Source organism: Vibrio sp. 704 (genome assembly GCF_033339295.1).
This window is the reverse complement of sequence record NZ_JAWOUH010000012.1, coordinates 57,672-115,342: the sequence shown is the minus strand read 5'-3', so window position 1 is coordinate 115,342 and position 57,671 is coordinate 57,672. Positions and strand designations below refer to the sequence as shown.

The 57,671-nt window shown below is 44.2% G+C and carries 48 protein-coding genes and 1 other RNA gene (2 of these 49 cut by a window edge); 29 read left to right on the top strand and 20 right to left on the bottom strand.

Going from position 1 to position 57,671, the window contains the following annotated elements; translation table 11 throughout:
* Both R7R24_RS16450 and R7R24_RS16445 read right to left on the bottom strand, forming a co-directional pair.
* A protein-coding gene (locus R7R24_RS16450) for an alanine/glycine:cation symporter family protein (protein WP_005381681.1) crosses the window boundary here: on the bottom strand, positions 1–1,520 show its 5' portion. Its footprint begins 28 nt before the window's first position; only the first 1,520 of its 1,548 coding nucleotides appear in the window; its start codon is at positions 1,518–1,520; its stop codon lies beyond the left edge, outside the window.
* A 307-nt stretch (positions 1,521–1,827) separates the two neighbouring features.
* Positions 1,828–3,084, bottom strand: coding sequence for a D-amino acid dehydrogenase (locus R7R24_RS16445; RefSeq protein WP_025768866.1), 1,257 nt, complete (start codon positions 3,082–3,084; stop codon positions 1,828–1,830).
* A gap of 106 nt (positions 3,085–3,190) precedes the next feature.
* On the opposite strand from R7R24_RS16445, the gene R7R24_RS16440 reads away from it, so the two are divergent.
* From R7R24_RS16440 to R7R24_RS16425, 4 genes are all read left to right on the top strand, one after another.
* Positions 3,191–4,102, top strand: a complete 912-nt coding sequence (locus R7R24_RS16440) for a LysR substrate-binding domain-containing protein (protein WP_053302974.1) — start codon at positions 3,191–3,193, stop codon at positions 4,100–4,102.
* A gap of 117 nt (positions 4,103–4,219) precedes the next feature.
* Positions 4,220–5,488, top strand: a complete 1,269-nt coding sequence (locus R7R24_RS16435) for an O-acetylhomoserine aminocarboxypropyltransferase/cysteine synthase family protein (RefSeq protein ID WP_054579031.1) — start codon at positions 4,220–4,222, stop codon at positions 5,486–5,488.
* 208 nt (positions 5,489–5,696) lie between these two features.
* Entirely contained in the window at positions 5,697–7,028 is a 1,332-nt protein-coding gene (locus tag R7R24_RS16430) for an aspartate aminotransferase family protein (protein WP_054579032.1), read from the top strand.
* Complete coding sequence (locus tag R7R24_RS16425; protein WP_054579033.1) at positions 7,019–7,858, top strand: 3-keto-5-aminohexanoate cleavage protein; 840 nt, start codon at positions 7,019–7,021, stop codon at positions 7,856–7,858. Before R7R24_RS16430 ends, R7R24_RS16425 begins: the two co-directional genes overlap by 10 nt.
* Before the next feature lie 74 nt (positions 7,859–7,932).
* Here R7R24_RS16425 and R7R24_RS16420 read toward each other — a convergent pair whose 3' ends face one another.
* From R7R24_RS16420 to R7R24_RS16405, 4 genes are all read right to left on the bottom strand, one after another.
* Positions 7,933–9,300: a Na+/H+ antiporter NhaC family protein gene (locus R7R24_RS16420; RefSeq protein WP_005381672.1), complete on the bottom strand. Its 1,368-nt coding sequence runs from the start codon at positions 9,298–9,300 to the stop codon at positions 7,933–7,935.
* A gap of 180 nt (positions 9,301–9,480) precedes the next feature.
* Entirely contained in the window at positions 9,481–10,068 is a 588-nt protein-coding gene (locus R7R24_RS16415; protein ID WP_005383738.1) for a DedA family protein, read from the bottom strand.
* A 204-nt stretch (positions 10,069–10,272) separates the two neighbouring features.
* Positions 10,273–11,808: a bifunctional GNAT family N-acetyltransferase/carbon-nitrogen hydrolase family protein gene (locus tag R7R24_RS16410; RefSeq protein ID WP_054579034.1), complete on the bottom strand. Its 1,536-nt coding sequence runs from the start codon at positions 11,806–11,808 to the stop codon at positions 10,273–10,275.
* Between the two features lie 120 nt (positions 11,809–11,928).
* Positions 11,929–12,810, bottom strand: a complete 882-nt coding sequence (locus R7R24_RS16405; protein ID WP_054579035.1) for a LysR family transcriptional regulator — start codon at positions 12,808–12,810, stop codon at positions 11,929–11,931.
* Between the two features lie 398 nt (positions 12,811–13,208).
* On the opposite strand from R7R24_RS16405, the gene R7R24_RS16400 reads away from it, so the two are divergent.
* Positions 13,209–13,772, top strand: a complete 564-nt coding sequence (locus tag R7R24_RS16400; RefSeq protein ID WP_005381668.1) for a porin family protein — start codon at positions 13,209–13,211, stop codon at positions 13,770–13,772.
* Positions 13,773–14,463: 691 nt separating this feature from the next.
* On the opposite strand, the gene R7R24_RS16395 is transcribed toward R7R24_RS16400, so the two are convergent.
* The 3 genes from R7R24_RS16395 to smpB all read right to left on the bottom strand — a co-directional run bounded on the left by R7R24_RS16395 (position 14,464) and on the right by smpB (position 16,396).
* Positions 14,464–14,949 (bottom strand): DUF6795 domain-containing protein, encoded by a 486-nt coding sequence (locus tag R7R24_RS16395; protein ID WP_047102125.1) that lies wholly within the window; start codon positions 14,947–14,949, stop codon positions 14,464–14,466.
* A gap of 527 nt (positions 14,950–15,476) precedes the next feature.
* Positions 15,477–15,844, bottom strand: a transfer-messenger RNA (tmRNA) gene (ssrA, locus tag R7R24_RS16390).
* A 66-nt stretch (positions 15,845–15,910) separates the two neighbouring features.
* On the bottom strand, positions 15,911–16,396 hold the full coding sequence (gene smpB, locus R7R24_RS16385; protein WP_005381642.1) for an SsrA-binding protein SmpB: 486 nt from the start codon (positions 16,394–16,396) through the stop codon (positions 15,911–15,913).
* A gap of 119 nt (positions 16,397–16,515) precedes the next feature.
* On the opposite strand from smpB, the gene R7R24_RS16380 reads away from it, so the two are divergent.
* Both R7R24_RS16380 and R7R24_RS16375 read left to right on the top strand, forming a co-directional pair.
* On the top strand, positions 16,516–16,959 hold the full coding sequence (locus R7R24_RS16380) for an SRPBCC family protein (RefSeq protein ID WP_005381641.1): 444 nt from the start codon (positions 16,516–16,518) through the stop codon (positions 16,957–16,959).
* Positions 16,949–17,308: an RnfH family protein gene (locus R7R24_RS16375; RefSeq protein ID WP_025768875.1), complete on the top strand. Its 360-nt coding sequence runs from the start codon at positions 16,949–16,951 to the stop codon at positions 17,306–17,308. Before R7R24_RS16380 ends, R7R24_RS16375 begins: the two co-directional genes overlap by 11 nt.
* 100 nt (positions 17,309–17,408) lie before the next feature.
* Here R7R24_RS16375 and bamE read toward each other — a convergent pair whose 3' ends face one another.
* The 5 genes from bamE to nadK form a co-directional block, all read right to left on the bottom strand.
* Positions 17,409–17,768 carry an outer membrane protein assembly factor BamE gene (gene bamE / locus R7R24_RS16370; protein ID WP_017820585.1) on the bottom strand — a complete coding sequence of 120 codons (360 nt, stop codon included), beginning with the start codon at positions 17,766–17,768 and terminating at the stop codon, positions 17,409–17,411.
* Positions 17,769–18,010: 242 nt separating this feature from the next.
* Complete coding sequence (locus R7R24_RS16365; RefSeq protein WP_025768876.1) at positions 18,011–18,493, bottom strand: GNAT family N-acetyltransferase; 483 nt, start codon at positions 18,491–18,493, stop codon at positions 18,011–18,013.
* 21 nt (positions 18,494–18,514) lie between these two features.
* On the bottom strand, positions 18,515–20,179 hold the full coding sequence (gene recN, locus R7R24_RS16360) for a DNA repair protein RecN (protein WP_054579036.1): 1,665 nt from the start codon (positions 20,177–20,179) through the stop codon (positions 18,515–18,517).
* 166 nt (positions 20,180–20,345) lie between these two features.
* The gene (locus tag R7R24_RS16355) at positions 20,346–21,536 is read right to left on the bottom strand and encodes a DUF3103 domain-containing protein (RefSeq protein ID WP_005383752.1); all 1,191 of its coding nucleotides are present in this window, start codon (positions 21,534–21,536) and stop codon (positions 20,346–20,348) included.
* A 265-nt stretch (positions 21,537–21,801) separates the two neighbouring features.
* Complete coding sequence (gene nadK / locus R7R24_RS16350; protein WP_005381631.1) at positions 21,802–22,686, bottom strand: NAD(+) kinase; 885 nt, start codon at positions 22,684–22,686, stop codon at positions 21,802–21,804.
* Positions 22,687–22,832: 146 nt separating this feature from the next.
* Between nadK and grpE the strand changes: the two genes are divergently transcribed.
* The 4 genes from grpE to dnaJ all read left to right on the top strand — a co-directional run bounded on the left by grpE (position 22,833) and on the right by dnaJ (position 28,735).
* Positions 22,833–23,429, top strand: coding sequence for a nucleotide exchange factor GrpE (gene grpE, locus R7R24_RS16345; RefSeq protein WP_021034134.1), 597 nt, complete (start codon positions 22,833–22,835; stop codon positions 23,427–23,429).
* 417 nt (positions 23,430–23,846) lie between these two features.
* Positions 23,847–25,121 carry a dicarboxylate/amino acid:cation symporter gene (locus R7R24_RS16340; protein WP_005381625.1) on the top strand — a complete coding sequence of 425 codons (1,275 nt, stop codon included), beginning with the start codon at positions 23,847–23,849 and terminating at the stop codon, positions 25,119–25,121.
* A 347-nt stretch (positions 25,122–25,468) separates the two neighbouring features.
* On the top strand, positions 25,469–27,382 hold the full coding sequence (gene dnaK / locus R7R24_RS16335; RefSeq protein WP_005381623.1) for a molecular chaperone DnaK: 1,914 nt from the start codon (positions 25,469–25,471) through the stop codon (positions 27,380–27,382).
* A gap of 204 nt (positions 27,383–27,586) precedes the next feature.
* A complete protein-coding gene (gene dnaJ, locus R7R24_RS16330) occupies positions 27,587–28,735 on the top strand; it encodes a molecular chaperone DnaJ (protein WP_005381620.1) in 1,149 nt (382 codons plus the stop codon).
* Positions 28,736–28,804: 69 nt separating this feature from the next.
* Here the strand turns inward: dnaJ and R7R24_RS16325 are convergent, their stop codons facing one another.
* Positions 28,805–29,236 (bottom strand): type IV pilin protein, encoded by a 432-nt coding sequence (locus tag R7R24_RS16325; protein WP_054579037.1) that lies wholly within the window; start codon positions 29,234–29,236, stop codon positions 28,805–28,807.
* Positions 29,237–29,339: 103 nt separating this feature from the next.
* Here R7R24_RS16325 and R7R24_RS16320 point away from each other — a divergent pair, with 103 nt between their 5' ends.
* The 6 genes from R7R24_RS16320 (at position 29,340) to tadA (ending at position 34,794) form a co-directional block, all read left to right on the top strand.
* Positions 29,340–29,855, top strand: a complete 516-nt coding sequence (locus tag R7R24_RS16320) for a GspH/FimT family pseudopilin (protein WP_054579038.1) — start codon at positions 29,340–29,342, stop codon at positions 29,853–29,855.
* Between the two features lie 8 nt (positions 29,856–29,863).
* Positions 29,864–30,490, top strand: coding sequence for a PilW family protein (locus R7R24_RS16315; protein ID WP_033905826.1), 627 nt, complete (start codon positions 29,864–29,866; stop codon positions 30,488–30,490).
* Positions 30,490–31,785, top strand: a complete 1,296-nt coding sequence (locus R7R24_RS16310) for a hypothetical protein (protein WP_054579039.1) — start codon at positions 30,490–30,492, stop codon at positions 31,783–31,785. The genes R7R24_RS16315 and R7R24_RS16310 overlap by 1 nt, the downstream gene beginning before the upstream one ends.
* Positions 31,775–32,185: a prepilin-type N-terminal cleavage/methylation domain-containing protein gene (locus R7R24_RS16305; protein WP_054579040.1), complete on the top strand. Its 411-nt coding sequence runs from the start codon at positions 31,775–31,777 to the stop codon at positions 32,183–32,185. Before R7R24_RS16310 ends, R7R24_RS16305 begins: the two co-directional genes overlap by 11 nt.
* 288 nt (positions 32,186–32,473) lie before the next feature.
* Positions 32,474–34,033, top strand: a complete 1,560-nt coding sequence (locus tag R7R24_RS16300; RefSeq protein WP_017635695.1) for an AbgT family transporter — start codon at positions 32,474–32,476, stop codon at positions 34,031–34,033.
* Between the two features lie 212 nt (positions 34,034–34,245).
* A complete protein-coding gene (gene tadA, locus R7R24_RS16295) occupies positions 34,246–34,794 on the top strand; it encodes a tRNA adenosine(34) deaminase TadA (RefSeq protein WP_054579961.1) in 549 nt (182 codons plus the stop codon).
* 588 nt (positions 34,795–35,382) lie between these two features.
* Here the strand turns inward: tadA and mltF are convergent.
* A complete protein-coding gene (mltF, locus tag R7R24_RS16290; protein ID WP_031777268.1) occupies positions 35,383–36,960 on the bottom strand; it encodes a membrane-bound lytic murein transglycosylase MltF in 1,578 nt (525 codons plus the stop codon).
* 299 nt (positions 36,961–37,259) lie between these two features.
* On the opposite strand from mltF, the gene purL reads away from it, so the two are divergent.
* Both purL and R7R24_RS16280 read left to right on the top strand, forming a co-directional pair.
* A complete protein-coding gene (gene purL, locus R7R24_RS16285) occupies positions 37,260–41,153 on the top strand; it encodes a phosphoribosylformylglycinamidine synthase (protein ID WP_054579042.1) in 3,894 nt (1,297 codons plus the stop codon).
* Positions 41,154–41,449: 296 nt separating this feature from the next.
* Positions 41,450–41,758: a DUF3622 domain-containing protein gene (locus R7R24_RS16280; protein WP_025998700.1), complete on the top strand. Its 309-nt coding sequence runs from the start codon at positions 41,450–41,452 to the stop codon at positions 41,756–41,758.
* Positions 41,759–41,848: 90 nt separating this feature from the next.
* On the opposite strand, the gene R7R24_RS16275 is transcribed toward R7R24_RS16280, so the two are convergent.
* From R7R24_RS16275 to R7R24_RS16265, 3 genes are all read right to left on the bottom strand, one after another.
* Positions 41,849–42,289 (bottom strand): hypothetical protein, encoded by a 441-nt coding sequence (locus R7R24_RS16275; RefSeq protein WP_054579043.1) that lies wholly within the window; start codon positions 42,287–42,289, stop codon positions 41,849–41,851.
* A gap of 118 nt (positions 42,290–42,407) precedes the next feature.
* Positions 42,408–44,594 (bottom strand): TonB-dependent receptor domain-containing protein, encoded by a 2,187-nt coding sequence (locus tag R7R24_RS16270; protein ID WP_054579044.1) that lies wholly within the window; start codon positions 44,592–44,594, stop codon positions 42,408–42,410.
* A gap of 263 nt (positions 44,595–44,857) precedes the next feature.
* A complete protein-coding gene (locus R7R24_RS16265; RefSeq protein WP_054576939.1) occupies positions 44,858–45,925 on the bottom strand; it encodes a succinylglutamate desuccinylase/aspartoacylase family protein in 1,068 nt (355 codons plus the stop codon).
* Positions 45,926–46,255: 330 nt separating this feature from the next.
* Between R7R24_RS16265 and R7R24_RS16260 the strand changes: the two genes are divergently transcribed.
* A complete protein-coding gene (locus R7R24_RS16260) occupies positions 46,256–46,795 on the top strand; it encodes a DUF3332 domain-containing protein (protein WP_005381596.1) in 540 nt (179 codons plus the stop codon).
* A 64-nt stretch (positions 46,796–46,859) separates the two neighbouring features.
* On the opposite strand, the gene R7R24_RS16255 is transcribed toward R7R24_RS16260, so the two are convergent.
* A complete protein-coding gene (locus R7R24_RS16255; RefSeq protein ID WP_053350265.1) occupies positions 46,860–48,332 on the bottom strand; it encodes an aminoacyl-histidine dipeptidase in 1,473 nt (490 codons plus the stop codon).
* A gap of 1,024 nt (positions 48,333–49,356) precedes the next feature.
* Here R7R24_RS16255 and R7R24_RS16250 point away from each other — a divergent pair.
* The 9 genes from R7R24_RS16250 to R7R24_RS16210 all read left to right on the top strand — a co-directional run.
* A complete protein-coding gene (locus tag R7R24_RS16250; protein ID WP_005381592.1) occupies positions 49,357–50,646 on the top strand; it encodes an NCS2 family permease in 1,290 nt (429 codons plus the stop codon).
* Between the two features lie 263 nt (positions 50,647–50,909).
* Positions 50,910–51,374, top strand: coding sequence for an oxytetracycline resistance phosphoribosyltransferase domain-containing protein Tet(34) (gene tet(34) / locus R7R24_RS16245; RefSeq protein WP_005381590.1), 465 nt, complete (start codon positions 50,910–50,912; stop codon positions 51,372–51,374).
* A 91-nt stretch (positions 51,375–51,465) separates the two neighbouring features.
* Complete coding sequence (gene frsA, locus R7R24_RS16240) at positions 51,466–52,713, top strand: esterase FrsA (protein WP_054579045.1); 1,248 nt, start codon at positions 51,466–51,468, stop codon at positions 52,711–52,713.
* Between the two features lie 115 nt (positions 52,714–52,828).
* The gene (gene crl / locus R7R24_RS16235; RefSeq protein ID WP_005381584.1) at positions 52,829–53,218 is read left to right on the top strand and encodes a sigma factor-binding protein Crl; all 390 of its coding nucleotides are present in this window, start codon (positions 52,829–52,831) and stop codon (positions 53,216–53,218) included.
* Positions 53,219–53,339: 121 nt separating this feature from the next.
* Positions 53,340–54,479, top strand: coding sequence for a glutamate 5-kinase (gene proB / locus R7R24_RS16230; RefSeq protein WP_054579046.1), 1,140 nt, complete (start codon positions 53,340–53,342; stop codon positions 54,477–54,479).
* 17 nt (positions 54,480–54,496) lie between these two features.
* Complete coding sequence (locus R7R24_RS16225; protein WP_054579047.1) at positions 54,497–55,747, top strand: glutamate-5-semialdehyde dehydrogenase; 1,251 nt, start codon at positions 54,497–54,499, stop codon at positions 55,745–55,747.
* A gap of 205 nt (positions 55,748–55,952) precedes the next feature.
* Positions 55,953–56,402, top strand: a complete 450-nt coding sequence (gene nrdR, locus R7R24_RS16220) for a transcriptional regulator NrdR (protein ID WP_005381578.1) — start codon at positions 55,953–55,955, stop codon at positions 56,400–56,402.
* A gap of 7 nt (positions 56,403–56,409) precedes the next feature.
* The gene (gene ribD / locus R7R24_RS16215; protein WP_054579048.1) at positions 56,410–57,537 is read left to right on the top strand and encodes a bifunctional diaminohydroxyphosphoribosylaminopyrimidine deaminase/5-amino-6-(5-phosphoribosylamino)uracil reductase RibD; all 1,128 of its coding nucleotides are present in this window, start codon (positions 56,410–56,412) and stop codon (positions 57,535–57,537) included.
* 8 nt (positions 57,538–57,545) lie between these two features.
* Positions 57,546–57,671, top strand: the 5' end (the start) of a protein-coding gene (locus R7R24_RS16210; RefSeq protein WP_005383626.1) for a riboflavin synthase. The gene runs 528 nt beyond the window's last position; 126 of the gene's 654 nt are visible here — the first part of the coding sequence; its start codon is at positions 57,546–57,548; its stop codon lies off the right edge, out of view.

Here is a 57,671-nt window from a genome sequence, read left to right as displayed (position 1 = left end):
GCGCTATTGCTGTCTGCCGTTGGAGCTTTACCCGTTTTACGTCGGTACTTATCTTCCCAGTAATCTGCGCCTTTAATGCCCAGTGCAACAGGGTTAAATGTAAAATCGGTCACACCACGTTTTTGTTGTTCTTCGTAGTCGTTCAGTGCTTTGAGTGCAGGCTTCGACATAAAGAAAATGATCAAAATACCGATGATGTTTAGCCACGCCATCAGTCCTACACCTACATCACCCATCGCCCATGCTAAGTTGGCGGTTTTCACGGTTCCGTAGAACACGGATGAAATAATGATGACTTTCAGAATAAACATCAGCCCATTTACTTTGAACGTACGACGAATGTAAGCAATGTTCGTTTCTGCAATGTAGTAGTAAGCCAGAATGGTCGTAAACGCGAAGAAGAATAGAGCGATTGCGATGAATGGTTTACCCACGCCAGGTAGTGCGCTTTCGATCGCCATCTGTGTAAACACAGGGCCATTTGCACCAATATCCGCTGGTAGGTTTTGAACCAGGAATGTACCTTCAATCGCACCATTTACGTTGTACGCGCCAGTGATAAGAATCATGAACGCGGTTGCTGAACACACAAGTAGTGTATCGATGTAAATAGAGAAAGATTGAACAAGACCTTGCTGAGCAGGGTGATCAACACTCGCTGCTGCTGCTGCGTGAGGACCAGTACCTTGACCTGCTTCGTTGGAGTAGACACCACGTTTTACACCCCAGCCGATTGCTGCACCAACGCCTGCCATTGGTGTGAACGCGTCACCAATGATCATGCCGAAAATGCGTGGAACCTCACCAATGTTTAGAAGGATGATGACAAACGCAGTAATGATGTAAGCTAACGCCATAAATGGCACAACGACTTGGGTAAAGTTCGCGATACGCTTTACGCCACCAAAAATGATGAAAGCCAAAATGACACAAACAACCGTACCAGTGAAAATTTTAGCAAAACTGAAGGTACCAATAGCGGTTTCAATCATGTCACCTGAGCCAAATGCGGCTTCTACTGCGTTACCGATACTGTTCGATTGAACGCCAGGAAGTAGAACACCACAAGCAAAGATGGTCGCGATAGCAAAGATCCAAGCGTACCATTTTTGTCCCATTGCTTTCTCAATATAGTAAGCAGGGCCACCACGGAACTCGCCTTCGTCTTCTTCTTTATAAATTTGTGCAAGTGTTGATTCTGCGTATGCGGTTGCAGCGCCAAAGAAGGCAACGACCCACATCCAGAATACTGCGCCTGGGCCACCGAAACCGATAGCAGCAGCAACACCAGCAATGTTACCTGTACCTACACGGCCAGATAGTGAAACGGCAAGTGCCTGAAATGATGATATCCCTTTTGTTGAACTCTTCCCTGAAAGTAATAAGCGCCACATCTCAAAGAAGTGACGAATTTGTACAAAACGCGTCATGATTGAATAGAACAAACCTGCGCCAAGGCACAAATAGATCAGTACCGGGCTCCAAATAATTCCATTCAGAAAATCAACTAATGACTGCATGAGTATTTTCCCTGTTAGTTGTGTTTGTGGTTGTTTTTCACACAATACATTACCCTTTATGTAATGCAATTGTTAACTTTTTTAGCTACAAATCCTTTGTAGCGTGATGATGAACACAGAATGGAGAGTAGTTGTTAAAATTTGGTTCTTGTTGCTTATTTGCTCCTTTTAGGTAGAAGATTTGCCTGATGATTAATTATGCAGCACATTGTCATTTAAATGTGCTGCGATTTTGATGAGTTAAAAATGCCAGTGGTTATGCATTTTGTGGAGTAAGTGTCTGCCTGTTTTTTGTTCAGTTATGTCCTCAGGAGTAACGACAAAGGTTAAGCTCCGCATTATCCATCACTTTTGCTTTTTCACCTTTCATTACGCTTGCTAGCAATTGACCTGAACCACAAGCCATCGTCCAGCCCAGAGTTCCGTGTCCGGTGTTAGTAAAAAGGTTATCGTATTTAGTCGCGCCGATAATTGGTGTGCCATCAGGCGTCATTGGCCTAAAGCCGCTCCAAAACTCAGCTTGGCTGAAGTCACCACAACGAGGAAAAAGATCACGGATGACCATTTCGATGGTGTTTTTGCGCTTTTGTGGAAGGGAAGCATCAAACCCTGCTAATTCTGCGGTGCCAGCTACGCGAATTCTGTCATCAAATCGAGTCATAGCGACTTTATAGGTTTCATCCATCACAGTAGATCGAGGAGAGAAGTGTTCATCTTCCATCGGGATGGTGAGTGAATAGCCTTTGACAGGGTAGACCGGAATATCAATATCGAGTTGCTTGAGTAGCGCTGTAGAGTAGCTTCCAGAGGCCACCACATATTGGTCTGCTTTAAATTGTCCTCGGTTCGTTTGGACACCTATGATCTTTTTGCCTACTGTAACCCAATTGCTTACTTCAGTATCGAATTCAAATCGGACACCGTGTGCCTTAGCAAGCTCCGTTAGTTGTTGGCAAAATTGATGGCAATCGCCCGTTTCGTCATCAGGTAGATGCAAGCCACCAACCAGTTTGTCTTTCACAAGTGCAAGCCCTGGCTCTTGTTCAATACATTGTTCGACGTCCATTAGCTTAAATCGGGTTCCGCTTTGTTCAAGGAGCTGCATGTCCTTTTCAATGGCTTGCAGCTGTTGATGTGTTCGGAATACTTGCAAGGTCCCAAACTGACGTCCTTGATACTCAATGGCGTGTTCTTGGCGTAACTGTTCTAAGCAAACACGGCTGTGGTTAGCGATCGAAAGCATGCGAGCCTTGTTAACTTGATAGCGAGGTAGGGTGCAGTTCGCGACCATTTTACTCGCCCAGCGGATCATGTCGGCATTCAGAGTGGGTTTGATTTTAAGTGGAGCATGCTCCTCCATTAACCACTTAATGGCTTTAACAGGAACACCAGGCGCAGCCCAAGGCGAAGAATAGCCATATGAAATCTGCCCGGCATTGGCGAAGCTCGTTTCCATGGCACTGCTTGGTTGGCGGTCAATGACGGTAACTTGATAGCCTGCTTGAGATAAATACCAAGCAGAGGTTAAGCCGATAACGCCGCTGCCTAATACGATGACTTCCATTGATGCACTCCACACATTTATCAGAGTGCTCAGTTTCTTTTCTCTACCTTTTGTTAACAATCGATATAAATTACACACAGCGTTTAGAAAAACTATAGGCTCAAGGATGAAAAGTAATCTGATAAGTGGTTTGTGTTTATTTAGCCAAGTCGCGGAGTACAACAGCTTTACTGGTGCTGCAAGACATTTACACCTCACCACTGGTGCCATAAGCCAACAAATTATTCATTTGGAAGCGTTATTAGGTTTTACTTTATTTGAACGCCATTCTCGCGGTATTCGTTTAACCGTAAAAGGCACTCAGTTACACCAAGCGACGCAGTTTCACTTTTCGGAACTGAGCAAATTGCTTGATGAGCTCAAAGTAGAAAAGCAAACCAATGAAATTCGTTTGAAGTTGACGCCTTCTTTTGCTTTCAAATGGTTAGTCCCAAAGCTCGAAAGCTTCCATCATGATAATCCGGATATCCAAGTACAAATCTTTGCGGAAGGTGCGCTGGTAAATAGTGAGATAAAAGACTATGACGTCGCAATTGACTATGGTCTTCATCCTTATAGAAATGCTAACGCGGAGCTGATTTTGGATGAGCATCTGCTACCGGTGATGAGTCCAAAATACCTTGAGGATCATGGCTGGCTAAAAACGTTGTTTGGTGAGCAAAAAAACTCAATGCCAGTGAAGCAATGGCAAGAGGCGACGCTACTACACGATGCGATGCCATGGGAAAAAGCGACGCGTGACTATGAGTGGCTATATTGGGCGTCAGCGATGGGGTTGGATTTTAAAACCGATATCGGACACTTTTTTAATCGAACGGATATGGCAATGTCTGCAGCCGAAGCAGGCGTTGGGATTGCGATGGCACGAATGGCACTGATTGAGGATGAATTGACGACAGAGCGTTTGGTTTCTCCATTCAAACCGATTCCTGCTAATGCAGGGTATTACTTGATCATGAACACACGTACGAATGCGACAGAAACGTTTCGTCACTGGTTACTTGGACAGTTGAAATAGCGTTTTATCTCTGTGATTCATCCCTACGTTATTTGTTGAAAAATTGGGCAATATAAGTTTTAAGCAAGGTAAGTGCTTTTCTTGCCGCTATTTGAGTGATGAAAGACAGGGAAGAACATGAAAGACGAAACGCTATCCATCCATTTTGGTTACGAAACTGACCCTACCACTAAATCTGTCGCGACGCCGATTTATCAAACAGTCGCGTACGAGTTTGACAACGCGCAGCATGGTGCTGATCTGTTTAACTTGGAAGTGCCGGGGAATATCTACACTCGCATCATGAATCCGACTAATGACGTGCTGGAAAAACGCATGGCAGCGTTAGAAGGCGGCATTGCTGGATTGGTCGTGAGTGCGGGGAGTGCAGCGATTAACTATGCGATTCTGACGTTAGCGCAAGCGGGCGATAACATCGTTTCTACGCCGCAACTTTATGGCGGTACTTATACCTTGTTTGCGCACATGCTCCCAAATCAAGGTATTCAGGTGAAGTTTGCTAAAGATGACAAGCCAGAAAGTTTGGCCGAATTAATTGATGAAAATACCAAAGCGGTGTACTGCGAGAGCATTGGGAACCCTGCGGGCAATATCATCGATTTAGAACGTGTGGCGGAGCTTGCTCATGCACAAGGCGTACCTGTGATTGTGGATAACACCGTTGCGACGCCAGTGCTTTGCAAACCCATCGAATTTGGTGCGGATATCGTAGTTCACTCTCTCACTAAATACGTTGGTGGGCATGGCACCACATTAGGTGGCGTGATTGTGGATTCCGGTAAATTCCCTTGGGCACAGCACAAAGACCGCTTTCCTGTTTTCAACCAACCAGAACCTTCTTACCACGGCGTGGTGTATACCGAAGCGTTTGGTGAGGCGGCATTTATCGGGCGTGCGCGTACCGTACCACTGCGTAATACCGGAGCCGCATTATCACCGATGAATGCATTTATGCTTATGCAAGGGTTAGAAACGTTACCGCTGCGTATGGAGCGCCATACCGAGAACACACTCAAAGTGGCTGAATTCTTGGAACAGAATGACAAAGTCTGTTGGGTAAGTTATGCCGGATTGCCAAGTTCTGAACACTTCCATCTCGCCGAAAAATACATGAAAGGTAAGCCTTCTGCAATTTTGTCGTTTGGTTTAAAAGATGGTTATGACGCTGGTGTGCGTTTTTATGATGCTTTGAAAATCTTTAAGCGTTTGGTGAACATTGGCGATGCAAAATCATTGGCTTGCCATCCTGCATCGACGACTCATCGTCAATTGAGCGAAGCAGAACAAAAACAAGCTGGTGTGTCTCCAGAGATGATTCGTTTATCGGTGGGTATTGAACATATTGACGATATTCTAGCCGATTTAGAACAGGCACTAAACTCGTAAAACGATTCTGTTTTTAGCTTTGGGTTACCCATAGGCCAGCCTTTAAAAAAGCTGGCCTATTTTTATTTTATTGTTTAAATATCAAGGGTTTTGGTGTTTTTGGTTTGTGGCATTCCAAAAGCTCATAGAGGGTGAGATTTATTCTCTTGTCACGTTTGGGTTTGTTCCTGATGATGTGTGCAAGTATTACACATTGGAAGGGACTCAAATGTCTTACGTATTTCACCGTCACTGCCATGCCACGCTGCCAATCATCGATAGAGGTGAAGGTGTTTATCTATTCGATAAGCATGGAAAGCAGTATCTCGATGCTTGTGGTGGGGCTGCGGTATCAAACCTTGGCCACAGTCATCACGCCGTTAAAAAAGCCATGTTGGAACAGATCGAGCGAGTGCCATTTGCTCATACTGGATTTTTTACTAGTGACAACAGTGAGCGCCTAGCAGAATTGATTTGTCAGCACATGCCTGATCAGTTCAACCATGTGTATTTAGTCAGTGGTGGATCAGAAGCGGTGGAGTCGGCACTAAAAATGGCGCGGCAGTATTTCGTGGAATCAGGTAAGCCAGAGAAAAAGCAGTTCATCGCGCGTCAGCAAAGTTATCACGGCAATACCTTGGGGGCTTTGGCTGTCGGAGGTAATGAATGGCGACGTGAACCGTTCAAACCCATCTTACACCCGAGCCATCATATCGCCCCTTGCTATGCTTATCGTTATCAGCAGAGTCATGAGTCGGAATTGGATTACTCATTGCGAGCGGCGAATGAGCTAGAGGCAAAAATTCTTGAGTTGGGGGCTGATAATGTCATGGCTTTTGTCGCCGAGCCCATTGTGGGAGCCACCGCTGGAGCTGTGCCTGCAACGCAAGGTTATTTCAAGCGTATTCGCGAAATATGCGACCAATACGATGTGTTATTGATCTTGGATGAAGTCATGTGTGGCGTTGGACGCAGTGGCAGTTTTTTTGCGTTTGAGCAAGAAGAGGCAGAACCCGATCTGGTGTGTATGGCTAAAGGGCTTGGTGCGGGTTATCAACCTATTGGCGCGGTGGTTGCGAATGATCGAGTCTATCAAGCTATTGCTGATGGAAGCGGTTTTTTCCAACATGGTCATACCTTTATGGCGCACCCTGTGGCGTGCGCTGCTGCCGTGGCGACCATTCAAACCATCTTCCAAGATGATTTATTAACGGCGGTGAATCAGCAAAGTGCTTTGCTGCGTAATGAGCTTACTTCTGCATTGGCCCATTTACCGTATATTGGCGACATTCGTGGTAAAGGCTTGTTTTTTGGCATTGAGCTGGTGGCGGATAAAGAAAGCAAGGCGCCTCTGAGTAAAGCCACATTGGCAGACAAACGCATCAAACAGCGAGCAATGGAAAATGGCTTAATGTGCTATCCAATGGGCGGAACGATTGATGGCGTTAATGGGCACCATACCTTGCTTGCGCCGCCATTCATTATTCAGCCTCACCATATTGATGAGCTAGTTGGCAAACTCTCATTAACGCTAAAAGAGGTAGCGAAGGAATGGAATTAGAAAATCGATGTATACGAGAGCCTATCGCTATTATCGTGGCCCCAAACGGTGCAAGAAAAACTAAGCACGATCACGCCAGCTTACCCATGACAACAGACGAACTGGTTGCAGAGGCTATCGCTTGTCAAACGGTAGGGGCTGCCATGATCCATTTGCATGCTAGAGACGCCAACGGACGTCATTCATTAGACATCGACGGCAACATGGCAATTTACCATGCCGTGAAAGAAGCGGTGGGACAAAACATGATGGTACAGCTCACCACAGAGGCGGTGGGCTTGTATTCTCCGCCACAACAGATGGCGTTAGTTAAAGCTGTGAAACCAGAAGCGGCTTCTTTTGCATTGAGGGAGTTAATCCCTGATCGCGCAAGTGAGAAAGAAGGGCATGCCTTTTTCCATTGGGTGGCAGAACACAACATCGTGAGCCAAATTATTCTCTACGATGCAACCGACATTGAACGTTATTTCCAACTGCGTGATGCGGGCGTGTTACCTAAAACGCATCAGCATGCATTAGTGGTGTTAGGGCGTTATCACCAAGCTCAACAGTCTTCGCCATGGGATTTACGAGGTTTGAATTTGGCGCGTTTTGTCGAGGAAGAAATTCGATGTGCCATTTGTGCTTTTGGCGCGCGAGAGCAAGACTGTTTAGCGAGTGCGATGTTACTTGGATTCGATGTGAGAGTGGGGTTTGAGAATAACCACGTCGATGTGGCAGGCGAATTAGCAATCAGTAACGCGGCTCAGGTGGAAGCTCTACGCGATGTGGCGCATCGCTTTGCTATTCCTTTACACAGTGCGCAAAGTTTGCGTTCAGCTTTGAAGTAAATCTGCTCGCGGAAAAGAAAAAAAGAAGAAAGGAAAGTAAAAAGGCTCCATCGGAGCCTTTTCGGTATTTGTCGTTAGTTCTCAGTTTGCGCTACAGGTTGACGAGCGGGATGTTTGATAAACACCGCGACAACAGCCGCTATCGCTAATGCAAAACAGTAGTAAGAATTGGCAACTACTTCAAGTGGCGATAGGTTGAATACGGAACCTAGCAGCAGTACTTGAGCACCGTAAGGCAACACGCCTTGCACCACGCATGAGAAAATGTCTAACAAGCTTGCTGAGCGGCGAGGAGAGACATTATTCTCTTCCGCCAGTTGGCGAGCAACGCTGCCCGATACAATGATGGCTACGGTGTTGTTTGCCGTACAGCCATTGACCATTGATACCAAACCTGCAATACCTAGCTCGCTTGCACGACTGTTCGCATGCTTAGAGTGACTAGAGCCAAACGCGTGGATAAGGCTACTAACGAAATTTGTTAGAAAAGCAAGACCACCTTGGCGACGCATCAGTTCACTCAAGCCACCAATCAGCATGGATAACAAGAAGATCTCTTGCATGTTACCAAAGCCTTTGTATACGTCTTGGGCTAGATTAGTTAGTCCGTAATTGTCAATCGATGCCAAGCTCACGCCGCCAGCCAAAAGAATGCCAATCGACAGAACCACAAACACATTCACACCAGATACCGCTAGGATCAAAATAGTGATGTACGGCAAGACTTTTAGCCACTCAATATCGCCAGTTGCAGGCACTTGAGTCGCAGTACTGTTGAAAGCGAACACTGCAATCGCGATCAACGCCGCAGGTAAAGCAATACGAATGTTCTCTTTAAACTTGTCTTTCATCTCACAACCTTGAGAGCGTGTCGCCGCGATGGTGGTGTCAGAGATGATAGAAAGGTTATCACCAAACATAGCGCCGCTCAGTACAACGCCTGCGGTTAACGGTAAGCTCATTCCTGCTGATTCAGCAATACCCAACGCTACGGGGGCAACGGCTGCGATGGTACCCATCGAAGTCCCCATTGCTGTTGCGATAAAAGCAGAAATCAGAAAAATGCCCGGTAAAATCATGCTGGTTGGAATAGCGGATAAACCAAGGTTCACTGTTGCATCAACACCGCCAGAGGCTTTTGCTACCGCAGCAAAGGCACCTGCAAGCAGATAGATCATACACATTGCGATGATGTCTGGGTGGCCAACACCACGCATGAAGTGTTCGATTGAGCGGTTAAGTTTCTCTTTACTTAAAAGAAACGCAATGATGATGGCTGGTAATACCGCGATGGGTGCAGGCAGCTGGTAGAAGGCAAATTCCACGCCTTGCAAAGATAAGTAAGTGCCTACGCCAATAAATAGCGCAAGGAATACAATTAATGGGATCAGTGCGACCGCAGACGGTGCAACTGTTTTAGTAGTTTGTTGGGAACCGGACATGTAAACGACAATGTTAATGATAAGAGAGAAGAGCAGACTAATATCACATTTCTACATTGTCAACGTCTAGACGTCTAAATGGCTGTTTAAATTTTACACGTAAAGAAAAAGATAAAAGCTCGTGTTGCGTATCTCACTGATACCACGAGCTTTAGTTATGCGCTAATGAAGAGACTGTCGTTATTGCATTGATTTGGCTTTTTTGCGTTTAACAATACCTAAAACCATCCACGTAAATAAGACAGCAGCAAATGCCCATACCAGATATTTGTATTCGGTGTACAGGTTGCTCAACACGCTTAAATGTTCAAATGCAAAGTGAGTTAACAAGCTGAATACCAATACCCAAACCGTCGCCGCGAGGGCGTTACCGAGCAAAAACTCTCTACGTGGCATTTTCGCGATACCGCATGCAAGAGGCATAAATTGCTTCATTCCTTCAATAAAGCGGCTGACCACCAAGCACGTAGGGCCGTATTTCTGGATAGTCAATTGAAGCGTTTGCATCTTCGGGCCGGAAATGTAGCCTTTTTTATCTAACCACCCCTCAAAGTAATAACCGATTAAGTAGCCACAGGTATTACCAAAAAAGCAGCTCAGCCACGATACCATCATTACCATACTTAGGTTCATGACTTGTTCTGACGAGAGCAAAGATGCCGCGATCATCAGTGATTGACCAGGCATCGGGATACCTATCCCTTCTAGAAATATACTGACAATCAGCGCAACGTAGCCGTATTGCTCAAGCAAAGGCTTCATTGACATGAGAAGTTCGTTAATATGTTCCAAAAGCTTTCCCCTAATAAAAGCGGAACGAAGTTGGAGTGATACTCCGAATGTCCTATTGGGTCAATTCTTGTTTCTCACCATTGAGAAAAACTGACATGCCTCTGATAATTGCGCAGAATCAACCTGCAGCAGGCTTTATTCGCCGCCACGCTCTTTGGTAGCGGCGAATTAGGGAGATCCTTATGACTCTTTGGCTTTGGTGAATGCACCATACAAATCAAGGCGGCGATGACGTAAGTTGGTGACAGAGCCTTCGGTATTAAGCTGTTTCAACTTAGTCAAATCAACATCAGCGAAGATTATCATTTCGGTGTTGGCGCTTGCTTCTGTCAAGGTCGCATCGTGTGGAAAATAGATATCCGACGGTGAAAATACGGCAGATTGTGCGTACTGGATATCGACATTATCAACACGAGGTAAGTTGCCGACACTGCCCCCAATTGCAACGTAGCATTCGTTTTCGATGGCTCGTGATTGGGAACAGATTCGTACTCGTTGGTAGCCATTTTTTGTGTCTGTCCAGAAAGGAACGAACACAATTTGTGCGCCTTGCTCGGCGAGCATTCTTCCCAACTCTGGGAACTCGCTGTCATAACAAATCAGTATGCCGACTTTGCCTGCATCGGTTTCGAACACCTGAACATTGTCACCACCGTCGATCACCCAGTCTTTTTGCTCATGGGGCGTGATGTGAATCTTATATTGAGCGTTTATTTCACCATCTCGTTGCAGTAAGTAGGCCACATTATACAACTTGCCATCTTCGATGACGGGCATACTGCCAGCAATAATGTTGATGTTGTAGGTGACTGCCATCTGCGAGAAGCGGTTTTTGATCTCTTCTGTAAAGCTAGCCAAAAAGCGAATTGCTTCGACGGAATTTTGGTCGTTTTGCAAGCCCATCAGCGGCGCGTTAAAGAATTCAGGGAATAGGGCGAAATCGGCTTTGTAGTTCGCAAGAGAAGAAATGAAGAACTCAGCCTGATCGAGCAAGTCCTCTAAGTCATTCATGGCGCGCATTTGCCACTGCACAACACCAATACGAATCAGCGTTTTTTCTACATCATGTACGGATTGAATATCCTCTTCGTAGAAGAAGTTATCCCACTCCAGCAGAGTTGCGTAGCCTTTAGAAGCACTATCCTCTGGCAAGTAACCGCGCATAATACGTTTTACATCGAAGTCGTTTGCAAGCTGAAAAGACAAAATAGGATCGTGAAGCTCACGGCGTTTTATTTTGTCGATGTACTCTGCAACGCTCAGTTCATCTGCGTATTGGTGGTAATTAGGAATGCGACCACCGGCTAAAATTGCTTTGAAGTTCTTACTACGGCAAAGTTCTTTACGCGCATCATACAAACGTCGACCTAAACGTAGCCCTCGATAGTCCGGGTGGACAAATACATCGAGACCATACATTGCATCACCGGTTACTTGATTCTGTATGACGTTGTTTTCGGTAATGATGTCGGTATATAGATGAGGAAGAGAAAAGCGGTTGTAGTCCACTTTAATGGTTAATGCTGCACCGACTATTTTGCCGTTATCTTCAATACAGATTTGGCCATCAGGAAACTGATGAATGAGATCCATAATAGTCAGCCGTGGCCATGAGCCGCCAACATCAGGAAACACTAAGTCCATTAGTTCTGCAAGCTCAGGGTAATCCGTTGGCTCAATGGTACGTAATGAGAGTTTGGGCGAATTGCTGTCCATATCTTTCAATCCATTTATCCTTTTGAAACAGTGTTAATGAGAATGCCACAATTTGGAGCAGACAGATACTGAAGTCTTTGAGTTGTTTTGGTTTACCAAAAGCATTTCAAGAAAACAATATTAGCTTAGTTTGCTCTTCAACCATTCGTAAAACGCCGCCACTTGCTTAGCCGATAGGCGATAATTCGGGATCATCACGTAATAACCATAACCACTCTGTAAAGTTAGGTTGAGAATATGTTGGATATCCCCTCTTAAAATAGAATTCTGCGCCATAAAATCAGGAAGTAAGGCGAGTCCTTTTCCCATTTTGACGGCTTCGTAAGCTAGGTAAAAATGTTCAAAGCCTACAGAGTGATAGGTAACGGTTGATTCTACTGCATGTGCCGTTTTAAATTGCTCCCATAGCTGAGGGCGAGTGATTTGAGGTATAAACGGATAATTACTAACAGCGTGCACACTCTCAATTGCAGGAGCATTTGTGCAACCGACTAATAACAATGTTTCTTCGCACAGTAAGTGGCTGTATTCATAATGTGTGGATAATGGAAGGCAGCGAATATGTAAGTCACTTTCGTTGCTCGAATCTTTGACGTTCCCATCCCCGGTACAGACTCTTACTCGGATGTTAGGATGTTGCTGGTGGAAGTCATCAATATTAGGTATCAACCAAAGGCTGGCAAAAGAAGGGGTTACGTCCACGGTGAGTAATTCTTGCTTTGAATCTGACTGGATTAAGTTGGCAGTTGCATGCTGAATAAGCTCCAAAGCTTCTGTGACTTGCGGCAGATAACGCTTGCCTTCTTCAGTTAACTCAATACCACTCGCCCTTCTTTGTATTAAAGGTAAACCCACCAATTGCTCCAGCGATGCGATTTGTTTGCTTACTGCGCTTTGCGTAATACATAGGGCATCCGCTGCTTTAGAGAAACTGAGGTAATTAGAGACCGCGACAAACGTCCTTAATGCTCGAATAGAAGGGTATTCACTGCCTTTTAACATACTTCAGTTCCATTAAACTCTGCTTAGGCAAAGAGTAGAGTATTCACGGCTTGAAGCAAAGTAAGATGCAACGTATGTGTGATTAGCTTCCTTTCTTATAAAAACTAGCTAAGCGTTTTTTGACTGATTAATCTACAAGAGTATTTTAGATGTTTATTTAATTTCTTTGAAAAATCTACAAATTAACAAGAATCTTTTTCACATCATCGATTAACCTCAATTTAGTATTGTTTATATAAAGTAAACAGACAGATCTTTTTTTCTGTTTTTGTTCGGCGTTCTTTAGAGGATTGTCAGTATTCTATAAAATTAAATATATTTTTCATTAATTTAAAGTTGGCATTGCATTTGCTCTTTACTATTCGAACCTTCAATGGAACTTATATTAGGAGAACGAAATGAAAAGCAATGTTGTTACTTTGATTAGCCTTTTTTCTTTAGCAACGTTTAGTACTTTATCACATGCTGCGGACTCCAACGATCATGGTGTATATGTTGGCGCCAACTACGGTTACTTAAAAGTTGATGGACAAGATGACTTTGATGATGACAGCGATGTTATTCAAGGTTTAGTTGGTTACCGTTTTAATCCTTACTTAGCGTTGGAAGGTGGTTACATTGATTTCGGTAGCTATGGTAATAACCTAGCAAATGCCGAAACGGACGGCTATACAGCGGCTCTAAAAGTTACCGCTCCCATTGCTGATCGTGTCGACCTTTACGCAAAAGGCGGTCAAATGTGGTACTCGACGGATTACAACGTTGCGGGCTTCCAAGGCAACAAAGATGATGAAGGTGTATTCGCTGGTGCCGGTGTTGGTTTTAAAGTTACTGATAACTTCTTAGTTAACGCAGAATATATGTGGTACGACGTAGAACTCAATGCGGAGAATGTCGCGAACGGTGCAAACACGGAAACAGACTTTAACCAAGCATCACTAGGTGTGGAATATAGATTTTAATATTGTTAACAACTCTAAGCCCTAATAAAAAGCGAAGCCTAAATAGCTTCGCTTTTTCTGAACTCAATCTAGTTGAGGATAATAGAGCGGTTTTTAGAATAATTGTTAGTGTCTTTTACTGTCACGCTACTATATTTAGAGCATTTCTAACATGACTGTCTAACCTTCTTACTAGTCTCGAAAAACAAAGTTTTATCACTCTATAAGTAATACTCGATAGGTCGATCGCTGCGCTACCTGACATTACATTCATGTGACCTAAAATACCGCGGACGTGTTCTGTATACTCGTTTTTTAGTTTTGAAATGTACGCCATAGCTTTAGCTAGTTGATCCCAAGCAGTAAGGCCTACGGTCGCATCTGTTGTATTATATGACCCAGACCTGAAATTCTTAGTAAAGTCAAAGTTGAAGAGACTATTTTACTTACCCAACCATCAGTCATCCGAGCATTATATCTATTGTTGAAGTCAAGAAATACGTTGCGTTCTAGGTAAGCTTGAGATTTGGGTTGTAGTGCCGACCACTCATTACTTGTAGCGGTATTGACATAACCCGGAACAGATTTTTTTCCTAGTCCATGAGCGCAGAAGTAGATGCCAGAACTTCCATCTAGCCGATACTCAATACCACCGTGAGTAAATGGCCAAAGAGGAGACATAGGAACTGGAGTTGCATCATGAGTGCATTATTTAATTTCCATACAAGTCAGAGTCTATATAACCAAATAAGTTACATTGACTGTTCACGTAGTAGTCATCGTTTTCTTCATCATCAATTGAAAAAGCAAAGTACTTAAGAGGGTTCTCAGTGTCACAAGAAAGGTTAGCCATGTTATTTTTTACGTAATCCTCTATTTTATAACCATCAAAGCTTCCTTCCCAAATAATAGTACTTTCATCATTACTGAGTTCTGCGACTAAAACAATAGTTACATAGTGCTCAATAAGAGGAGTGCTTATGATGTTTTTATTTTCATAGACTGGAGAAAATTCAAAGCGACCAGTACTGTCTGTGAATGTTGATAAGTCTATTGATTTCCCTGAGGTGCTTAAACCAATACTAAGGCTAACCTTCAGGCTACTAAGTGGTTTTCCTTTCTTTGTTAACACACCATTGATTTTCGGTGTGTATTGATTAACGTGTTCGTCATTCAATTTACTTTCTTCAAAATTCATTACAATGCTCACTAATATGACGGTAATAATTCCAGCAACTTAATTTTTCACAACAATACTTTCATTTTGAAATTTAAAAATCTATATATGTTGTGTTTCTATTCAATATCTAAGGTTAATTTTGTAATTAGAGTTACATTATTTTTTGTAACTACTATTTGTAGTCATTACATCGATAGAGTTGTAATGAAACAAGCGAGTAGGGACTAACAATGAATGCATCAATCAATTCATCGAGGGAGATGAGTATAGGCTTTAGACTTAGATCTAGTTATCTCTTAGAAAGGATAGGTAAGCAGAAAACTTTTAAGTTGCAGGGCTTTTAGTACCATGCTCTCAGCCTTTTTGATTCGTACTTATGAACTTCTTGTTTACTGATTAATACTCAACGAGTTTGTAAACCTACATGGGCCAAAGGTATGCGGTAATCTATGTAGTAAGATTTCAGAAAGCATGAATGTTTGAAAAAAGAGACTATTTTAGTTGATACAAAAAAGGCCACCCGAAGGTGGCCTTTTCCAAACGTTTGGTGGAGCTGGCGGGAGTTGAACCCGCGTCCGAAAACCGTTCATCATTGGTACTACATGCTTAGTCGATCTTTAATTTCGCCATCCACCTGCGAACCGACACGCTAATGAATGACTAGCCTGAATTAAAATTCGCCGTTCATCTCTCAGGCGGGAGAATCCGGGCTAGCGCGTTTGGGTTTGATCCCTCGTTATTCCCCGTCTTACGTGCGGAAGCTAGGGCGAGAGAGCTCTTAGCAGGTTATTAAGCTGCTAGTGCGTAGTTTTCGTCGTTTGCGACTATTTTTTTGCGGTTTGTTAACGAGGCCTACCGCACCTCGGCATGCACCTCAGACTTCTGAATTCCCGTCGAATCCTAAATCAGCCCCAGGTAATATTCGCATAGTAACAGAAAAGCATTGGCTGTCCAGTACTATGCGTTTAAGTGGTCAAGATTAACGCAGCGCGCTCTTCATTACGCGTGCTTTTTCTCTTGCCCAGTCTTTTTCTTTTAGATCCGTACGTTTATCGTGCAGCTTTTTACCTTTTGCTACGCCAATTTTTAGTTTCACCCAAGAGCGAGACCAGTACAGTGAGAGGGCCGTTAATGTCATACCTTCACGGTTTACACGTCCGAATAGGTTATCCAGCTCACGACGACTCATTAGTAGTTTACGCACACGTGTAGGGTTCGCCACAACGTGTGTCGATGCCTGATTTAAAGGAGTGATTGTCATGCCACTCACAAAGGCTTCACCGTCACGCATAAATACGTAACTTTCAGAAATATTGGCTTTACCTTGGCGAAGGGCTTTCACTTCCCAACCTTGGAGCTCCAAGCCAGCTTCGATTTCATCATCGATGAAATACTCGTGGCGAGCTTTTTTATTCAGCGCGATAGTATTGCTACCCGCTTTTTGTTTCGTTTTTTTCTTTGCCATAATAGCGTCATTATACGGGTTGGATATCGGATAGGAAATCCTTTTATTTGCGCAATCGTGGAATAAAAGTAAAATTGGCGAGTAGCTTTAAATCTGTACATGTATCGATAGGAGTATGTATGAAGCAAGTCAGCCGTTCTGCGCTTGTGTCTTTTAGCGCCGAACAGATGTTCAATCTGGTTAATGATGTTGCTAAATACCCTGAATTTCTGCCTGGTTGCTCGGGCTCTAGAATCATTGAGTCTTCGGGGAATGGTATGGTGGCTTCTGTCGATGTGGCGAAGGCTGGAATCAGCAAAACGTTTACGACTTCAAATGAGTTGATCCCCGGTCAGGCAATTATGATGAACTTGGTGGATGGCCCGTTTAAGACGTTGCGTGGTGGTTGGATTTTTACCGCGTTAGATGAGCAAGCTTGCAAGGTGGAACTAAAGCTTGAGTTTGAATTCTCAAGTAAAATGATTGAGATGGCCTTCGGTAAGATTTTTAACGAGCTTACTAGTAATATGGTAAATGCATTTACTAAACGCGCAAAACAGGTCTACGAGTGTTATGAGTATTGAGTCAGATATGATTCACGTTGAGGTTGTCTATGCTCTTCCTCATGAACAGCGTGTATTTAACTTAGTGGTAAATAATCACGCAACGGTAGAAGAGATCATTCGACAATCCGGTGTATTGGAGTTGTACCCTGAAATTGATTTGTCCAAGAACAAAGTGGGTGTGTTTAGTCGTAACGTGAAGTTGGATGCGACCGTTCGAGATCGAGATCGAATAGAGATTTATCGTCCGTTACTTGCCGATCCGAAAGAGATTCGCCGTAAGCGGGCGGAGCAGGCTAAAACCGAGGGGAGTGCAGACCCAGTCACCGGTGGCAAGCCTAGTTCTGTACGTAAAAATAAGCAGGATTAATATTAACCCAATAGCTCATGTGAGTTACTCAAAGTTTGACTAACATGATTTCTATATAATAAAAAACCTCCCAAACGGGAGGTTTTTTGCAAAAGTCAGTTTACTGAATTTGCTCGTAAAATGCGTCACTTTTTGGAAAGTCACCACTGATGTCTGCGAGCGTGCCTTGGTCATTAAAGTTTACAATCAGATCTTTCTGTACTGGTTCGCCATGGCCAGGAGTATGATGATAGATGTAATACCAAGTGTTTGGATAGCCGTTTTCAATAAGCATTGGCGACCCTAATACGAAGCGAACCTGTGCTTTAGTCATCCCAAACTTTAATTTATCAACCGCACTTTGTTCTACATAGTTGCCTTGGTTGATATCAATACGATAAACCAGTCTTTCCAATACCGAACATCCTGTCAGCAATGTCATTGCTAATGGTACGGCAACTAACCACTTCTTTAATTGCATAATAATTTCTTAGTAACCTTTAAAATACTGCGCTGATAATAAACAAGCTCGACGCAGATGTAAAAAGCTATGCGTCGTATGGTAGACAATCTGACAACGAATTTTGAGTTGAGTTGCATTTATTCACCGATATTAGACGGTAAATGTCACCACATGACGTATTAGTTAGGTGACGAAGAGCAAATTTCAATCGGAAGTAGGGTGATGGACGCTTTCAGCGGTGAGCCAAGCCTAGTGACTCGTTAGTCGGTTTTGGCGAATTCGCGTAATGCATCACCTGAAAAACGATAATACTCTTTTTCATGAATTAGTGTTGCACCAATTGAGCGGTAAAACTGACCTGCGGTAGGGTTACTACTTTCAGCTGTCCAGTCCAACCTTTGGCATCCACACTTGATCGCCAAAGATGCCAGATACTTCATTAACTTGAGACCAACCCCTTTTCCTCGAACCTTCGAAGATACGAACAGATCTTTTAAGTACATCTGCCCTGAGAGCTTTGGGGCAGGGAACATGACGGTATAAGATGCAAAGCCTACGACGTCATCATTATCGTAAACCGCAATGATATGAACGCCAGAATGTTCAGAGAAAACTTGGTTCTTTAGATAATGGACCAGATCGTGTTTTGATGAAGCTTTTTCTTTGAAGTAGTAATGTTCTAACTCAATAAAAATAGGGATGAGATCTAAGCAGTTGGTTTTGTGTATTGCTCTGATATCCATTTCTCATCCCTTGTCGATTTATTAAGCGGCGATAAGCAGTTCTTTTGCGTTTGCCAACGTTGAGTCGGTTATTTGACTACCCCCAAGTAAGCGAGCTAATTCTGCCACACGTTGTTGTTCATCTAATGCGTGCATTTGGGTTTCGGTTTGGCCTGCTTTGGTTTGCTTAGCTACAAACATTTGTTGATGGCCGCATCCGGCAACTTGAGGGAGGTGAGTGACACACAATACCTGAGTAGATTCGCCAAGCTTGCGTAGCATTTTGCCCACTACGGCAGCTGTTGGGCCACTAATACCTACGTCCACTTCATCGAAGATTAAACTTGGTGTATCTACTTTCTGAGCGGTGATCACTTGGATCGCTAGAGAGATGCGTGATAGCTCACCGCCTGACGCAACTTTTGCTATAGGTTGTAATGGTTGTCCCGGGTTGGTCGATACTAAGAAGCACACGCTGTCCATGCCAAGCGGCGATGGGTGTGTGTTGTCATTGCTAACTTCGATACTGAATACTGCTTTCTCCATGCTCAATTCGTGCATGCTTTGTGTGATCAGTTTGTTCAGTTCTTTTGCGTAACGGCTGCGTGATTTGTGCAGTTTTTCTGCTTGTGTTAGAAAGCTTTGGTACTTGTGTTCTACTTCTTGAGCAAGTTCATCTAAACGTTCATCGGAGCAATCTAACGCTTCTACTTGGGCCAGAAGATCTTGATGATGCTGGTAGAGTTCTTCTGGCATTACGTGGTGTTTACGAGCTACAGACATCACTTTAGAAAAACGTTCTTCTACATAAGCCATACGAGCTGGATCAACATCGATGCCATCTAAGTAGCTGCGTAATTCATTCTTCGTTTCTTCAAGTTGAATCATTGCTTCTGACAGCATGTTAGGTAGCTCAGATAGCTTTTCATCTAATTCGGCTAATTGAATTAGGGAGTGATTGGCCGATTGCAAAATACCAAGCGCATTGACTTCTTCACCTTCGTAAATAAGTTCGATGGCTTGCTGACAGGTAGTGGCGAGTTCACCACTGTTGGATAGTCGTTTATGCTCTTGCTCGAGCTCTGCAAATTCTTCTTCACCTAGCGATAACTCATTCAGTTCTTTGATTTGGTATTCAAGCAACTGTTTTTGCGCCTGGTTTTGCTGGCTATTTTCTTTTAGCTGCTTGAGGTTATTATCCGCCTGACGCCAATGCTGGTAAGCACTTCGTGTGCTTTTTAGTAGGTTTAAATGCCCAGCATATTGGTCGATCATGGCCATTTGGTGCTCACTTTTCATCAATTGATGATGAGCGTGCTGCCCATGGATATTGATAAGTAGCTGCCCTAGAGATTTGAGTTGTGATAGTGGAACAGGGCTGCCATTAATGAAGGCTCTTGAGCGGCCTTCTTTTGTGATAATACGACGCAAAATACACTCACTGCCATCTAGCAGATCGTTATCTTCTAACCAACGTGTTGCATGTAAGTTGTTGTCCAATAAAAAAGCGGCGCTAACTTCGGTTTTCTCTTCACCTTGTCGCACCATGCCGGCATCGGCTCGTCCGCCTAAGCAGAGCCCTAAAGCATCGATAGCAATGGATTTACCCGCGCCTGTTTCACCTGTAATGGTGGTCATGCCCTTAGAAAGCTCGAGTTGTAAAGACTTAACAATCGCAAAATTATTAACACTTAGATGAGCCAGCATTTTATTTACCTGTATAACTGAACAATACTGTATAAGAGAACAGTATATACTGTTTCTTTATACAGTAAAGTCAGGTAGGGAAAATTTTCTTTGTAGGCTGTTTTTTTGTGATGAAGTGGGAAAAATGAGCCGATGTGATTACAACGACTCATTAAAATTGAACAGGTTACGGACGAGTTGGGTTAATCGTTAGTGGTTCTAGTGTGACGACTGCATTCACACCTGCACCTGGGTGATCTACGTATGAAGTATCTTGCATTAGAGTGTAGTAAACGTCGACGAAGTCATCATCATTCGTGAGTACACCATCGGGGATAGTGTCGATGATCTTGTTCGTGATTTGCGGAATAATCGCGTAAGCCTGAACTTCTGGATCTGGAATCGCTTTCAATACTTCTTCGGCAACTTGAACAAGGAGTTTTGCCAATTGTTTATAGTCTGTGCCGTCATCTTGCTCCATGAGCACAATGTCTGCCGCACCCCAGCGGTAACGAGACCAGTGAATAATGATCTGATTTGGATAGTAATCTTGGTTATCGTAGTCTAAGTATGGAAGCTCCACCAAATCGAGAGTAGGTTCATCACGACTTGGATTGACGCCCGTTACGATAGCGTAGATTTCTGCCTTGCCAGAGATCCAAGGTTCTTTGTCATCGGCTAGACGGATCTTTTTCAACTGCGTGGTTTGAATTGGAGCCGCTTCGCCCACTGCGCTACTTGACAATAGCGGTGTATTTTGGCGTTGTTCATCAGCAATATATGGTTGAACTAAAGCTGGTTGACCGAGTTTTTTCATCTCAGCTTGCATAGCTTGCAAGCCTGCTTTTAGCTCTGCAGAGCTATTGTTATCAACGACAAGTACAGGTACCTCAGGGAGCTGGTAAACATCGAGTTGATGGATGTTGCCATAAACATCAAATGCTTCGATGTATTGCCAATTCTCATCATCACCACTTGGTTCAAATGCAAATAATGGCTCGACCTCGCCACTTTGCCATGCTGTTATCATGGCTTCATTTGCCAAGCGAACTTCTAACAACTGATCAGAGTATTCAGAAATACCTTTCCAGCTACGAATTTGAGTGTCAGCTTGTACAAGCTGGCGGCTGAACTCTGAGTTAGGGTTTTGCTTAACAAATGCTGATACAGACACGTTAGTCTGTTGCGGAGTAATATCTCTTCTCAGCATGGGTTCAATGGCAGCATAATTCTCACTCAATTGTTGAGCTAGGGCCCGTTTCGTCTTAGTGATATCTTCCGCTTTTGCATTGGACACACTGTTGACTTGCGTTTCCTCTGATTGGCAGCCAATAAGTGCTAATGTACTGAGAACAGACAGAATGATGGTTTTCTTCATAATATGTCCTTTATTGATTGTATGAAATAGAGTTAATACTCTATTCATGGTGAGAATATCACCGGACATAGATCATTGAATTTGCTTTTCTATCTTTTGTGTAAAGTTTGCCCACAGGATCAAAATTTATAAGCTTCTCTTTAATGATGACAAATATCGTGTCGCCTCACTACTTTGTGTCTATTTCTTGTCTAAGAAAGCCAAAAGCCAGTAGCAATTGAGCTGCTGGCTTTTTTATTGAAGTTATTACCCTGAGTAACAAGTGTTAGAACAATTTACTAGACCAGCCAAGCTTATTCCGTAAGACGTGATAGTAGCTGTAGTCTTTTGGATGGATGAGCTTTAGTACATTTGGACTTTGATAGATGTGAATTTCGTCGCCAGGGGTAACTGGAAGTGAGACTTGTCCATCACAGCTAACTTCTTGTGTTCCACGGTTTTCTGGTGATACCACCAATTTAATTCGACGTTTTCCATCAACCACCAAAGGTCGACTCGACAATGTATGCGGGAACATTGGCACGAGTGAAATGGCATTCAAGCTAGGAGAAAGAATTGGGCCGCCGCCAGAAAGTGAATATGCCGTCGAGCCAGTCGGAGTGGAGACAATCAAACCGTCGGCCCGTAAAGAGAAGGCGAAGCTTTCATCTATGTACACTTCAAATTCAATCATATGGGCAATTTGCCCTGGGTGAAGTACGGCTTCGTTTAGCGCAGCGTTATGACTCTTTATTTGTCCGTGGCGGTGTACTTCCGCCTCTAAAAGAAAACGCTCCTCTTCAATATACTCACCGTCGAGTACCGCTTGCAGAGACGCTTGGAAGTCGTCTGGGTTCAAGTCAGTTAAGAAGCCCAGATTTCCACGGTTCACGCCTATAACTGGTACATCAAATCGGGATAAAATTCTTGCTGCACCTAGCATGTTGCCATCGCCACCAACCACAATGGCTAGATCGGCATTTTTTCCTAGTTCAACTAAGCTAGCAAACTGACTCTGTGGGATATCATCCAGTATTGCGGCAAGGCGATCGTCAATGAATACTTTATAGCCCTCAGAGGTCAACCATTGGTACAACTCTTTATGAGTTTGAATTGCTTGTTGATCTCTTGGTTTTCCGATAATCGCGATCACGTTACATGGATTTTTCATAGCATTTCCGCATTAAAGAGGCTTGAATCAGGAATCTTCATCCCCATAATAATGGCAAGTCACCTAAATATGCGAATTTTTATGTGGTTAAAGCCCGCAAAAACGCGCATGGCTTTAAGGGCATTATGTTGAATTCTGGAGATATCATGAGCAACGAAGAAAACAAAGTTACAGAAGAAGAGCTTGATCAAATCATCGAAGAGGCTGAAAAAGTAGAAGCTGAAGCACAAGAAGTTGAAGCTGAGCTTGAAGAGCTTGGTGATGAGACAGACGCTAAGATTGCTCAACTAGAAGCGGCACTATTGTCTAGCGAGGCAAAAGTAAAAGAGCAACAAGATGCGGTGTTGCGTTCTAAAGCTGAAGTAGAAAACATGCGTCGTCGCACTGAGCAAGAGATCGATAAAGCACGTAAGTTTGCGTTGAACAAGTTTGCAGAAGAGCTGCTTCCTGTTATTGATAACCTAGAGCGTGCAATTCAAGCGGCAGATACAGAGAATGAAACTGTGAAGCCGTTCCTAGAAGGCGTTGAACTAACACATAAAACGTTTGTAGACGTTGTAGCGAAATTTGGCTTGAAAGCAATCAACCCTGAAGGTGAAGCATTCAATCCAGAGTTCCATCAAGCGATGTCGATTCAGGAGAGCCCTGATCATGAATCAAACACTGTTATGTTTGTTATGCAAAAAGGTTACGAACTAAACGGCCGTGTGATTCGTCCGGCAATGGTAATGGTTGCTAAGTAACTTTAACTACCTGTTTTTTAAATATAAAAGCGCCCATCATTTTTGATGGGCGCTTTTTTGTTTTAAACATAAATGACTGCATCGAACTTCGTTGTATATCGATAAATGAAAATTTGATCCCCTTCATATTTTTTCCTATTGGTTAATTATTTTCCTATAGGAGATTTTCTCTCATCTCGCTGCGTGTTTATTAACGGAAAGGGCTATAAGTGATTGTAATCATTCGTTGTGTGAATATTTGTTCTGCATAGGAATGTAAATATAGTCATTTTTTCTAAAACAATGTCGTTAACAAAAATGTAAATTATCACTTTATTTTGTAACTTCGGTGTGTATGATTTGCGACTAATGCTTTAAAAGTAAGCATATATAACTACAAAAATGTAAATAGTAAACACAACATATCGGAGATTTATAATGGATAAATCGCTTTCTAGTAAGATTTTTATAGGCTTGTTTGCCGGCCTTGTGCTGGGGACAGCAATTCAGTACTTATTTAGCGGTATTGCGATTTTTGATACATACCTACTTGGAGCAGCAGAAGGTGTTGGCGGCATGTTCGTCTCACTGATCAAATTGCTTGTTGTTCCTTTAGTTTACGTTTCAATCGTATGCGGCATTGTTGACTTGAAAGACATCAGTGCATTTGGTCGTCTTGGTGGAAAAACTTTTACCCTTTACATTCTTAACACCATCATTGCGATTACGGCGGCTTTGACTGTCGGCTTGATCTTCCAGCCAGGAGCGGGCGCCAATCTAGCAGGAACGGTATCTGAGGCTGTACAGCTGACAACGACAGAGACGCCGGACATTTTCTCTTTAGTTGTTAACATTGTTCCTAGCAACCCTGTACAAGCGTTTGCTAGCGGCGACATGCTGCAAATCATCTTTATGGCAATTTTGACGGGGCTTGCAATTCAAGCTTTGGATTCTCGTGGTGGCCCAGCTATTCGCACATTCAAAATGGCAAATGAAATCATGATGAAATTGGTTGGATTAGTGATGAGTCTTGCACCATATGGTGTGTTCGCACTAATGATTCAACTAGGTGCAACGCTAAACGCCAATACATTAATGTCCGTTGCCGGTTACGTGGCTTTGGTGGTTGCGATGTTGGTGTTCTGGATCTTCTTCTTCTACCCAATGGCAGTGAGTATTGCGACAGGAACTTCTCCAAAGACTTTCCTACGTGCAACTCGTGAGCAGATTCTTTTCTCTCTATCTACCGCGAGCTCAAACGCGACTATCCCGGTAACGATGCGCACACTGACAGAAAAGCTTCAGGTCTCTAAATCGGTTGCTGGCTTCGGTGTACCACTGGGCGCAACGATGAATATGTCTGGTGTTTCTATCTATATTGCTCTAGCAACGATGTTTGTTGCGAACGCTTTTGGCCAGCCAATTAACACCGCAGACATCTTCACACTTGGCTTAACTATTCTTCTGTTATCTATTGGTGCTGGCGGTGTTCCTGGGGGCGGCGTGGTAATGGTAGGCGTTTTGCTTCACCAACTAGGTTTACCACCTGAAGGTTTAGCAATCATTGCAGCGGTCGACCGTATTAATGATATGTTCTGTACATCATCTAACGTTGTCGGCGACACGGCAGTGAACACCATTGTTGCAAAAACAGAAGGTGAGATCGGTAAAGAAGAAGGTGTTGATGCTGAGCCTGCTCAAGCGAACGCCTAATACCTTGAATAATTTATTTTAACCCTAATATTGAAGCGAGCTCTTATGAGCTCGTTTTTTATTTAGGAAGAGTCGGACATAAATAAATTTATCTGGGAAATGACGTTTTGTTGCGCTACAGCAGTGTGACGAGTTCCCAACTAATCAGAAAGAAACACATAAATTTCGAAAAAAGACGCTTTTTTTTAATTCTGCCCTTGAAAAGCATTTTGCCGCCCTTATCTATGTGGCATAGAGAAGCAAACATTGATTATTTTTGTTTGTGAGCAAGGGTTGAAACCCGATTCTCCTCCCCCCACATTGGGGTTATAACCAAACGAAAATAGAATTTATTCGGAGATAGCCAGATGGGTAAAATCATTGGTATTGACTTAGGTACTACTAACTCATGTGTTGCTGTATTAGACGGCGACAAACCACGTGTAATTGAAAACGCAGAGGGCGAACGTACTACTGCATCGGTTATTGCTTACACTGACGGTGAGACGCTAGTAGGTCAACCAGCGAAACGTCAAGCAGTAACTAACCCAGAAAACACGCTATTTGCAATTAAGCGTCTAATCGGTCGTCGTTTTGAAGACGAAGAAGTTCAGCGTGACATCGAAATCATGCCTTACAAAATCGTTAAGGCTGACAACGGTGATGCTTGGGTAGAAGCGAAAGGCCAAAAAATGGCAGCTCCTCAGGTTTCTGCTGAAGTTCTTAAGAAAATGAAGAAAACTGCTGAAGACTTCCTTGGTGAGGAAGTAACTGGCGCAGTTATCACAGTACCTGCTTACTTTAACGATGCTCAGCGTCAAGCGACAAAAGATGCTGGCCGTATCGCAGGTCTAGAAGTTAAACGTATCATCAACGAACCAACAGCAGCTGCGCTAGCTTACGGTCTTGATAAGAAAGGCGGCGATCGCACTATCGCGGTATACGACCTTGGTGGTGGTACATTCGATATTTCAATCATCGAAATCGATGAAGTTGAAGGCGAGAAAACATTCGAAGTTCTAGCAACTAACGGTGATACTCACCTAGGTGGTGAAGACTTTGATAACCGTCTAATCAACTACTTGGTTGATGAGTTCAACAAAGAGCAAGGCATCAACCTTAAAAACGACCCACTAGCAATGCAGCGTGTTAAAGAAGCAGCAGAGAAAGCGAAAATCGAGCTTTCTTCTACTTCTCAAACAGACGTAAACCTACCTTACGTTACTGCAGATGCAACTGGTCCTAAGCACATGAACATTAAAGTGACTCGTGCAAAACTAGAATCTCTAGTTGAAGACCTAGTACAACGCTCTCTTGAGCCATTAAAAGTAGCTCTAGCTGACGCTGACCTATCAGTAAACGACATCACTGACGTAATCCTAGTTGGTGGTCAGACTCGTATGCCAATGGTTCAAGCGAAAGTTGCTGAGTTCTTTGGTAAAGAAGCGCGCCGTGACGTAAACCCTGACGAAGCAGTAGCAATGGGTGCTGCAGTTCAAGGTGGTGTACTTGCTGGTGACGTTAAAGACGTACTACTACTAGACGTAACTCCACTGTCTCTAGGTATCGAGACAATGGGTGGCGTGATGACTAAGTTAGTTGAGAAGAACACAACTATCCCAACTAAAGCGAACCAAGTTTTCTCTACAGCGGAAGACAACCAGAGCGCGGTAACTATCCACGTTCTACAAGGTGAGCGTAAGCAAGCGATGTACAACAAGTCTCTAGGCCAATTTAACCTAGAAGGCATCCAGCCTGCACCACGTGGTATGCCACAAATCGAGGTTACGTTTGACCTTGATGCGGATGGTATCCTACACGTGTCTGCGAAAGACAAGCAGACTGGTAAAGAGCAGAAGATCACTATTCAAGCTTCTGGCGGTCTAAGCGATGAAGACATCGAGAAAATGGTTCAAGAAGCAGAAGCTAACAAAGAAGCGGACAAGAAGTTCGAAGAGCTAGCGACTGCACGTAACCAAGCTGACCAAATGATTCACGGTACTCGTAAGCAAGTAGAAGAAGCTGGTGAAGCGCTACCTGCAGAAGAGAAAGAGAAGATTGAAGCAGCAATTTCTGAGCTAGAAACAGCACGTAAAGGCGAAGACAAAGAAGCTATCGATGCTAAAGTTCAAGCACTAATGACTGCTTCTCAAAAGCTGATGGAAATCGCTCAACAACAAGCTCAAGCGCAGCAAGCACAAGGTGCTGACGCAGGTGCACAGTCTAAAGAAGACGACGTTGTAGATGCTGAGTTCGAAGAAGTTAAAGACGACAAGAAATAATATTTCTTAACCAGATGGCTGCATAGCCATCTGGGGTCGATAAGACTTCGTGTGCGGGCGTTTGGGGCAACTCTTACGCCCGTCTGTTTGTAAACGCTGTCTTTCTAGTTAAGTATGTTGCAGACAAGTGCACTTACCTAGAACGATACAAACACCAAGCGGTGAATCGATGCCGTTTGTAGTAATTAACTGGTGACGAAGAACATGTCAAAACGTGATTTTTACGAAGTATTAGGCGTAAGCCGTGATGCCTCAGAGCGCGATATCAAAAAGGCGTATAAGCGTCTAGCGATGAAATTCCACCCAGACCGAAACCAGGGTGATGATTCTGCGGCGGACAAGTTTAAAGAAGTAAAAGAAGCGTACGAAGTTCTGACCGACCCTCAAAAGAAAGCGGCGTACGACCAATACGGTCATGCAGCTTTTGAACAAGGCGGCGGTGGTTTCGGTGGCGGCGGCTTTGGCGGCGGCGGTGCTGATTTCGGCGACATCTTTGGCGATGTATTCGGTGACATCTTTGGTGGTGGTCGTCGTGGCGGTGGTGGCCACCGTGCCCAGCGAGGTGCTGACCTACGTTACAACATGGAATTGACGCTAGAAGAAGCGGTTCGTGGTGTAACGAAGGAGATCGAAGTACCGACACTAGTACACTGTGATACCTGTGATGGTAGTGGCGCGAAGAAAGGTTCATCTGCTGAAACATGTGGTACCTGTCATGGTCATGGTCAAGTACAGATGCGCCAGGGCTTCTTCGCAGTGCAACAAACCTGTCCTACCTGTCACGGCAAAGGTAAAATCATTAAAGACCCTTGTAATGAGTGTCATGGTCAAGGTCGTAAGCAGAAAACAAAAACACTTAACGTTAAGATCCCGGCAGGTGTTGATACTGGCGATCGTATTCGCCTATCTGGCGAAGGTGAAGCGGGAGAAATGGGGGCGCCTGCTGGCGACTTGTATGTACAAGTGCACGTGAAAGAGCACCATATCTTCGAGCGTGATGGCAACAACCTATACTGTGAAGTGCCAGTAAGCTTTGCGATGGCAGCTCTAGGTGGTGAAGTTGAAGTACCAACCCTAGATGGTCGCGTAAGCCTAAAAGTGCCTTCAGAAACGCAAACAGGTCGTATGTTCCGTATGCGTGGTAAAGGTGTGAAAGGCGTTCGCGGTGGCGGTGTTGGTGATCTTATTGTGAAGTTGGTTGTCGAAACACCAGTAAATCTAAGCTCACGCCAAAAAGAACTGCTCAAAGAGTTTGAAGAGTCTTGTGGTGGTGAAGCGGCGACAAAGCACAAGCCTAAATCAGAAGGCTTTTTCAACGGTGTGAAAAAGTTCTTTGATGATTTAACCAGCTAAGACGTTAGCGAAAAGCACACATACAAAGGCCTGCTAAAATGCAGGCCTTTTTGCATCTCGGTGTTCTTCCTAATTCCAGCAATCACTTGGTTCTTCGACATTTGTTGACGTTAAAGTAATCGTTTTAGAACCAGTCAAGCACTCGTCGTCGTCTTGTCCCAGAGACGATTTTGCTGTTGCTGTAATGGTATAGGCCGTACTTGCAGAGCTCGCAATATCGAAAGAAAATCTATTTGTGTCTGAGTCACATAGAGTGCATGTTCCTCCAGAGAGAATATGACTCCAGTCGTACCCACCATCATAAGATGTCTCTAGCTCTAGCTGAATTCGACTAAGATCGCTCAAGGCAACCGTCCTATGAGACTTGATTACATGATTAGTGTAAGAGGGGTATGCGACTGCAGCAATGATCCCGACAATCACTACAGCTACCAGTAATTCGATCAATGTCATCCCTCTCAATCCTTTTTTGTAGCCGTTACAACGAGAAATTCGAATCATCACGAGTAGTTTCCTTTTCACTTTTCCGCCTATTTTTGGCAGGTGATAGCATCTGTGCAAGATGAATTACGGCCCTTTTGCCGTTTACATAGGAATTTGGGAAATGCCTCGCGGGTTTACGTTGTTGGAGCTTCTTATTACTGTTGCTGTACTGAGTGCTTTATTGGCTACAGCTGCACCATCTTTCAAGAATGTCTTTGAAACCAACAAAATGCAGCGCTTAGCTAATGAATTGCATGGCTTTGTTATTGAAGGTAAGTCTGAAGCAGTATTACGGCGTGAAAGACTTTGGGCACACATCATCATGTCTGGGAGCTCATCCAGTGACGGAAACTGGCGTATTGATTTGACAGATAACGGAGCTGAGGGAGCTGGGACTGTGTTGTTATCTTTATCAGGTAAGCCGTATTACGGTATTGTCGTTACCCCGAGCTATGCTTCCGATCAAATCAGCTTCGACGATGTCCATGGTCGACCATCATCAGGAAACTTGAAGTTTCATCCTGTTGGTGAATCATCAAAAGCCTTAAAACTCATTTCTCATACTTTATCAGCCCGCGTAAGAGTATGTAGTGATAACAGCGGCACAGAATATTACGGTTATTCAACTTGCTCTTAAGGATGGCTATGTTTAAACAAAAAGGGGCGAGCCTTATTGAGTTTATGATCGCATCTGTGCTTGGGCTTATTTCTCTTGCGACAGTGGGGTCAATCTATGTGAGTGGTCAACGAGTGATAATGGAGCGTTCGAAAGAGTTAATGTTGTTACAGAATTCTGAAAGTGTCGTGCAGATGCTCAAGAGCGACATTCAGCGTGCTGGTTTTGACGGTAACAATGGTCATTCTATAAAAATCTCGGGCTCAGCGAACACAATTTACACTCTTGATGATGTTGATAGAGGGCTAATTGCTTACGCCTATTACATAGGTGTTTCTGGCTCTGCTCCTTTATATAAAAACGTGGCTTATGAGCAACGAGTTAATACGCCAGAGTCGCTATTTGTGTGTGAAAAAAAGCAAATAACGATATGGGATGTTAATGACGTGGTCAACCTTGCAGGCACAGGCTCATGTAACACTCTCTTTGATAAAAAAGTTATTCACGTTAATCGATTTGACCTGACTAGTGATTTGCTAGAAAGCACTGATGCAAAAAGTGCACTGGTGACCATTACATTGGGAACCGAATTGAAAGACGTGACAGATATTCGCACGCAGCAGTCGTTTACTGCGATGCAAAGGAACTGGCAGTAATGAAGAAACAACAAGGTGCAGCTGCGTTATTAGTTGTGGGTGTATTGCTAGTTGCGGCATTAATGATGTCGCTTGGTAGCTACAAGTCTCTTTTTTATCAGATCAAGCGTGCCAATAATCAAATTGAAGCACGACAAGAACATTGGCTTGCAGAAGGGGGATTGGAGTGTTTCTATTCTTTAGTTCAAAGTACCGGTGATATTTCTTCTGCAACTTCACTAATTTCAAGCCGATGTGAAACACCTTTAGGTTTACATCAATTAGCATTGGAAACCGACAACAAGCTGTTAAGCAAACCAGCTCCAAACTCCAGCCGGACCGTTGAAAAACAACTTGTCCTTTCAAGAGGAAGAGCGTCCGGAGCACTAAAAAGTAGTACAGATTTATACGTTAATGGTAGCTCCGCATTTTCAACACCAGATCCTGGCGAATTTGTAGGAAGTGGGTGGGAGTGTGTTGCTATTCGCTATAAGAATGCATTTCACTCACGTGCTGGAGCGACAAACCAAGGGGTTATACATGGTTCTGCCCCTTATGCTGATTTTGTTCACAACAATATAGATTGTAAATCGGAACATATGAGTGTGACCTCTTCTGACTCAGATTACGGAGAGGACTTTATTCAAGATGCAGACCTAGAGCCATTTTACGACATTTTTAGAGAGCAACGCAGTGACTGGAACTCGGTGAAATCAGGCTGGGGGTTTACTACGATTGATTACGACGACTCAACTAACCAAGTCGTTACTGATTGTGGAAAGAAAGTTGGGGAGCAAATTTCAGCAGGGAAAACTCATATTTGGGTTACGGGGTCCTGTGAGTTTACTTCCTCTAAAAAGAATAGCTCTGGAGAGTATGAGAATGATTCTGATGGGATACTAATCAAAGGAGGCATTGATTATCTTAATGAAGCTTTTGCCGCTACTGGAGAAGCTCCAATATTACTTGTGGTTCAAGATGGTATTTTTGCTGTACATGGTTCAATGACATTCCCTGGTATGCTCTATCAACTTACGACTAATTCACTTACAGATTTAGATACACATTGGAACTTGTTCGAGGCCAAAGATCATTTTGGGGATGCGGCTAACTTTCCCACGCTTGCTCTAGATAAAGTCGTTTACCTGCAGCGTGGCTCATTTAGTTTTTCGGGGGGACAAGTCTTAGATAGTCCAGGTTACAGTGCTTATTTTGTTAACTCTCTAAATTTTGCTTACAACCGAGATAACATCGATGAGGTCGTTGATCCGATTATTAATTTCCGCTGGAAGAAGGGCTCCTGGAATGATCTCTAAACAAAAAGGTTTTAACCTTCTTGAAGTTCTAATTTCTTTTCTGCTTATCGGTGTTGGGGCTCTAGGTTTAACTAAGCTAAACGTATATCTAGAACGCGAATCCGAATATGCCATAAAAAGTATTGAAGCACTGCGTCTAGCAGAAAACCAGCTCGAATGGTTCCGGACGCGTGGTGCTTCTGCGGCGATGTCTACCATCACACCTGCAAATTTTGCTTCTATTGCAACAGGCTCTTCTGTTGCTGGATCTTATGTCGTCGAGTGGGAAGTTCCAGCTGCCACGGTTTCAGGAACACTGAAAACTATCACCATTACCTCTATCTGGAAGGATAGAATCGGCGAGACGCGATCAGTTCAGCTTAAAACGATGATCTCACAATACAGTGAATTCGAAAACTAAGTTCAATTGCATACATGGGCTGAGACAAATGCGGGTGTAATTCCTGTTTGATACCGGATTTGTCACGGTTAATAAATGGTTTTTGAACTGTTAATCGAGTTGATGTGCTACTGTTTTTATTATGTTTAATTGAAGTGGTGTTTTTGCAAAATATGTCTCCAATTATGAAAAAAAATCTAGAACCTTGTGCTTTCTCCATTGGTGTTTACTAGAATACTCGTTGGATAGTAGGTCGTTATAATTATTCAAATAGGCCTTGGCACCAACATCATTCACTATGGAGTTACCATGAGTAACCAAGCTGTAAATAAGGCACCATCATCGAAGCCGAGCGGGATGGAGCGCTTTTTAAACTTTATCGAGAGGACAGGTAACAAAATTCCTGATCCTGCGATTTTGTTCTTCTGGGCATTGATCATTACTTGGGCGGCGTCAGCACTTTTGTCGAATGTATCATTCGATCTTCCAAACCCTCGAACGGGCGAAGCTCTTACTATCACCAACTTACTTACGGGCGAAGCGCTAGCAAGTTTCCTTGCTAACATGGTGACGACGTTTACTGGCTTTGCGCCACTGGGTATCGTACTTGTCGCAATGCTAGGTGTGGGTGTTGCAGATTCTTCGGGCTTTATTACGACGGGTCTTAAGAAGATGCTGAACTTCACGCCAGCTAAGCTTCTTACTCCAATGCTTATTTTGGTTGCCATTGTATCGCATACTGCGGCAGATGCAGGCTATGTTCTGGTTATTCCTCTTGGCGGTATTATCTTCCATGCGGCAGGTCGTCACCCTTTAGCAGGTATTGCGGCAGCATTTGCAGGTGTATCTGGTGGCTTCTCTGCAAACTTTATCCCTTCAGGTATCGATCCGCTATTGGCTGGCTTTACGCAAACTGCGGCGCAGGTTCTTGATCCTGAATATGTGGTTAACCCATTAGCGAACATCTTCTTCACTGGCCTATCCTCTATCATTATTGTGGGGATTGGTTGGTACGTGACAGAGAAAATCATCGAGCCTCGTTTATCAAAAATGCCAATTGATGATGATGCGGAAACCGCGCCAAACCTAGGTTCATTTACTGAACTGGAATCAAAAGCATTCCGTTATGCAGGTTGGGCAATGATGGCGGGTATTGCTTTACTTGTTGCAGCGTTAATTCCAGAAACATCAGCACTTCGCTCGCCTGAAGGTGAAATTACAGCCTTCTCAGCACCGATAATGAAGTCTATCGTGCCGTTGATCTTTATTCTGTTTATCATTCCTGGTTACGTTTACGGTAAAGTGTCTGGAACGTTCAAGACCAGCAACGACATTATCAAAGCGATGGCTGATACTATGTCAACCATGGGCGCATACATTGTTATGTCGTTCTTCTGTGCTCAGTTCCTATCTGCATTTGCTCAGTCAAACATCGGTACGATGCTAGCGTTGTATGGCGCAGAAGGCTTAAAAGCGATGAACCTACCAGGTGAAGTGACCATCATCGGTATGATCCTTCTAACCGCGTCTGTAAACCTACTTATTGGTTCGGCATCGGCAAAATGGGCTTTAATTGGTCCAATCCTAGTGCCAATGCTAATGGCGGTTGGTATCTCGCCTGAGCTGTCTCAGGCGGCTTACCGTGTGGGTGACTCTGTATCGAACATCATTTCGCCTCTAATGGTATTTTTCCCTCTTGTTGTGGTTTACTGTCAGCGTTATGTGAAGTCGGCTGGTATCGGTACGCTTGCGTCACTAATGATGCCATTCTCGATCGCAATGCTGATCGGTTGGTCTATCTTCCTAGTTGCTTATTGGATGGTAGGTATCCCGCTAGGCATTCAAGCTCCTTACACTTACACAATGTAAAAACGTGTAGGGTGTGAAAGCCGCTAATTGGCAGCCAAAAAGCGCAGGTCTTCGATCTGCGTTTTTTTGTTCTCGTAAAACGAACATCGATAGGTCTTGTAACTAGTTTTTTGGAGTTGCAGACTTTGTCCCGTGATGTGTTGCTGTAGTGAAACCGAAGTTGGTGATAAAATTCCTGACTTCAATCGTTTTTTGTTTCTTTGGAGCCTCCTTTGTCTAACCATCCGTTTTCCCCTCAAGATGAATTGTTTATGCGCAGAGCGATGGAGCTTGCTGAGCAAGCAGAAGCTGAGGGGGAAGTACCTGTTGGCGCAGTGCTTGTCAAAGATGGTGAAATTATCGCTGAGGGGTGGAATCGCTGTATTGGTACTAATGACGCTACCGCACATGCTGAGATCCAAACGCTGCGTAAAGCAGGCCAAAAGCTAGAAAATTACCGCCTTCTGGATACGACGTTATATGTAACACTTGAGCCATGCCCAATGTGTGCCGGAGCCTTATTGCATAGCCGCGTTAAGCGGGTTGTTTTTGGAGCGCCAGATTTAAAAGCTGGAGCAGCAGGAACAGTGCTTAATTTGTTTGAAAGTCAAGCCGCTTACCATTACGCCTTAATTGAAAAGGGGCTGCTAGAAGATGAGTGCCGTACTCAGCTACAAGCGTTTTTTAAGCGCCGCCGAAAGGAAATTAAAGCGAAGAAGCAAGCACAAAAAGCATTAGAAAATGGAGAGAGCGAACAAGGTAGTAGGAGTAGTGAGGGCTAGCAAACACCTACAACGTGGTAGATGTTTGCTTGGACGCACTAGTGATTGACTAGATGTACAAAAACACGATTACGTGAACTTACTTTCTTTTTCATACATGTCAGTTTACGTTTACGTCGGATAGCAGCTACTGTGTTATTTAAACGCTTTGACTGCACTCTACGTCTTCTCATATTCAAAACCTCCTGCAGACAAGACTTATACCAGTAAAGTGCGGCTCATTGATGCTTGGCAATAGGCTCGATAATCGCACTAAACATTGTATGGTTTAAACGTTCTTCATTTGACTTCTGCATTGCACAGAGCCAGCAAACAATTTCAATACGATGCTTAATAATAGGAGTGACGTTATTTCGGCAGAGTGTAGCCGAAAGCGCCGCTTCATCAAGTGAGCTAAACCATGTGGTTGTAAAGTAATCTGTTACAAAGCAATCAGTTTTACTAACGATGAAGAAAAGGCGACCAACCAAAGGAATGGTTGAGTGTGGTTGGTGTCACTCAGAATATTGGAGTCTAGATAAGTTTTCGTTAGGACTCAACAAAAATGACGAGCTTCATAGGCTCGTCATTTTTTAGTTTACCGCGGGTTTATTCTTCAATGCTTTCTTGTTCGGTGTCTTCTTCAACCGTGACGTCAGAAGCGCCAGAGACTTGTTCTACGACGGTCTCTACTGCGCCCGATATCAAAATGTCGGGGTTGAGCGGCGGAATCACTTGCAAGTCATCGCTATTCTCATCAATCGCTGGCTGTTGGCTGACATGACCAATGATGGATTGGTAGTAACGTCGAATATTTTCTACGTAATTACGCGCTTCATCGCCTCTGGCGTACCCATAGCGAGTTTGGCTGTAATAGCGCTTCTGACGCAGTAAAGGCAGCCTATCTTTTACATCGGCCCAAGCGTTCGGATCGCCACCTTGTGCTTTGGTGAGTCGTCGTGCGTCCATCATGTGGCCGTAACCAATATTGTATGAAGCTAACGCAAACCATATTTTTTCATGCTCGTTGATGCTATCAGGCACGCGACCTACAATGCGACGTAAGTACTCGACACCACCACGAACAGATTGCTCAGGGTCTAAACGGTTTGTTACCCCGACGCTTTTCGCTGTTGGCAGAGTAAGCATCATCATCCCCCTAACACCCGTTGGCGATTTTGCTGTTGGTTTCCAATGTGACTCTTGATAAGCCAATGCTGCAATTAAGCGCCAGTCGAACTCTTCGCTGTATTTTTGGAATAAAGGTGCCCATTTAGGCAATTTGTCATCCAGAGCTCGAATGAATGCGCGAGTATCAACGTAGTCAAATGCTTCAATATGACCAATGTACTTTTCTTCGAGGGTGGACAGTTCTCCTGATTGTTTGATGTTACCGAAAAACTCTATCAGCATCGCATACAAACTTTCGTCTTCAGAGCGTCGAGTAAACCAAGATACTGGTTGATCTTCTGTAAGTTCAAACGCGAGCGCAAGATCGGGGTAAAGGCGTTGAGCAAGGGAAAGTTCCACCGAATCAGTCACAGTAAAACGTAACTCACCCGTCGATACGTATTTGAGTAAGTCTCTCGTGTCAGCATCACCAACAATTTCAAACTGAAGTTCTGGATACTGCTTCTTTAACGCTGTTAGGGTCGGAACATATTGCGATTGTTCAACGATCTTTAATGTTTGAGCGCCTGCATTTGTATCTTCGTCGGACTCGTCGTCTTTCGAGGCTTGGTATTCAATGAGTTGTTCGATATCACGTGGTCGAAGTTGCCCTTTTTTATATACCACTTGTTGGCTTACATAATAATAGGCAGGGCCTGGTCTAAATCGTTTGACTGCTTGTGACGTTTGATTTAAACCCGTAGCGATGATATCGATATCTCCTTTCTTAAGAGCAGGAAAAAGCTCAGCCTGGCGAAAGGCTGGTTTAATCTCGAGTTTGACGCCGAGCTGCTCCGCAAACTGACGCGCCAATTCGTAATCCAACCCTGCGGGACCATCGGGACCTATGTAGTAGGAAAGCTGATTGTTTAGCGTGCCAACACGAAGCACACCACGTTCTTGAATTTTTTCAAATTCACTTTTGGGCTCCGACTCAATCTGGCAAGCAGAGAGTAAAAGAACAGAAACTAAAATTAGAGCACTGCGCTTGAGCCGGTTGAAGTGACTTATTTGCATTAATAGGTACATCTTGGAAAATTTCTATTTGCCTTTATATCAAAGCGAGCTCATGGGGCAAAGTGAATCACACACTTATAACGTGACATTGTGTGTTTTATCGACATTTTAGTTGTAATTCAAATTTGACAAAAAAAATGACGCAAACGGTTGCTTTTGGTGTTACATCACAAAAACAATTACTATATAATGCGCTCGCAATGACGAGGTGGAATCGGCATAGGTTCGACAGGGCTTATTTTAAGTGTCTGAATTTATTCCAATATCACCTTAATCAATTGCATAAGAGACCTAAGCACATGAGAATTTTGCGTGGCTCCCCAGCTCTTTCTGAGTTTCGTGTTAATAAACTACTGGAACTTTGTCGTGAACAAGATCTGCCTGTAACTGGCATTTATGCCGAGTTTATGCACTTTGCCGATCTAAAGTCAGACCTTGATGACCAAGAGTTAGAAAAACTTGAAAAGTTACTAACTTACGGCCCAACCATCGAAGAGCATGAGCCTGAAGGTCTTCTACTTCTTGTCACGCCTCGTCCTGGCACTATCTCGCCTTGGTCTTCTAAATCTACCGATATCGCTGTTAACTGTGGTCTGGATAAAGTGAAACGTCTAGAGCGTGGTACGGCTTATTATGTCGAATCTTCAGTTGTTCTATCAGAAGCTCAAGCTGACGCTGTTAAAGCGTTAATTCACGACCGTATGATGGAAACAGTATTCACAGAATTTGAAGCCGCATCAGCATTATTTACTGTTGCAGAGCCTAAGCCTGTCGCACATGTTGATATCTTAGCTGGCGGTCGTCTTGCGCTTGAAGAGGCAAACGTTTCCCTTGGCTTGGCACTCGCAGAAGATGAAATTGATTACTTGGTAGAGAACTTTACTAAGCTTGGGCGTAACCCAAACGACATTGAATTGATGATGTTTGCTCAGGCGAACTCAGAGCATTGTCGCCACAAAATTTTTAACGCAGATTGGACTATCGACGGGGTAGATCAACCTAAGTCTTTGTTCAAAATGATCAAAAACACTTTTGAAACGACACCTGACTATGTGCTGTCTGCATACAAAGACAACGCAGCCGTTATGACAGGTTCTAAAGCGGGGCGTTTTTTCCCTGACCCTAAATCTCGTCAATACACGTACCACCATGAAGATACGCACATCTTGATGAAGGTAGAAACGCACAACCACCCAACGGCAATCTCTCCGTGGCCGGGCGCATCGACTGGCTCAGGCGGTGAAATTCGTGACGAAGGCGCGACGGGTATCGGCGGTAAGCCAAAAGCGGGTCTGGTTGGTTTTACAACCTCTAACTTACGTATTCCTGGTTTTGAACAGCCATGGGAAACCGACTTCGGCAAGCCGGGTCGTATTGTGAATGCGTTAGACATCATGCTTGAAGGTCCTCTTGGCGGCGCGGCATTCAACAACGAATTTGGTCGTCCAAATCTATTGGGTTACTTCCGTACTTACGAAGAAAAAGTCACTTCTCATGCGGGTGAAGAAATTCGTGGTTACCACAAACCAATCATGATTGCTGGTGGTATGGGTAACATCCGCGATGAACACGTACAGAAGAAAGAGATCCCTGTAGGTGCGAGCCTAATCGTACTTGGTGGTCCGGCAATGAACATCGGTCTTGGTGGTGGTGCGGCATCTTCCATGGCATCTGGTCAGTCAGCAGAAGATCTGGACTTCGCTTCGGTACAGCGTGAAAACCCAGAGATGGAACGTCGCTGTCAGGAAGTGATCGACCGTTGTTGGCAGTTAGGCGACGATAACCCAATCGCATTTATCCACGATGTGGGTGCAGGCGGTATCTCTAACGCATTGCCTGAACTTGTCGACGACGGTGAGCGTGGCGGTAAGTTCCAATTACGCGATGTACCAAACGATGAGCCGGGCATGAGCCCACTGGAAATCTGGTGTAACGAATCACAGGAACGTTACGTTCTAGCGGTAGCGCCAGAAAACATGGAAGCATTCGACGCCATCTGTAAGCGTGAACGCGCACCGTATGCAGTGGTGGGTGTGGCGACAGAAGAGCGTCATCTAACGCTAGAAGATTCTCACTTCGACAATACGCCAATCGATATGCCAATGGATATCCTGCTTGGTAAGCCACCGAAGATGCACCGTGACGCAACCACACTAAAAGTGGAAAGCCCTGCCATTGTTCGTGATGGTATTGAGCTTAATGAAGCGGTGGATCGCGTACTTCGTCTTCCTGCTGTTGCAGAAAAAACATTCCTAATTACTATCGGTGACCGAACAGTAACGGGTCTGGTTGCTCGTGATCAAATGGTTGGTCCTTGGCAGGTACCAGTAGCAAACTGCGCAGTAACAGCGGCAAGCTACGACACTTACCATGGCGAAGCAATGTCGATGGGTGAGCGCACGCCAGTGGCATTACTAGACTTTGGAGCATCGGCTCGCCTAGCCGTTGGTGAGTCACTAACGAACATTGCGGCAACAGACATCGGTGATATTAAACACATTAAACTGTCTGCGAACTGGATGTCTCCAGCGGGTCACCCAGGTGAAGATGCGGGTCTTTACGAAGCAGTGAAAGCGGTTGGTGAAGAATTGTGTCCTGCGTTAGGTTTGACTATCCCAGTAGGTAAAGACTCCATGTCGATGAAAACCAAGTGGGAAGAAAACGGCGAGAGCAAAGAAGTCACTTCTCCACTGTCGTTAGTTATCACGGCATTTGGTCGTGTGGAAGACGTACGTAAGACCGTGACTCCACAACTACGCACTGACAACGGAAAGACTTCTCTAGTTCTTGTTGACTTGGGTAACGGCAAAAACCGCTTAGGTGCGACAGCATTGGCACAAGTATACAAACAGCTGGGTGACAAACCTGCTGACGTAGATAATGCAGAGCAGCTAAAAGGCTTCTTTGATGCAATGCAAGCGTTAGTACGTGATGACAAGCTAGTGGCTTACCACGATAAAGGCGACGGCGGTCTTTTTGTTACACTGGCTGAGATGACATTCGCGGGCCACTGTGGCGTAAAAGCGAACATCGCAGAGCTGGGTGATGATGCGCTAGCCGTTCTATTTAACGAAGAGCTAGGTGCGGTTGTTCAAGTTAAGAATGATGATCTAGATTCAGTTCTATCTACTCTGGCGGCAAACGGCTTAGAGGCATGCTCACATGTGATTGGTTCTGTTGAAGCTTCAGACGACTTTGTTATCACTTCTGGTGATGCAGTTGTGCTTGAACGTTCACGTACCGAACTACGCGTTATCTGGGCTGAAACAACGCATAAGATGCAAAGCCTACGTGATAACCCAGCGTGTGCAGACCAAGAGCACGAAGCTAAGAAAGACAACTCTGACCCGGGTCTAAACGTTAAGCTCAGCTTCGACGTAAATGAAGACGTTGCAGCACCGTACATTGCGAAAGGTGCTAAACCTAAGATGGCAATTCTACGTGAGCAGGGCGTTAACTCCCACGTCGAAATGGCAGCAGCGTTTGACAGAGCAGGCTTTGAAGCAACCGACATCCATATGAGCGATATCCTAACAGGCCAAGCGGTACTGGATGAATACCATGGCCTAGTAGCTTGTGGTGGCTTCTCTTACGGCGACGTACTAGGTGCGGGTGAAGGTTGGGCTAAGTCTATCCTGTTTAACGCACAAGCTCGTGAACAGTTCCAAGCCTTCTTCAACCGTGAAGAGACGTTCTCTTTAGGTGTATGTAACGGTTGTCAGATGCTATCAAACCTGAAAGAGCTGATCCCAGGTGCAGACTTGTGGCCACGTTTTGTGCGCAACGAATCTGAGCGTTTTGAAGCGCGCTTTAGTCTAGTTGAAGTTCAGAAATCTGATTCTGTATTCTTCGACGGCATGGCTGGTTCGCGTATGCCAATCGCGGTTTCCCACGGAGAAGGACGTGTAGAAGTACGTGATGCAGAGCACCTAGCAGCGATTGAAGCATCAGGTACGGTTGCGGTTCGTTACGTGGATAACCTCGGTAACCCAACACAACAATACCCGAACAACCCGAATGGTTCGCCAAACGCGATTACCGGTTTAACAACAGCAGACGGTCGCGTAACTATCATGATGCCTCACCCAGAGCGCGTATTCCGCACAGTTGCAAATTCTTGGGCTCCGGAAGGTTGGGGTGAAAATGGCGCTTGGATGCGTATGTTCCAAAATGCCCGTAAGAATATCGGTTAATTAACCAAAGGTTAATGTAGCTTAAGTAAAGCGTTGGTTGAGAGACCAGCGCTTTCTTTTTTCTTATCACTCTTTTTTTCTTCGTCGCTCTTTCTAGTGACTTGGCGAAACGTTGCTTTGTTCTGCCTCTTCTTTGTCATCTATTATCTAGCGTAAAAAACTTGCAGCGTTTAGATTACTTTTATGCTCTAATACCGCGCTTACCAAGGGATGGTGTTAAACAGCTCAGCTTAGATGGAGTTATCAAGTTGACCGAATCCCTGATTGATCCCTAAATCCCTTAGGAAATGAAAGAAATGTCTAAGAATCCAAAATTTGCTATCCGCGTCACTGAAAAACGTAACGGCTGGAGCGCAGAAATCACTCGCCAAGTGACATCTCGTAAGACTGTAGTATCAAAGCGTGAAACAGGCTTTGACAGCGAAGAGAAAGCACAAGCTTGGGCTGAACAAGAACTGGCTGGATTTATCCAAAACCAAGTGGTTCGTAACGAGCGTAAAGCAGCGCAACGTCAAGAGCGTGAAGCAGAACAACTAGCGGCAAAAGTTCGTAAAGAAGAAGCCCGCAAAGCACGTGAAACCGAAGTAGACACTGACGAAGAATAAGTTTAAATCGGTGAGATGGTGACGTTACCCATCAAACAAATAGTGAAAATGCCCTGAGTTTTGTCTCAGGGCATTTTTTATTTATATCGGCTAAAAACAATCCGATGATACGGACAGGCTAAACGTGCCGTCTTCAGGGGCTGCAAATTGTTTATTGCCAGGAAGAAGGTGAGGGTTATTAGCATAAGTGCGATGTGTCGATTTGACCTTTGCAGAATGTCTTTCCGGTAAATCAAAGTGTTGTAAGCCGTCAGATAGATCGTTTGCTTCACCGTAGTCGAAATGTGTTGCGACGTCTTTGGGCTGCTTGGCGTAACGACAGTGATCCGGCTTACCATCTTCGTGCCAAGTTAAAGAGTTAGTTTTTGCATCTAGATTCAGGTTATTTGCTGTTGGCTGTGCGTAAAAATCTTCTGAAACTTGGTGCTTGCTTTGTTCTTTTAAGTAGTCTGCAATGTTCTCAGAAGCTTGCGCTAGGCTACCTACAGGGAAGAAGCAAATCAGAAGAAGCCGTGTTTTTAGATTGTTCATAATGTGTATGCAAGCAAAAGGAAATGATAATACTGATAAATAAAACGGCGTGCAATTATGGCCATTGGATACGATATAACAGGGCAGTTAATGTCTGCCCTGCATCTTTTAGGTATGGTTAGTATTGATAAGTGAGGTGCAGTTTGACTTCGCGACCAGGCGAAGGCACGCCATTAGATAGGTATGCTTCGTAGTAACGATCGGTTAAGTTTTTCACAACCGCGCCAACGCTCAAGCCTTCGACTTGTTGTATTTCCCAAACCACGTAAGCGTTTTGTAGCGTGTATTGCTCACTTGGCGATTTCACTTTTAAATTATTACCGCTTGCCTTGGTTTTGGTTTGCGCATCATACCAACGGACTTCCCAGCCCGTACGTAAACCAGGAATCCATTCGTAACCTAAACCCAGATTAATGTTTAATGGCGGTACATCAGGATGATCATCATCTGAACCTGTAGAGTCAGATAGGCTACCTTTGTTTTTGCCGCGAATGTAACTTGCTGAGAAATTACTGTAGAAATCTTCAATCCGGTATTGTGAAATTAGCTCAAAGCCATAATTTTTAAAGCCATCTAGGTTTGTATTCCAGCTTTGTAACTCAGTAGTATTTTTGTCGAGGTTTTCGCCCGTTCGTATATCAACTGTGTCGTTAACATCGTTATAGAACATAGTTAACTCTGTTGCGAGGTTATCGCGAGAGTTCACCAGCCCTTCCGTTAAGTTGATAACGCTTGCTTGATAAGCATGGATACGAGACACGTCCAGATTCAAAGCAGTAGCCGTAGCGGTAGCTCGCGCATATTGCACTGAGTAGATGTTATCAACGGTTGGTGCTTTTAAAGCGTAGGCGTAGGAGGCGTTTAAACGCGTATTATTGCTCGCATCAAAGTCGATATCCAAACGTGGGCTAAAGCCTTTATGCGTCGTTTCACCGTAGTTATGTCCGGCAGCTGGATCATTATAATCCGGCGCAGCGTTCCCTTTTCCTTCACTCTTGATGTATTCGTAACGCAGAGAAGGTGTGATTGTTAGGCGGTTTGTTGCTTGATAGTGATCAGCAATGTAAGCGGCATAAATTGACTGCGTGCCAGATGGTTCGTAGTAAGGGGTGTACCAACCGTAATTTTTTGCTTCATTACTGTCGTATGATGCGTTGAATACTAACGAGTCTCTATCGGTTTTTTGATATTGAAGCCCAGTGATTAGAGTGTGGTCTCCGAATTGTGCTTGGTTAAACACATCAACGTAGTCACGCTCGTAACTCAGCCATGACTCATGACCGTAACTGCCAACAGAAACGAACATTTTCTCGAATGCTACGTCAGGGCGAACCCAATGACGATCGTTTTCGGAACGTGCCATTTTGATATTGAAATCAATATACGGGTTAGTCGGCATGTAGTGGTAAGAGATGGTTGTGGTGTTGTCCGTGTATTTGTTATCGACGGTGTAAGCGTATTGGGCTTTTTCTAATGAGCCGTATTTCTTGATATTGTATTCGGTGATGTTAGGCATTTTTCCGCGGCGGTTAGCCCAAGGTTTACGACCTTCATCTTTGTAGCGAGTGTGGCTAATTTCAAACTCGTGATCGTTGTTTTCATAACCGACCTTTACGAGCATGTTTTCTTGCTCATAACCTGAGTAATCCAGCGTTTCACCACCTCCGACTTTAATGTCATCAGAATCTTTTACCGAGCCATTCGCTAGAAAATAAAAACCAGTATCGTTTTTACCATAGAGTGTTAGCGTGTAGGCGTTCTCATCGCCGTTGGTGTTGTATGCACTTGAGATGCGAGCACCAAAGTTTCTTTCGCCGTACAGGAGATCATCGACACTTTTGGTTTTAATGCGAATGGAGCCACCAAACTTCCCGTTGAGTGCTCGATAGTCGTGCGCGCCCTTGATAATTTCTGCTTCGCCAATTAAGAACGGATCAAAAAAGAAGGTACCGTAGCGGTATTGTTGAAAGCCGATTGGAGCGCCATCGACAAAGACGGCGATATCGCTTGGATCATCAAAACCACGAATGTTAATACGTTCGCCACCAGAACGACCGCCACCATCTATTGATGCACCGGGAACGGCATCGATCATTGAGGCAAAATTAGAGTACTGTTGCTCTTCAATCTCTGACCAATTAATGGTGGTTTGCGCAGGCTCAGCAATGGTAATAGGTTTGGCATAACGAACGCCTATGACTTCAAGCTCTTCATTTGGCGCTGTCTCGGCATATGAATAAAGAGGGAAGAGCAAAGCCAGTGAAATGAGATTTACTTTGAATGGATGACTTTTTAATCGTTTCATATTGATGATTTATAGTGTTTTTATGAAGCTGGGATTATAAGAACATTATTACGATTAATAAATGATAATGAGATTAATTATCAAATGTGTTTTTGCGACGGATTGTAAAGTTTTTTATCCATTCGTGGAAACTACGATAAGTATCGTTAGCGTACATAAAACAAAAAGCCCAGCATCATGGACGCTGAGCTTATTGGCTTTAAACAAGATAGTGCGAGCACTGTTGCTCCTTTTGAGCTAATCAGGCGCCTACTTGGTAGGAATTACTGAGTTTCTAACGGTATCTGTCCGGTGGTCAGCGGCTCGGCATCGAATTCAGTGAGGCCTTCAATATAGCTTTCGACTGCTTGCTCTAAAGCATTATCACCTTGGTTAAAATAGGCAAGGTGGAAAATTGCATCGCCTTCGTTCACCAATGGTAATGTTTGTTGACCGATAACTAAACCACGCTTCGGGGCTTTTAGTTCTATCTCATCATGACCAAGAGGAGAGCTAATATAAGCGAGCGTTTCACCCTGTTCTACTTTGTCTCCCAGATTAACGACAGTACGCAAAATGCCGTTACCTGACGCGCGAACCCAGCTGGTGGACTTCGCTATGATAGGCTCAGGCAGCTTTTTCCTGCTCGCTCGCAACATACCAATGGCTTGCATTACGCGCCGAACCCCGAACACACCAGCGCTGATCGAAAGTGGATCAAAGCGCAATGCTTCGCCAGCCTCGTAGGTGAGCACTGGAATATCACATTTTTCTGCTTCACTGCGTAAAGAGCCATCACGCAATGCTGAATCAACAATCACTGGCGTTGCAAATGCTTGAGCAATACGCAGAGTTTCTGGGTTGCTTAAGTTTGCGCGGATCTGTGGCAAGTTCGTGCGATGAATGGCCCCTGTGTGTAGATCCAAAATGTAGTCACAACGCTTGGCAATGTTGTTAAAGAACCCGTGTGCCATACGAGATGCAAGTGCGCCTTTTTCACTGCCAGGAAAGCAACGGTTGAGATCTCGTCGGTCGGGCAAGTAACGAGATTTATGGATGAAACCAAAAACGTTAACGATAGGTACTGCAATGACAGTGCCTTTCAGTTTTTGTGGATCCAGTTGGTTAATGATCTGACGAACGATTTCTACGCCATTAAGCTCATCACCATGGATAGCAGCATTCACCATTAAAACTGGTCCTTCTTGTTTCCCATGGATTATTTCCACAGGAATAGATAAAGGCGAATGTGTATATAGCTTCGCTGCTTCAAATTCGATCTCTAATCGTTGCCCTGGTTGTATTTGATGTCCTAAGAGCTCAAACACTTTGCTTTTTTTACTTCTGGCCATAAACCATCTCTGTCAAATGCGTCATCAGCAATGTAACAATTGCTGCAAAATCGCACTAATCATTCTCATTAAGGACACGACAAATTACTTTAATCGTCATGCGTGAAATTTTGGTATGTGTGAAGTTTTTGTTTTCAATATGATCTTTTCTATCAGTTTAATACATAACAAGCCATAGAGAAGAGAGCGCAATAATAGCCTTAAAAAATGTGACTGTATTAAAAATAATACTGTTCATGGAGGACAAAAAAACGGACTTTTAACCCTACTTTTTATCCGATAATATCCGCGCCGAATTTGAGGTTTCACACTTTCTAACTAGAGGTTTTGATGAAAAAGGCAATTGCTAAAATTGGTGCATTGACTGCGGTAGCAGTTTCACTTTCAGGTTGCGTAGGTAGTAATGCCGTGACAGGTTATGTCATGGGGTTTAACTTGAAAGCTGTTGACAACCGTTACGCTCGAGGTGGCCTAAATATGCTTTTAGCGCCTGTTTATGGTGTCGCGATCGCAGCGGATTATATCGTGTTTAACTCTCTAGAATTTTGGACGGGTAAGAACCCGTTAAATGGTAAGCCACATATCTTCGATACAAAGGTAGATACTTACATTGATGTCAATCACCAGTTAGATAAGTCGTTAACGACGGCACCAATCGCACCATTAGCGGATAACCGTGTCATTGAGCAGGGGCGAATGCAGCAAATCGATGAGAACACTGTTCAAATGGATATTACTTACAGTAACGGTGAAAAGGCGACACTCATGGGTGTACGCGATGGTGAGTTTGTTACTTACTACATTGATGGTGAAGTTGCTGCACAAACCTCAATGGATGAATTAGCCGCTTACGCGCAAAACCGTGTGTAGTTGGGTTCAACTAAACCAAAAAAAGGGTGCCGTATGGCACCCTTTGTCATTTTTCGTGATTGAATTATGCTTTCTCTGGAATCGCTTCTAAAAGCGCGACCATCTGTTCCCAGTACAACTGAACAGTATCAATCTTCACTTTCTCATCTGGAGAGTGAGGGAATTTTATTGTTGGACCGAAAGAAACCATATCCATGTGTGGGTATGGTTCTTTAAATAGGCCACACTCAAGACCAGCATGGATGACCATGATGTTCGGCTTATGACCGTAAATGCCTTCATACATATCACGGAAAATTGCCATGATCTCGGAATCTGCATCTGGCTTCCAGCCAGGGTAAGCGCCTGAGAACTGAATTTGTGCGCCTGCTAGCTCAGTAATCGAGCGCAGCATGCTTTCCACTTGGCTACGGCCAGAGTCAATGAGAGAACGAATCAAGCAAAGCACGGTGACTTTATTTTCTTCTGTGCTGATCACACCAACGTTTAGAGAAGTTTCAACAACGCCTTCCACCTCATCACTCATACGGATTACGCCGTTTGGACAAGCGTTAAGTGCCGCAATGAATCGTTGCTGATCGGCGATTGAAAATACTTGCGCGTCAGTCGTGATCACTTCATTAAAGGTTACGATACCTGTTTCGATTTTACCCAATTCAGTTTTAAGCAGCTCAGTGTAGTGGTTGAACAGCTCAGCAAGCTTGTCTTGGTTTTCGACAGGAAGCGCGACAGTAACAAACGCTTCGCGAGGGATTGCATTACGTAAGCTACCGCCACGGAATTCGACTAAACGTAAATCAAGCTCTTGAGCATGACCGGCAAGGAAACGACCAAGTAATTTGTTGGCATTACCGCGACCTGTGTGAATGTCACAACCTGAGTGACCACCTTTTAGGCCTTTCAGCGTCAGTTGGCGTGTTACAAAACCTGCAGGCGTTGATTCTCGAGAAATATCGAAAGTCATGGTGCCATCAACGCCACCTGCACAACCCATGTAGACTTCGCCTTCTTGCTCAGAGTCTGTATTTAGAAGAATCTCACCCTCTAACCAACCAGCTTCAAGGCCAAATGCGCCAGTCATGCCTGCTTCTTCATCAATCGTCAGCAGAACTTCGAGTGGACCGTGCTTAATATCTTTAGATGCCAATACAGCAAGGCAAGAAGCCATACCAATACCGTTATCTGCACCAAGCGTCGTGCCTTTCGCAGTTACCCATTCGCCATCGATGTAAGGTTGGATTGGATCTTTGGTGAAGTCGTGTTCAGTGTCTTCGTTTTTCTGCGGCACCATGTCGATGTGTGCTTGAAGTACAACAGCCTTCTTATTTTCCATTCCTGGTGTCGCGGGCTTTTTGATGAACACGTTACCGGTTGGATCACGGCGAACGTCAAAGCCTTGCTCTGTTGCCCAGTTGATAATGTACTGTGCTAATGCTTCTTCATGTTTCGATGGATGAGGGATAGAACAAATCTTATCGAAAAACTGCCAAAGTGGAGCAGGTGATAAGGTACTGATCTCAGAATGGAACTCAGACACGGAGGACTCCTTTTGATGTGCTTTGCCAAATATATACCGTAAAAATGTTGTCAAGGTAGCATTAAATGCTAGACGATTTGGCCTTCAAATTGCCGTTAGCATACCACCAGATAAGGAGTACGAGTAGTCGCGATCACAAGGATTTCTCTCAGAACTGTCACAGTTTGTGAATACAATAACAAGCTCTATGTGTTCTCTATCATACATTCTGAAAGTGGCTTTATTTTTTAATTCATAAAATTGTAATTTAATTACATATAAACTTTGATAAAGGTCAATTTATGTATTTTTTGTGATTCCAATCACTAAAATGCTTGTAATTAAATTTCTTGGTGGTATATTTGTAACCAGCTTCTGAGAGAAGAATGAAATGCTCAAAGGATGAGTCCGTTTTATCGCCTCCAAGGAACCGAGAAATCAACGAATGTTTAATTGATTTAAAAGGTGATAGTTATGAAAGGTTTACCAAGTACAATGTTCTGGAATAGCAAGTCTGTTTACACCGGTAACTTTGTATACCCAACAAGCTTTGGCTACTAAGTGAAGTCAACGCATGTGACTCGAACAGTTTGTTCACCCCTATAAATTGGAATTTTTTTTCAGTGATAGTGCTGACATGATTCACCGCCACCCAAATTGGGTGGCGTTTTTTTATCTCTATTTTCTCTTCCTGACTCACTTATTGCCATCAAAGCCTTCTTCTATTCCCCATTCTTCGGTTTTATCGACTTTTCCATCAAATCTGTTAGATACCATGTTTAAAATGGGCCTTTTTCATCTGAAAGTTTAGTACATTGCTCAGTTTTCATTCTCTTTTAGGGAACTGTCTTATCTGGGTTACCTATTGTTTTATAAGAATATATTTCTTTACTTGCTTAGATGGGTTAGAGAATATGTTTCATATCCAAAGAAAAAAAACGCATTAGAGTGAAGATTCTATCTAGAATTTGCTATTTGATAACTTTATAATTCCCGCCAATCGATTACGCAACCGTTTACTTTTTTACCTTTACAGGATTCGATCATGCTCGAGAGGCTTTTTAAACTCAGTGAAAATGGCACAAATGTGCGTACTGAGATCATTGCAGGTGTTACGACCTTCCTAACTATGGCTTACATTATTTTTGTAAACCCAGCGATCCTGTCGGATACCGGTATGGACCGTGGTGCCATTTTTGTCGCGACTTGTCTTGCTGCCGCAATCGGCTGTTTTATTATGGGATTTGTTGCGAATTACCCAATCGCACAGGCACCAGGAATGGGCCTGAACGCATTTTTCACTTACTCTGTTGTATTGGGAATGGGTTATACGTGGCAAGTTGCGTTAGCGGCTGTATTTGTTTCTGGCCTTCTGTTCATTCTTTTAAGCGTATTTAAGATCCGTGAGTGGATTATTAACTCGATCCCGCATTCTCTACGAACAGGTATTTCAGCTGGTATTGGTCTTTTCTTAGCGTTTATCGCATTAAAAAATGCAGGTATCGTCGTTGATAACCCAGCGACATTAGTTTCTATGGGAGAGATCACATCATTGCCATCTGTATTGGCCGCGATTGGCTTCTTTCTTACGATTGCACTGGTTCACCGTGGTGTGAAAGGTGCGGTGATGATCGCCATTCTTGGCGTTACAGCGCTTGGTCTTCTATTTGGTGATGTGCAGTGGGGCGGTATTATGTCAACGCCACCAAGCATTGCGCCAACTTTCATGCAACTGGATTTCTCTGGTTTGTTTGAAGTAGGCATGATTTCCGTCGTATTTGCTTTCCTATTTGTCGATTTATTTGACACCGCAGGTACGCTCGTTGGCGTTTCTCAAAAAGCAGGTCTAACTGATGAGAATGGCAACATCCCTCGTTTAAACAAAGCGTTACTTGCAGACTCAACAGCAACGTCAGTAGGTGCATTACTTGGTACCTCTAACACGACATCTTATATTGAAAGCGTTTCTGGTGTGGCTGCGGGTGGGCGTACTGGTCTAACAGCCGTGGTTGTTGGTGTACTCTTCCTACTTGCTCTATTGTTCTCACCACTTGCGGGTATGATCCCTGCTTATGCAACGTCAGGTGCGCTATTCTATGTGGCGATCTTGATGCTGTCTGGGCTAGTAAGCATTGATTGGCGTGACTTAACTGAAGCGTCGCCAGTTGTTGTGACTTGTTTGGTGATGCCGCTAACATTCTCGATTGCAGAAGGTATCACGTTAGGCTTTATCGCATACGCGGCGATCAAATTATTTAGCGGCAAGGGCCGTGAAGTGTCGATGAGTGTATGGGTGATGTCAGCCATCTTCATCGTTAAATACCTCGTCGGTTAATTTCTCGAGCAAAAAGCCAGTGTGGATTTATTCACGCTGGCTTTTTCTTTTTTACGTTGTTCACAGAAGACGGTTTTTCTGCGGAATAGGCAGAGAATTATGATATCACCGTTGGTATTAGCGGTGTGTTTCGGTAGAATAATCGTTTGCGCAGCTTGAAATCCTCGTCTCCAAACATTTTGGAGAAGTTAGTGAGCATTCCGCTTTTGAGTGACTTCGCTAGATTTTGAGGATGCATATTTTCAAATTATTAGGTTATTACAATGAGTAAAAAATTCATTATCACTTGGGATGCAATGCAGACTTACTGCCGTGAACTGGCTGAGAAACAAATGCCAGCTGAGCAATGGAAAGGAATTTGGGCGGTAAGCCGCGGCGGTTTGGTTCCTGGCGCTATTTTGGCTCGTGAACTGGGTATTCGTTACGTTGATACAATCTGTATTTCAAGCTACGACCATGATCATCAGCGCGATATGACGGTACTAAAAGCACCTGAAGGTGATGGCGAAGGTTACCTAATCGTTGAAGACCTAGTAGACAGTGGTGATACAGCGCGCAAACTACGTGAGATGTATCCAAAAGCGAAAATGATCGCTGTGTGTGCGAAACCATCAGGCAAAGAGCTGCTGGATGATTACGTTGTAGATATTGCTCAAGACACTTGGATCGAGCAGCCTTGGGATATGTCAATCCAGTATGCTGAGCCAGTAAACCGCAAGCAAAAATAAGCGCGGTTAAAGAATATTGAGAAATGCCCCTTTATAGGGGCATTTTTTTTATTATGATATTAAATCATGCTAATAGCCTAGGGTTCTTCCTATGTCTGAAGACGTCAGTAAAAATCTTTCCGAAACTTTGTTCGTGAAACATAAGCAAGCAAAAGAAACCTCCGCGCTTACCCAGTACATGCCGACCAGTAAAAAAATACTTGATGAACGAGAAGCGCAGGGTGATCGTGCTTGGTATCGTCATTTGCGTCGCTTGCAATGGGCTTGGCAAGGATTGTCTCCGATCGAAATGGAAGGCGTACTGTCCAAAATTGCTTCATCTTCTCACTCGCGAACCAATGATGATTGGTTAGACACTGTAATGGGTTATCACAGTGGTAACTGGACATTTGAGTGGATCAAGCTTGGTATGGATCATCAGAAGCGAGCAAATGAAATGCAAGGAGAAGAGGCAGCGGATGAACTCTTCACTGCTTCTTTGTGTTTTAGTATTGCAGGCTACCCACATTTAAAAAATGACAACTTGGCATCGCAAGCTCAAGTTCTGGCAAACAAAGCGTATTCTGACGGCGCAGAAAAAACTAAGTACACGATCAAGCAAATTGAAGTGCCTTACCAAAATCGCAAAATCATCGCGAACCTCCATTTACCAAGAACGGATAAACAGTTGCCTGTGGTCATGGTGAGCGCTGGTTTGGATACTCTACAAACCGACATGTGGCGTTTGTTCCGTAATCGTCTTGCACCGCGAGATATTGCGATGTTAACCGTGGATATGCCTTCGGTAGGGCATAGCTCTCATTGGCCCTTGACCGAGAATTCAAGTTGCCTACATCAAGCGGTATTGAATGAGCTTTACTCGCTACCTTGGGTTGATCATCACAAAGTGGGGTTAGTTGGGTTTCGTTTTGGTGGTAATGCCATGATCAGACTCTCTTTTGTCGAGCAGGAAAAGATCAAAGCTTGTGTCGCTCTAGGCGCACCCGTACATGATATTTTTACTTCCCCTAAGAAGTTACAAAAAATGCCGAAGATGTATTTAGATCTTTTGGCTTCCCGTTTGGGGAAAAATGCGGTTGATATTAATAGCATGGCAGGTCAGATGATGGCGTGGTCATTGAAGGTTCAGGGCTTCCTGAGCAGTCGAAAAACCAAAGTGCCTATTTTGGCTTTGAGTCTTGAAGGCGATCCAGTGTCGCCACACAGTGATAATCAACTTGTTGCTCTATTTAGCCAGTATGGTAGAGCGAAAAAAATCAGTTCCAAAACAATTACAAAAGGATATGAGCAATCCCTCGATTTAGCCATAAAGTGGCTAGAAGATGAATTATTAGGGTGACAATTCTCCTAAATTAGTTAAGAGTGATATATCTGAGCAAAAAATAAGCTCATGATAATTAAAAATAATAATCATTCTTGGGTGTTTACTTTTAACTATGAAAACGGAGATTCATATGTCAGAGACGACTCAGGGCCCGACTCACTTTCGCTTGATGTCAAAGTTGAAGGCGATAGGGCCTTACCTGCGCGAACCACAATCGCAAGAAGGGCGCTATTATTTTGATTGTTTATCTGTATGTGTAGACGACAAAAAATCGCCTGAGAAGCGTGAATTTTGGGGCTGGTGGATGGATTTGGAATCCATCGAGGGAGGCTTTACTGCTAAATATCATATTGGCAAGTACAACAAAGAAGGGCAATGGGTATCTGAAGCCCTTCCCAAAAAAGTGGTAGAGGAAGTGTATCTCACGCAGAGCACATTCCATCAAAAGCTGGTTGATACTTTAGAAGAACACTTCAAATTAGAAGTCGAATATCACACGGAGTCTTTCGATTTCGCTTAATTTGGTTGTTTTCATTTAATACCAAACAAAAAGGTGCGAAAACGCACCTTTTCTCTTGTTAATTCCCTATTTGATTGTTAAAACATCCTCTCTTTATTTGTTTTTCACTTCAGAAGACATCATGACAACGAATCAACAAAATGCAGTTGTTTCACAACCACAAACTGTCGTTGTGAAACTGGGTACAAGTGTGCTGACAGGCGGCACTCTGGCACTCGACCGTGCACACATGGTTGAGTTAGCACGCCAGTGTGCTGAGCTTAAAAAACAAGGCCATTCAATCGTAATGGTTTCGTCTGGTGCGATTGCAGCAGGCCGTGAGCATCTTGGTTACCCCGCATTGCCCAACGAGATGGCGAGTAAGCAGTTACTTGCCGCGGTGGGGCAGAGCCGCTTGATTCAAACATGGGAGTCTTTGTTTGGTATTTATGGTATCAAGATCGGCCAAATGTTACTAACCCGTGCCGATTTAGAAGATCGTGAGCGATTCCTTAACGCGCGTGACACTATTAATGCGCTCGTTGCGAACGATATTGTTCCTATCGTAAACGAAAATGATGCCGTTGCGACTAGCGAGATTAAAGTTGGCGATAACGACAACCTTTCCGCTTTGGTAGGCATTTTATGTGGTGCAGATAAGCTCTTGCTTTTAACGGACCAAAAAGGTCTGTTTACTGCTGACCCTCGTAGAGATCCGAACGCAGAGCTTATCAAGGAAGTAAAAACCATCGACGATACGCTGCGTAAAATCGCAGGTGGAAGCGGTACAACATTGGGTACTGGTGGTATGGCAACGAAGCTGCAAGCCGCAGACATCGCTCGCCGCGCAGGTATCGAGGTTATTATTGCTGCTGGTAGTGCGTCGAATGTTATCTTTGACTCTTTAAGTGCTGAACCTCAGGGCACGCGCTTCCTACCTTGCGCTGAAGCCTTAGAGAACCGTAAACGCTGGATTCTAGCGGGACCTGCGGCATCGGGCGACATCGTTATTGATGATGGTGCAGTCAATGCTGTGGTCGGCAAGGGCAGTAGCCTACTTGCTAAAGGGGTCATCAAAGTTAGTGGTGACTTCGCACGAGGCGAAGTGGCGCGTGTAACAAACGCTCACGGTAAGTTGGTGGCTCGTGGCATCAGCGCCTACTCAAGTGATGACCTAACTAAAATTACGGGTAAACACAGTAAAGATATCATCTCTATTTTGGGGCATGATTATGGCTCTGAGGTGATTCACCGCGATGATTTGGTCGTCATTCAGGAATAGAATTAGAGGGAAGCAAAGTGGATTTAACGAATATGGGTAAAGCTGCTAAAGATGCAGCTTTCGAATTAGCGACAGCGTCAACTGCGCAAAAGAACCAAGCATTAGCCATCATTGCTGATGAGCTAGAAGCAAACTCTGCTGCTATTTTGGCGGCAAACGCTAAAGACATCGAACTTGGCCGTGAAGCGGGTTTAACCGATGCGCTGCTCGATCGCCTTTTGCTTAATGAAGAACGATTGACTGCAATTGCGAATGATGTTCGCAACGTCATTAGCTTGAACGATCCTGTAGGCAGCGAAATAGACAGTAAGGTACTGGAAAATGGGATGTCACTGTCTCGTCGTCGTGTGCCGCTTGGTGTCGTGGGCGTAATTTATGAAGCGCGTCCAAACGTAACCATTGATATTGCAGCGTTGTGCTTGAAAACCGGCAACGCAAGTATTTTACGTGGTGGCAAAGAGACATTTTTCTCGAATATGGAATTAGTGAAGGTTATTCAGTCTGCGCTCGCAAAGGCGAACCTTCCAGCCGCTTCTGTGCAGTACATTGAAAAACCAGATCGTGAGCTTGTTTCTCAATTGCTTAAGTTGGACGATTACGTCGACATGATCATTCCACGCGGTGGTGCTGGCCTACACAAAATGTGTAAAGAAAACAGCACGATTCCGGTGATTATTGGTGGCTTTGGTATCAGCCATATCTTTGTCGACGAATCCGCTGATCTAAAGAAATCCCTGAATGTGGTTGAGAACTCTAAAGTTCAACGTCCATCTGCGTGTAACTCATTAGATACGCTGCTCGTGCATGAAAAAATTGCAGCGCAATTCCTACCAATGATCGTAGAGCGCATGAACGATAAAGTGACCTTCGTGACAGAGCCTAAGGCAAAAGCACTGATGGCTCAAGCAACACAAATTCGCGATGCTGTTGAAGGTGACTTTGATACGGAATGGTTGAGCTACACTCTTGGTGTAAAAGTTGTGTCTGATGTGAAAGATGCCATTGATCATATGCGTGTCCATAACGCGAGCCACTCAGATGCGATCATGACCAATAGCTTGGAAAACTCAGAGCTGTTCATCAATTCTGTCGGTTCGGCGGCGGTTTATGTGAATGCTTCAACGCGCTTTACAGACGGTGCGCAATTTGGCCTTGGCGCAGAAGTCGCAGTATCTACGCAAAAGCTACATGCACGCGGTCCGATGGGCTTAGAAGAGCTAACTAGCTACAAGTGGGTTGGTAAAGCGAACTACTTAGCACGCAGTTAACACATTCGACGAGATCTTGAGTGAAAAAGGGGCCTTTGCGCCCCTTTTTGTTTTGTCTAACATACCAATTCCGCTACACTACATGAGCTTTATTTCGGTTTGAAAGCGTTATACCCAAATAGCTTTAATAGAGTCCGTATAACCATAAACGCGTGGTTATCCGTGATTGCTCATGAGGTTATTTTGGTATAGATATGGAGGTGATATGCATTGTCCTTTTTGTTCCGAGAACGATACCAAAGTTATTGATTCCCGCTTAGTGGCTGATGGCCATCAAGTTCGACGTCGCCGTCAGTGCTTGGCGTGTAGCGAGCGTTTCACTACGTTTGAAAGCGCAGAGTTAGTGATGCCTAAAGTGATCAAATCGAATGGCAACCGTGAACCATTTGATGAAGATAAAATGGTTGGCGGTATTCAACGCGCTTTAGAGAAACGCCCAGTGAGTGCCGATTCTATAGAGTTAGCGATCAGTATGATCAAATCACAACTGCGTGCGACGGGTGAGCGAGAGGTTCCGAGTGAAATGATTGGTAATTTAGTCATGGACCAGCTCAAAGAGCTCGATAAGGTGGCTTACATTCGTTTCGCTTCCGTTTACCGAAGCTTTGAAGATATTCGCGAGTTTGGCGAAGAGATTGCCCGCCTAGAAGACTGAGTAGCTCATGACTCAACACACTCCTGAAAGAGCGTTTTCTGATTTAGATTTCGCCATGATGTCACGAGCTATTAAGTTAGCGAAACGTGGCATTTATACCACCGCCCCTAATCCAAATGTAGGGTGTGTCATCGTTCGTGATGAAGAAATTGTCGGTGAAGGCTATCACCATCGTGCTGGTGAGCCGCATGCCGAAGTGCACGCGATGCGCATAGCGGGTGAAAAAGCGGTTGGTGCAACCGCTTATGTGACGCTAGAACCTTGCTCTCATTACGGCCGTACACCGCCATGTGCCGAAGGGCTGATTAAAGCCAAAGTGGCACGTGTGGTTTGCGCCATGGTAGACCCAAACCCGAAAGTTGCAGGTCGCGGCATCCAGATGTTGCGTGATGCCGGAGTTGAAGTACAAATCGGCTTGTTAGAGCAAGATGCCCTTGCCCTTAACCCTGGTTTTATAAAGTACATGCGTACAGGCATGCCGTTTGTTCAATTAAAAATGGCAGCCAGTTTGGATGGGCAAAGCGCACTCAGTAATGGTCAGAGCCAATGGATCACCTCCCCAGCGGCCCGCCAAGATGTGCAGCGTTATCGAGCGATAAGTGGTGGCATTCTTTCTACTAGCAAAACGGTGATTGATGATAATGCATCACTCAATGTGCGCTGGGATGACTTACCTAATAGTGTTCAAGCGCAGTATTTACAAGAAGAGCTTCGTCAACCAGTACGTGTAATCTTAGACCGTCAGAACCATTTAACTGATGCGCTCAAGCTGTTCCATACCGATGGAGAACGAGTTATTGTTCGCTCTGATGGAGACTGTATCCCTCTATTGGACAGCGCTGACCAAATTGACTTATCAACGACATTAAAACGTATCTCGGATGAGCACCACATCAATCACTTATGGGTTGAAGCTGGAGCTACGCTAGCGAGTGCGATGATAAAGGCTAATCTTGTAGATGAGCTCATTGTTTACCTTGCGCCAAAACTCATGGGCAGCGATGGTCGGGGGCTTATCGGTGCTTTAGGGTTAAGCGCTATGGCTGACGTCATAGATTTAAACATTACAGACGTTCGTATGGTTGGGGTAGACATTCGCATCACCGCCACCATAAAACGTAATGAAATTAGATAAGAAATAGTATGTTTACAGGAATAGTAGAAGCAGTGGGCAAGTTAGCTGCGATTACGCCGAAGGGCGAAGACATCACCGTCACGGTTGAAACGGGTACGCTTGATATGTCAGACGTTAAGTTAGGCGATAGCATT

What these genes read in the sequence shown, in the direction of transcription:
- proB (WP_054579046.1), top strand. Translation starts at nt 53,340, where the DNA reads ATGACAACGAATCAACAAAATGCAGTTGTTTCACAACCACAAACTGTC.
- R7R24_RS16430 (WP_054579032.1), top strand. Translation starts at nt 5,697, where the DNA reads ATGTCTTACGTATTTCACCGTCACTGCCATGCCACGCTGCCAATCATC.
- R7R24_RS16380 (WP_005381641.1), top strand. Translation starts at nt 16,516, where the DNA reads ATGAAGCAAGTCAGCCGTTCTGCGCTTGTGTCTTTTAGCGCCGAACAG.
- mltF (WP_031777268.1), bottom strand. Translation starts at nt 36,960, where the DNA reads ATGCAAATAAGTCACTTCAACCGGCTCAAGCGCAGTGCTCTAATTTTA.
- R7R24_RS16325 (WP_054579037.1), bottom strand. Translation starts at nt 29,236, where the DNA reads ATGATTCGAATTTCTCGTTGTAACGGCTACAAAAAAGGATTGAGAGGG.
- R7R24_RS16420 (WP_005381672.1), bottom strand. Translation starts at nt 9,300, where the DNA reads ATGTCCGGTTCCCAACAAACTACTAAAACAGTTGCACCGTCTGCGGTC.
- grpE (WP_021034134.1), top strand. Translation starts at nt 22,833, where the DNA reads ATGAGCAACGAAGAAAACAAAGTTACAGAAGAAGAGCTTGATCAAATC.
- R7R24_RS16410 (WP_054579034.1), bottom strand. Translation starts at nt 11,808, where the DNA reads ATGGACAGCAATTCGCCCAAACTCTCATTACGTACCATTGAGCCAACG.
- dnaJ (WP_005381620.1), top strand. Translation starts at nt 27,587, where the DNA reads ATGTCAAAACGTGATTTTTACGAAGTATTAGGCGTAAGCCGTGATGCC.
- crl (WP_005381584.1), top strand. Translation starts at nt 52,829, where the DNA reads ATGTCAGAGACGACTCAGGGCCCGACTCACTTTCGCTTGATGTCAAAG.
- R7R24_RS16300 (WP_017635695.1), top strand. Translation starts at nt 32,474, where the DNA reads ATGAGTAACCAAGCTGTAAATAAGGCACCATCATCGAAGCCGAGCGGG.
- nadK (WP_005381631.1), bottom strand. Translation starts at nt 22,686, where the DNA reads ATGAAAAATCCATGTAACGTGATCGCGATTATCGGAAAACCAAGAGAT.
- R7R24_RS16305 (WP_054579040.1), top strand. Translation starts at nt 31,775, where the DNA reads ATGATCTCTAAACAAAAAGGTTTTAACCTTCTTGAAGTTCTAATTTCT.
- recN (WP_054579036.1), bottom strand. Translation starts at nt 20,179, where the DNA reads ATGCTGGCTCATCTAAGTGTTAATAATTTTGCGATTGTTAAGTCTTTA.
- R7R24_RS16265 (WP_054576939.1), bottom strand. Translation starts at nt 45,925, where the DNA reads ATGGCCAGAAGTAAAAAAAGCAAAGTGTTTGAGCTCTTAGGACATCAA.
- dnaK (WP_005381623.1), top strand. Translation starts at nt 25,469, where the DNA reads ATGGGTAAAATCATTGGTATTGACTTAGGTACTACTAACTCATGTGTT.
- purL (WP_054579042.1), top strand. Translation starts at nt 37,260, where the DNA reads ATGAGAATTTTGCGTGGCTCCCCAGCTCTTTCTGAGTTTCGTGTTAAT.
- R7R24_RS16260 (WP_005381596.1), top strand. Translation starts at nt 46,256, where the DNA reads ATGAAAAAGGCAATTGCTAAAATTGGTGCATTGACTGCGGTAGCAGTT.
- R7R24_RS16425 (WP_054579033.1), top strand. Translation starts at nt 7,019, where the DNA reads ATGGAATTAGAAAATCGATGTATACGAGAGCCTATCGCTATTATCGTG.
- R7R24_RS16400 (WP_005381668.1), top strand. Translation starts at nt 13,209, where the DNA reads ATGAAAAGCAATGTTGTTACTTTGATTAGCCTTTTTTCTTTAGCAACG.
- R7R24_RS16445 (WP_025768866.1), bottom strand. Translation starts at nt 3,084, where the DNA reads ATGGAAGTCATCGTATTAGGCAGCGGCGTTATCGGCTTAACCTCTGCT.
- R7R24_RS16320 (WP_054579038.1), top strand. Translation starts at nt 29,340, where the DNA reads ATGCCTCGCGGGTTTACGTTGTTGGAGCTTCTTATTACTGTTGCTGTA.
- smpB (WP_005381642.1), bottom strand. Translation starts at nt 16,396, where the DNA reads ATGGCAAAGAAAAAAACGAAACAAAAAGCGGGTAGCAATACTATCGCG.
- R7R24_RS16250 (WP_005381592.1), top strand. Translation starts at nt 49,357, where the DNA reads ATGCTCGAGAGGCTTTTTAAACTCAGTGAAAATGGCACAAATGTGCGT.
- R7R24_RS16275 (WP_054579043.1), bottom strand. Translation starts at nt 42,289, where the DNA reads ATGAACAATCTAAAAACACGGCTTCTTCTGATTTGCTTCTTCCCTGTA.
- bamE (WP_017820585.1), bottom strand. Translation starts at nt 17,768, where the DNA reads ATGCAATTAAAGAAGTGGTTAGTTGCCGTACCATTAGCAATGACATTG.
- R7R24_RS16310 (WP_054579039.1), top strand. Translation starts at nt 30,490, where the DNA reads ATGAAGAAACAACAAGGTGCAGCTGCGTTATTAGTTGTGGGTGTATTG.
- R7R24_RS16435 (WP_054579031.1), top strand. Translation starts at nt 4,220, where the DNA reads ATGAAAGACGAAACGCTATCCATCCATTTTGGTTACGAAACTGACCCT.
- R7R24_RS16365 (WP_025768876.1), bottom strand. Translation starts at nt 18,493, where the DNA reads ATGGATATCAGAGCAATACACAAAACCAACTGCTTAGATCTCATCCCT.
- R7R24_RS16270 (WP_054579044.1), bottom strand. Translation starts at nt 44,594, where the DNA reads ATGAAACGATTAAAAAGTCATCCATTCAAAGTAAATCTCATTTCACTG.
- R7R24_RS16415 (WP_005383738.1), bottom strand. Translation starts at nt 10,068, where the DNA reads ATGTCAATGAAGCCTTTGCTTGAGCAATACGGCTACGTTGCGCTGATT.
- R7R24_RS16280 (WP_025998700.1), top strand. Translation starts at nt 41,450, where the DNA reads ATGTCTAAGAATCCAAAATTTGCTATCCGCGTCACTGAAAAACGTAAC.
- R7R24_RS16440 (WP_053302974.1), top strand. Translation starts at nt 3,191, where the DNA reads ATGAAAAGTAATCTGATAAGTGGTTTGTGTTTATTTAGCCAAGTCGCG.
- R7R24_RS16355 (WP_005383752.1), bottom strand. Translation starts at nt 21,536, where the DNA reads ATGAAGAAAACCATCATTCTGTCTGTTCTCAGTACATTAGCACTTATT.
- R7R24_RS16395 (WP_047102125.1), bottom strand. Translation starts at nt 14,949, where the DNA reads ATGAATTTTGAAGAAAGTAAATTGAATGACGAACACGTTAATCAATAC.
- R7R24_RS16405 (WP_054579035.1), bottom strand. Translation starts at nt 12,810, where the DNA reads ATGTTAAAAGGCAGTGAATACCCTTCTATTCGAGCATTAAGGACGTTT.
- R7R24_RS16340 (WP_005381625.1), top strand. Translation starts at nt 23,847, where the DNA reads ATGGATAAATCGCTTTCTAGTAAGATTTTTATAGGCTTGTTTGCCGGC.
- R7R24_RS16315 (WP_033905826.1), top strand. Translation starts at nt 29,864, where the DNA reads ATGTTTAAACAAAAAGGGGCGAGCCTTATTGAGTTTATGATCGCATCT.
- nrdR (WP_005381578.1), top strand. Translation starts at nt 55,953, where the DNA reads ATGCATTGTCCTTTTTGTTCCGAGAACGATACCAAAGTTATTGATTCC.
- ribD (WP_054579048.1), top strand. Translation starts at nt 56,410, where the DNA reads ATGACTCAACACACTCCTGAAAGAGCGTTTTCTGATTTAGATTTCGCC.
- R7R24_RS16375 (WP_025768875.1), top strand. Translation starts at nt 16,949, where the DNA reads ATGAGTATTGAGTCAGATATGATTCACGTTGAGGTTGTCTATGCTCTT.
- frsA (WP_054579045.1), top strand. Translation starts at nt 51,466, where the DNA reads ATGTCTGAAGACGTCAGTAAAAATCTTTCCGAAACTTTGTTCGTGAAA.